Genomic DNA, 57,671 nt, shown 5'->3' with positions numbered 1-57,671 from the left:
CATGACCTCCAGAATATATGGAAAGTAGAATTTCATTAACTACCGCCTCCTGACCTATAATAACCTTGGCGATCTCTTTTTTTAATTCTTTATTTTTTTCTACTAAATTGTTAACGGCATTAACGTCTGACATCCAGTTTATTTTTTTAACCAATTATTGTTAAACTCACAGCTTTTATTATCTGAACCTACATTGATATAAGTGTCGGCTATTTTTTCTTTCATCCATTTCTGGATAGCTTTTAACTGCTTATCACTTAAAGCTAATTGCTTTATCTTAAGGTAATCCTGAGAATAATCTGCATCATGTTCATCATACCTATTGGTTACTTTTAGAATTTTATATTTAACAGTGCCATTTTGTCCTTCTTCTAAAAGTGGTGTTGATATTTCATTGTCTTTTAAATCTCTAACCTGATTATACAGGGTAGGATCCATTTTTGTCAACTCAAATCGTGTATCAAAATTTGTTGGGTTTCTTAACACTCCCCCATCAAATTTAGTTTCTTTTTCATCAGAAAAATTCTTTGCAGCTTCTTCAAAAGTAAGTTCTTTATCAATGATGCGCTTTCTAATTTTTTCTAATTCTTCTTTAGCTTCTTCAACAGCTTCATCAGAAACTTTTGGCGTTAACAAAATATGCCGTAGATCTATTTCTTGTCCTCTTATTTTCTCTACTAAAATAATATGCCATCCATAAATTGTTTTAAAAGGATCGGAAACCTCTCCTTCCTGCAAACTAAAAGCAACATCTTTAAATTCCTTTAAGAAGGGGGTTTTTCTATTAATGGCATAAAAACCTCCCTTTGGACGCGAAGCTTCATCATCAGAATATAAAACCGCTTTGGTGGCAAAGCTAGCTCCATTTTCTTCTACATCCTGTTTCATTGTCCTTAGTTTATCTACTATCTTTTCTATTTCCTCTTTACTTGCTTTCGGTTCTTTTATAATTTGCGCAATTTCAAGTTCCGCTCCAAACCTCGGAAGCTGGTCTTTGGGAATTTTCTTAAACCACTGTCTAACCTCTTCCGGAGTTATTTCAATACTTTCAATAATAGTTGCTTGCATCCTCTCCGATAATCTTCGTGTTTTTTGAATTTCAAAAAGTTCACTTCTAAAAGATTCTTCGTCATCCTTATTGTAATATTCTAAGAGCTTTTCCATGGTTCCCAACTGCTGCACTAAATAATTAATTTGTTCTCCCACAACAGATTTAATTTCTGTTTCTGAGATTTCTAAACTATCCTGTACTGCATGGTGTGCATATAGCTTGTCCTCCATCAATTTCCCTAGCAATTGGCAACGGGTTATATCTTTATTAAGTACCCCTTGATTTTGTAAGTCTATTAAGTTTTTATCAATGTCAGATTCTAAGATTACATAATCACCTACTACTGCAGCCACTCCATCTACCTTTATTTTTTTAAAGTTTACAACTTTCACAGAATCATTTTCCTGCTTTTTTTCAAGCACTGCTACCTCTGGTGCTTTATCGGTAATTACTTCTTGCGCCGCTATTGTCTGTAAACTAACAAACAACATACAAAATACGCCGCTAATTACGGTTTTCATAAATTTCATATTGTTTTTTTTGTACTGCCTCATCCATTAATTCTTTTTCTAAATTTCTAATAAACTCCAACTTTCTCTTATTCAAAATTATTTGCCTAAGTGTTGGGTTCACATATGATTCGGGGGCAATATCATTTCTTTTAAGTACATCCTTAATATGCACCAAATATACCTCTAAAGAATCTGTAAGTTCAAAAAATTGTGATTTTTTTAAGTAGTCATCCGTATTATCAAAACTTATTAAAGGTATTTTTTGGACTAACTGAGAAACCTTTATCCAAGTAGAATCATTAAATGAAGAAGCTTTAAACTGCAAAGACATCTCTTCAAGTTTTTCTTGATCTTCTTGGTTATACCTTTTAAGTAATTCTCTGGCGGTATCCAATTCATCATAAGACTTATCCAAATGAATATACCTCATTTTATATAAAGGTTCATTCAATTTAAAATTTTCTTTATTGTCTTCGTAATAGGAATTTATTTCGCTTGTTGCAATTACCGTATCCATTGTAGTTGCTACCAATGCTTCTTTGTAGGTAGCTATTAATAAATCTGCTCGATACTGATTAACCAAATCTTCAAACTCTGCAATTTGTCGTTCGTCAAGATTGATACGGGCTTTTTCTACCAGCAATTGTTTCTTAGCCCAAGTATTAATATAATTAGTAACTATATTAATACTATCTTCTTCGTTTACATCTTCTGAAATTAGTTTCTGAATTTCCTCTTCATATAGAAAATTATCTCCAACCCTTGCCACTACATTCTCTTCTATTTTCTTCTCAAAATAAGAACAAGATACGTAACAGCCAGCAGATAGAACAAGTATTAAAATCTTTTTCATTTAACCTTCAATTTCTTCTTAAGCATTCTTAATTCTTTTTTGTTTATCTTGATTTTGTTTGAATCTCTTAAAGAACGAATCCATTTTTCTTCAAGAAAATTTTGATAATCATTTATCACCGACCCCTTTGCCTCTTCATAAGACTTTTCTTGAGACGGAAGTAGTGCAATGGTTCTAAATAAAGTTAAACCAGCATCATCCTTCTTTTCAAACCATTTCATGGAAGGCTTGTATCTTTCTGGAAGTCGGTAATCATCCAGATCCATTATAATAGCAGTAAAAATAACATCTTTTAATTCTGGAAGATTTTTAGCCAATTTGCGCAGGGTTTCAAGATTTGTTTCGTTAAGCATTAGGCCTTTTAAAACAGGTGTCGCCTTCACATTTGTATAAGAAGCCGTAATCAATTCTACTCGTTGCTCCCACCTGTATTGATTTTTATTTTTTTCATAAAAATCTCTCAGGCCTGTGCTATCCATTCTTGCTTCATCCCATATTTCTTCCTGCATGATATCAAATAATAGCAGTCCTTCTCTATACTCGTTTAAGATAGCTGAAAATTCTTTATTTTCATTTTCCAGATTCGCTTCATGATATTTTAAGAGTTCTTTTTTAGAAAAATCATTAAATAAATTTTTAAAATTGATAGTTCCAAAATCATTTCTAATTTTAAACTGTTCTTGCCGCAGCCATGAAGCGAAGGTTTTTGCTTTCCAAATAGTATCTCTAATACGGAATAATTGTTTTTCTAAGACAGGGCTGTTTTTATCATAGACCCATTGCCGTTTGTAAAAATTATCATCAACCATACCTATAATTTCATCTCTCACTGCTTCATCTACCTTAAAATTATAATTTTTCTTTAGTTTGTTGAGAAAAGAAGTGGTAACCATTTTAGAGCGCTGATCTTTTTTGAGTTTGGCTTTAAGGTTTCCTTTTTCTTCTTCAAAAGAACCTATCGGATATTGCTTTATCCCTTTTATGATATGCCAGCCAAATTTGGTTTCAAATGGCGTTGAAATTTCATTCTCAGAAATGGTAAATGCAATATCTTCAAAAACCTTAGAGCTAAGCCTGCCAGCCATAAATTTAGGCAGCCTACCGCCTTTTATTGCACTTCCTTTATCTTCTGAAAATTGCTTAGCGAGTGTTTCAAAAGACCCTCCGTTTTGCAGTCTTTGATAAATATCTTCAATGCGTTTTTTTGCCTGATCATTTTTGGAAGAATCTTTAGCGTGTAATATCATGATATGAGATACTTCGGTTTCGCCACGATTAAGCCTTTGGGCATTAATCTTCAAAAAGTGATATCCAAATCGAGTTCTAAAAGGTTTAGACAAGGTTTCAGGACTTGTATTATAGGCAACACTTTCAAAAGGATATACCATTTTAAAAACAGAAAAGTATCCTAATTCTTCTCCAAAAAATGTTTTCCCGTCGTGGACAGTTTTTCGCAAAGAATCAAAATTTGAAGGAGTTGCTAATGCATAAAGCTCCTGTATTTTATTATACGCATACAAGGTATCTATTGGAGACGCCTCCGCAGATACTCTGACTAAAATATGACTTGCATTAATCTCATTCTTTAACCGTTTATAAGCTTCCTGCAATAATTGTTCACTTGCCTGTGTATCGGTCATATAATTTTCAACCAATTTTAAACGATACCCTTGTAATTCTTTTTGATAAGACTCTTTTTTATGGAATCCCTGCCTGCGAGCTTCTAGTACCTTTAATTTATAATTTATAAAGGTTTCTAAATAATCTTCTAATCCTGTTTTGTCTTTTTCATCAACAAGAGACAGATTTTTTTGATAAATTCTGGAAAATTCTTCTGATGCTATTTTTTCATTATTGATGGTGATTAATGGACTATTAATCTCCTGACCATAAGCAAAATAAACAAACATAAAAAAACACAACGTAACTACTCTTGAAATCATCTTTACCGTATTGAGTGTCGCAAAAATAGTAATATCTTAAAAGTATGTGTTCATTTAACTAAAATTTGGTAAATTTAGTGTAACGTTTAAACAAATTACAGATACTTTTTTCAACCGATTGTATCTTTTTTGTTCGTCATATTAAAACCAAAAAATAAATAAATGCAATACCAAGTCGAAATCGAAATCGATCTTGCTAGGGATGCTGTCATTGAAAAATTCAATAATCGAGAAAATTTTAAACACTGGCAGCAAGGACTATTGTCTTTAGAGCACTTAAGTGGTATCCCTGGAACTAAAGATGCCAAAACGAAATTAAACTATCAAATGGGCAAGCGCACAATTGAAATGCTTGAAACCATCACCAAAGTTGATTTCCCAGAATCATTTCATAGCACATACGAAGCCAAAGGCGTGTTTAATACTCAAGAAAATTATTTTAAAGAGGTTAATTCTCAGAAAACAAATTGGATTTCTAAATCCCATTTTAGCTTTACGAGTTTAACGATGAAATTAGTAGGCTTTTTATTTCCTAGCTCATTCAAGAAACAGAGCTTAAAATATATGATAGACTTTAAAAACTTTGCAGAAAATGGAATCTCGCTGGCAAATGACCAAGATTAAATTAATCTGGGACTTTAGAGGGCCTAATGCCAAAAATACTGCTAAGCATCACTTAGCGCATCTCGAAGATTATTTTAAAATAGAAAAAATACATCACGAACATTTAGAGCAAAAGCTTTTGAATGACATGCATGCCATAGCCTGTGTTGTTGTAAACGAACCCGATGTAAGAACAGTACGTGATGCGCTCAAACCTCATAGAGGTCAATTATTTTCTGATTAATAATACGACTATTTAGGAAATAGCTATCTTGAATAATTAGGTGACTCTTTTGTAATGGTTACATTGTGGGGATGGCTCTCTGTTATACCAGATGATGTGATTTTCACAAACCTGCCATTTTCTTTAAGTGAAGGAATATCTTTTGAACCGCAATACCCCATCCCTGCTCTTAATCCTCCTATAAATTGATGCATACTTTCCATTAAATCACCTTTGTATGGAACGCGTCCAACAATTCCTTCTGGCACCAGCTTTTTGATATCGTCTTCTACATCTTGAAAATATCTATCCTTACTTCCATGCTTCATGGCTTCTACACTACCCATTCCACGATAAGACTTAAACTTTCTACCTTCATATATAATAGTTTCCCCTGGAGATTCTTTGGTACCCGCTAACAATGATCCTAGCATTACACAGTCTGCCCCAGCAGCTATTGCTTTTGGGATATCTCCAGTATATCGTATGCCCCCATCAGCAATAACAGGCACACCCGTTCCTTTAAGTGCATTTGCCACTTCAAGAACTGCAGTAAACTGAGGAAAACCTACACCAGCAACAACACGTGTAGTACAAATTGATCCTGGACCAATTCCTACTTTTACAGCGTCTGCTCCATTATCTGCAAGATATTTTGCAGCTTCAGGGGTAGCAATGTTACCTACTATCACTTCAAGTTCAGGAAATGCTTTTTTCACTTCTTTTAAAACAGAAACTACTCCTTTTGTATGGCCATGCGCAGTATCAATAACCACAGCATCTACTCCTGACTTTACCAGTGCACTTGCACGTTTTACGGCATCTCCGGTAACTCCAATGGCCGCCGCAACTCGTAATCTACCATAGGTATCTTTGTTAGCATTTGGCTTTTGGGTGAGCTTTGTAATATCTCTAAAAGTGATGAGCCCTATAAGTTTATAATCTTTATTAACTACTGGTAATTTTTCAATCTTATTTTCCTGAAGAATAACTTCCGCATCAGAAAGGGAAGTTCCTTCGCTGGTAGTTACCAGATTGGCAGTTGTCATTACTTCAACAATAGGACGGTCATTGTTTCTTTCAAATCTTAAATCACGGTTTGTGACAATTCCTTTTAGTGTACCTTCTTCATTCACTACTGGAATTCCTCCTATACTATGTTCTGCCATATTGCGCTTAGCATCTTTTACAGAGGCTGTAAGTGGCAGTGTCACAGGATCTAGTATCATACCACTTTCTGCACGTTTTACTTTACGAACTTCCTGAGCCTGTTGTTTAATGCTCATATTTTTATGCAATACACCAATACCGCCTTCTCTAGCCATGGCAATTGCCATGGCAGATTCTGTTACCGTATCCATAGCGGCAGCTACGATAGGAACATTTATCTTAATATTCTTGGTGAATTGAGTCTGAATATTAACTTCTCTGGGAAGTACTTCAGAATATGCTGGAACTAGCAGTACGTCGTCGTAGGTAAGCCCTTCGCCAACAAATTTGGTGTCGTATAAATTCATCGCAATTAAAATATAATTGCGTGCAAATATACACCTTTTTATATGCTGAATGACCTTTAGCCCTATATTTAATATGAATTAACTGTTAAGGTTTTCAAAAAAATAATCTGATTTTCAACTGCTTATCAAAATTATTTTTATTTGTTCTAAATAAACTTTGCTCGTCTTAAAAAAGCTTTTATTTTTGCAATCGGAAAACAATTATTATCTTTAATCAGTCTAAATAAATGAAAAAAATAGTTCTTTTAACTATCCTTTCAATTGCACTTACGGCAACAGCGCAAGATAGCAATCCAGTGAGCAAAAAGTCCGATACCGTTCAGCTTAAAGAGGTCGTTCTATCTGCAAATGTAATTTTCGGCAGTAAATTTGAAGCCCGAAATCGCACAGGTTCTGCTTATTATATTTCTCCTGCAGAGATGAAAAAATTTAATTATACTGATATCAATAGAGTTCTTAGATCTGTCCCCGGGGTGAATATTTATGAAGAAGATGGTTTTGGCCTTCGCCCAAATATTAGTTTACGCGGTACTTCCCCAGAAAGAAGTGCTAAAATATCTTTAATGGAAGATGGGGTGCTTATCGCTCCCGCTCCTTATAGCGCTCCTGCGGCTTATTATTTTCCTACCATTGCAAGAATGCAAGCAGTAGAAATTTTAAAGGGAAGCAGCCAAGTACAGTATGGGCCTTTCACCACTGGAGGAGCAATTAATATGATTTCCACTCAAATCCCTGCAGATACTTTCACTGGTAAAGTAAATGCCAGTTATGGGAGTTTTAATAGTGCTCGTTTTCATACCGCTGTTGGTGGTAGCACTGGAAACATTGGATATATGATTGAATACCTCAATTTTAACTCTGATGGTTTTAAATCATTACCAACCGATGATAATACTGGTTTTGATAAGAATGATCTCGTTGCCAAATTCCGAATTAAAACAAATGAAACCGCAAAGCTTCAGCAAGCTTTAGAGCTTAAATTTCAATATTCAGACGAAACTTCAGATGAAACATATCTGGGCATTAGTAATGCAGACTTTGAAAGAGACCCTTATAGTAGATATGCCAGTTCTGAAGTAGATGAAATGAATACAGATCACATACAGTTCATGGCTACTCATGTTCTAAAATTTAATGATTATTTTCATATTACTTCTACAGGATACTACAACAGATTTGCTAGAAATTGGTACAAATTGGATTATGTAATTGCCAATGGAGAACGCAAAGGGCTTTCGAGTGTAGTTGCTAATCCGGCAGAAAATCCTGACCATTTTGCTTTCCTTAGAGGGGATGTAGATTCTCCAGCAGATGCCCTTGGCTTAAAAAATAATAATCGTGTTTATATTTCTAAGGGAGTACAAACCAAATTTGATTACCACTGGGGGAAAGATGACTTCTTCCATGATATTGAAATAGGAGCACGTATCCATTATGATGATGAAGACCGTTTTCAATGGATTGATGGGTATAGTATTAACGATGGTATTTTAAACCTTACCACAGAGGGAACTCCTGGTACCGATGCTAACCGTATTAGTAGTGCCACCGCTTTTGCGACTCATGTGTTGTATAAATTTAAATATAAAGACCTTACATTAACTCCAGGCATACGATATGAAAATATAAGCTTGAAACGCGAAGATTTTGGGAGAAATGATGTAGACCGAACAGGCATTAATCTTGCTGAAAGAGAAAATAATGTTGATATTTTTATCCCTGGTATTGGTTTTAATTACAATTTGAATAATAAAATATCTGCCTTTGGTGGTGTGCACAAAGGGTTTTCTCCTCCAGGCAATCAGGAAGGTGAAAACCCTGAAGAAAGTATCAATTATGAATTAGGGTCTCGTTTCACCTTTGCTGGACTCTCCGGAGAGTTTACTGCTTTTTTCAATGACTACAGTAACTTATTAGGAAGTGATCTAGCTGCTACAGGAGGAACAGGTTCATTAGATCAATTTAATGCTGGAGAAGTAAACGTTCAAGGAATTGAATTATTGCTTAACTATAACCTGCTTCATAAGAACACCAAATTTGCCTTACCCATCACCTTTGGATATACTTTTACAGATACCGAATTCCAAAATAGTTTTGGAAGTGAAGATGATTTGTGGGGTGAAGTAACCGCGGGTGATGAACTTCCATATTTATCAAAACACCAATTCAATACAACGGTTTCTCTTGAGCATGAAAAATTTGAATTGAATCTAAGTGGTCGCTTCAATGGGCAATTTAGAACAGAAGCGGGTAGCGGTAGCATTCCTGAGGATGAATTAGTTGATTCAAATTTTATTATTGACTTTTCGGGAAAATATCATTTGACGCCAAGTTTTAGTATTACTGCCAATGTAATAAATATGTTAGATGAAGTGTACGCAGTTTCAAGAGTTCCTGCCGGCTTGCGTCCTGGGCATCCCTTTGGTGCTTATGCCGGATTCCAGCTTCAATTTTAAATAAGTAAATTTATTATTTATTAGTGAAAATCAAAACGAGGCTTTCTGAAAAATGGAGGTCTCGTTTGATGGTATTAATGATAACGACTGAAAATCTTTGTCGCCTCGTTATAAGCACTTTCAAAACTCATGGCACTTAATCCGTGATCTGCTTTTGCCGCTGTTAAATAAGAGAATACTTTCTCAGTAGGCATATTCCCAGTAAGTTCATCTTTGGCCATCGGGCAACCCCCAAAACCTTGTATGGCACCGTCAAATCTTTTACAACCTGCTTTGTAAGCTGCATTAATTTTTTCGTGCCAACTGCTAGGCGTGGTATGCAAATGTGCCCCAAACTCAATACTGGGATAAGCCGGAATTAAATTTGAAAATAAATAATCTATAATCTCCGGAGTAGAACTCCCGATAGTATCAGACAACGATAGTATAGTAACTCCCATCGCTGCTAATTTTTCGGTCCACTCACCTACTATCTCAACATTCCAAGGATCACCATAAGGGTTTCCAAATCCCATAGATAAATACGCCACCACCTGCTTGTTATGTTGATCTGCAAGATTCAGGATTTCCTGCAAAACCTCAACACTTTGCTGTATGGTCTTATGAGTATTACGCATTTGAAAGTTCTCTGATATAGAAAAAGGATATCCTAAATAATCTATCTCTTCATGATTTACTGCATCAGATGCTCCTCTAACATTGGCGATTATAGCAAGTAATTTACTTTTTGTCTTACTTAAATCAAGTTGTGCCAAAACAGCCGCTGTGTCTGCCATTTGTGGAATCGCTTTAGGAGACACAAAACTTCCAAAATCAATGGTATCAAAGCCTACTCTTAATAGGGACTGAATGTACTGTGCCTTTTCTGCAGTAGGAATAAAATCTTTGATTCCTTGCATGGCATCTCGAGGACATTCTATAAGTTTTACCTTATGCATATAAATCGCTATTTAAGAGATGGGAAGTTCGGAAAAAGATTATAATTCCCCTACTCACTTTTTAAAATTCTTATTATTACCAAGAATTAATTACTTTGTCTCCCTAATTCTATTTCAATATTGTGAATACTATTTTTGAAACCAACCGCCTTTTAATCAGAGAACTGGTAATTGAAGATCTTCCAGCTTTTCATGAAATGCAAGGAAATCCTAATGTAATGCGTTTTGTGGGAACTCCTCCTATGACCTTAGATGAAAACCGAGAAGATCTTAAAAAGGTAATTAATGCCTATCAAAATACAAAAAGCCACTTCAATGTATGGGCATCTTTAACTAAAGAAAATAGCTTTATAGGTACGATTGCTTTGTTAAAAAACGATAAAGAAGAATGGGAAATAGGCTATCGTTTATTAGAAAGCGCATGGGGTAATGGATATGGTAGTGAACTTACTCAAGGGCTGATTCATTATGCCTTTAATATTTTAAATCTTCCTTCATTAGTGGCTTATGCAGATAAAGAAAATAAAGCATCCATTTATATCCTCAATAAATACATGAATTTTATAAATGAGTTTTGGAATAAAACCGACCAATGTGTGGACAGGAAATATGAGCTTAAAAATTTAAAATAAAATCCTACCTTTAAAGAATAATTAAAATCTAATTGATTATGAATCGTCTGCAACAACTTTCAATCCGTCCAATTTCTACAAAATCTGCTAAGAAAATTAAAGGAGGAACAGAAGAATCCAAACCTAAAGTTAGTAAAACAAGACCTTTAACTGGTTTTTATTCATAAATTTCAGAATCTTTATTTTTAATAAATGAATAAAGCTGTCATTTTACGATTTATGGGCTTGACATTCTTACTCTTGTCTGCTTTTTGGTTTTACCATTACTTTACTTCGGCTAAGGATTCTTTTTCCTTAATAAGCGCTATAGGACCCTTATTACTCGCCATTGCCATGTTTATACTTTCAACAAGCAAATCGATTACCAAAAAATGATCTCTAATAAGGATACTTATGGGATGAATGCACATCTGGGAGGCTTTGTACATCTCAATGGAATCCAAATGTATTATGAAAGCTATGGTAAAGGTGAGCCGCTTCTACTTATTCATGGAACTGGCCAATCAATTAATGCATTTAGATTTCAAATCCCTTATTTTGAAAAGTACTTTAAAGTAATTGTTATGGACTGCCGAGGCAGGGGTCTATCAACAGATACTAATGAAGAACTTACGTATACTTTACAGGCATCCGATATTAAAAAATTAATGGATGCTCTTCACATTTCAAGTGCTCATGTAGTGGGTTGGAGTGATGGCGGAATTATAGGTGTTATCATGGCGATCAATTATCCTGAAAAAGTTCAAAAATTGGTTGCAATGGGTTCTAATATTCACCCTGAAGGTCTTTTTCCAGAGCGTCTAGCTTCCCATAAGGCAGAATATAAACGTTTGAAAGCTAAAAAAGACCCTGAAAACACCACGGTTATAAAACTATATAAATTGCTGGCCTACTATCCAAAACTGAGTTTTGAAGACTTGAATGTTATTAAATCACCTACACTTATCATGGCGGGTGATCACGATGTTATTCAGGATCAACATACGGTTCAAATGTTTCAGGCTATTCCAAATGCACACCTTGCTATATTACCCGGACAAACTCATATGATGCCTACTGCGAATCCTGATTTATTTAACACCTCAGTTCTAGCATTTATGCAGAATGAATTTGTGAAGCCTAAACGATACTAGTTATTTTATATAAGTTCAAGTATACATTTATAATGTTGTGGAAATGTTCATTTCTCACTTCATACTATCCAAAATGGCTACAATATCCTCATAAGTAGTATCAGGATTGATAAAACAAAACCGGGCTACTGTTTCATAAGTTCCCTTGTTTTTCCATTTGGTTGGGGTAACAAGTGCAAACCCTTCATTGTGATTTTTATAAGTCCAATTACGATAGTCTTCTGGAGTCCATCCTTTTCGCCGGAATAGCACACAGGATAAGGCAGGCGCTCTTACCAATTCTAGATTTTCAGCTCGTTCCTTTATTAATTCCCCTGCATGATTAGCGAGTGCAATACCCCTTTCAACCGCCCATTTATATTTATCGGTTCCATGCATTGCTAAAGAAAACCATAATGGAAGCCCTCTTACCCGCCTAGTCAGTTGAATTTGATAATCAGAGGGATTAAAGCCTTGCGCACCTTCGTCTTTAAAAATATCCAGATAAGATCCTTCTTGCGAATGTGCCGCTTTGGCAAGGGCTGGTTGTTTATAAATTACTGCTCCGCAATCATAAGGAGAAAACAACCATTTATGTGGATCTATAGTTACGCTGTCTGCCTTTTCAATACCTGTAAACAAATGACGTACAGAATCTGCGACCAATGCGCCACCCCCATAAGCAGCATCTACATGAAACCATAATTTTTCTGCTTCACAAATTTCCGCAATCCCAGCAAGATCATCAATAATTCCTGCATTGGTGGTTCCTCCAGTTCCAACAACAGCAAACAGTCGTTTACGCTCATTACCACTCAAAGCATCAATTTTGTCTTTAAGTTGATATCCATCCATTCTATCTTCTGTAGCCACCAGCATTACATCAACATCCATCACTTTTGCCATTGCTTTGATAGAAGAATGTGCTCCGCTACTGGTAATAATTAGCCCTTTTATATGCTGATTTTCTGGATGCTTTCGCCATGTTTCCCTAGCGGCTACCATTGCTGAAAGATTAGCGGCAGTACCTCCGCTAGTAAAAACTCCAAAGGCGCCGGCGGGTAGCCCTGTAAGGGATACAAGCCAATGCATGGCTTCATTTTCGCAGAAAATAGCGCCGGCGCCTTCCATCCAATAAGCCCCATGAACACTAGAAGCAGAAGTAACTAAATCAAACATTACCGCTGCTCTTGTGGGTGCCGCTGGAACAAAAGCCAAATGCCTTGGATGATCTATAGGAACCGTAGCCTTAGCAAAAACATCCTTAAACAATTCAAAAGCGCGTTCACCTCCTATTCCAGTTGCTGTTATGGTATCTCCTGCCAGTGCCTTTAAATCGGATTCCTTTTTAGGCTTCCCCATTTCAGGATTGTTATTGGTTATGCGGTTGATGGCATATTTCATAACGTCAAGCGTCATCTCTATAAGTCCGATATCTATCTGATGCATGTTTGAGTAAGTTTTCGTAAAGGTACTATTAACGAAAGATTTCTTTTTAATCTCTTATCATTTCACTCTAATTATTCCGTAACTTTATCTTTAGTTAAAAGAATCTCAATTACACTATGGATTTACTATTTGCTTCAATAATTAAGGATTTTAAAGGTGCAGTAAATCATCATAAACACGCATTCCGTTATTTTACGTTAGCTACCGTTGATGAAGAGCAAACTCCTAGACTTCGTACCGTGGTTCTTAGAGAAGTGGATGAGTTATTAAGCATGACTGTTTATACAGATAGACGATCTGAAAAGATGAACCATATAGAAGACAATAAAAGCGTTTCTATGTTGTTTTTTGATAAATCAAGATTACTTCAAATTACTGTAAAAGCTACTGCCAAAAGAATTACAAATGATAGGGAATTACATGACATTTGGGAAAAAATCCCTCCTAAATCACGAAAAGACTATACCACAGAATCTTCCCCCGGACAAGAGATTAAAAACCCCGATGAAGTAGATTATATGGATCGGGAACACTTTTTTACTGCTATCAGGCTTATTCCGGAAGAAATTGAATATTTAAGACTAAAACGACCTAATCATATTCGTGTTCGTTTTAAAAAGAAAAATGAAAATTGGAAAGGCACCTATTTAGTTCCTTAACTACTCATTACAATTATATCAAACTTTAAGTGAAGGGGATCTAGCTCATTGAGGAGCGTCTTTATTAGATCTGGACCATACGCTACATATAACTGAGAAAAATTTACATTTCGTTCTTGCAAAGATTGATTCGGAAACAATATATTTTGTAGCTCTGTAATCCTATTTACTTGATCTACTAATTTTCTCTTTTGAGCTTTTAGCAATCTTTTTTCTAGCTTTTTTAAACCTTTTATTTGTTTTACTTCCTGTGCTTTCACTGCTCCCAGAAAAGATTTATCTGTTTTCTCAGCAAGTTCATACAAGGCTTTAAATTGACTTTCAAGGTGTTTTTTTTGTGGTGTGAAATCAATATCTATATTAGAAATTTCTCGCACTTTACGATTAATAAATGTATTCTGATTTAAGAATAGATGCTTGTGTGTGATGCCTAGTTTGGAAAGCTTTTCTTGTTGCTTGTGCGTAATTATTAATGCAGAGTTTCTTAGCAATAATATTGGAAAAGTAATATTTTCAACTTTAAAATAACTTTTGAGCTCTAGCCAATAGGCCAATTCTCCACCACCTCCAATATAACACAGGTTAGGTAATATAACTTCTTGGTATAAAGGACGCATAGTGACATTAGGACTAAATCGTTCAGGGTATTCATTTAATTCTTCTACTATCTCTTCTTCCGAAAAACTTTTTGTTGTTTCATTGATATAGTATCTCCCTTCTTTTTCAATAATTCGCTCTCTTAGCTCTTCGTCCAAATAAAACAAATTGATTTCTCTGGGGTTCACTTGTACCTTATAGCCAAGTTGATCCAGCGCATTAGCAGTGTCTTGAATCTCTCGTGCAGCCCTTTGCAACAACAATTCGTTCTTCATTTGAGGAATAAACATCCTTTTTAAATTAGCATCATGCCCATCTACAATAACTAAACCGAACGTTCCAAACAATTCGTTTGCCAAATAACGAGTTGCCTTCGTAAGATTTTGATGTTTTAAATACGCATTTTCAAAAAGTTGCCGGAGTTTATCGGCATACATCCCTCCTCCTATTTCCTTTGAAAAATATTCAAAAACATCTTCAAGCCCTTCGGTACTTAAGTCTCCAACCGCGCCATCAGTAGAACGATTCCACTGAAACTTTTTACCATTTAAATTGAAAAAAGAAATTTCATCAAAATCATGATCCTCTGTAGCCATCCAATATACTGGTACAAAATGATTGTTTGGATATGCCTTTTTTAATTGTCTTGATAGATTAATAGTGGCTACAATCTTATATAAAAAATACAATGGCCCTGTAAACAAATTAAGCTGATGTCCTGTAGTAACTGTAAATGTGTTAGAATTTGCTAATGCTTCTAAATTTTCTTTGGTTAGCATTGATAATGCGATGCCCTCATATTGATTTTCAAGAGCCGATTTCAATATTTTTCTATGCGCTGATGAAAATGAATTTCCTTTTTCTTCCAATTGGATTTGGAAGTTATCTAAAGAAGGGAATCTATTATAAAAAGATTTTAAAGAATCTTTTTGGTCTAAATAATCGCAGATGAGCCTGGAAAAATATCCGGTTTCATGGAAATCTATATGGTTGTCTGGCATATAATTCTTTGAAATTAATGGAATGGAACTCAATATTACCAATTATTGTAGAATTGATTATTTACCATCCATGCTGTAAAGATAAAATTCTTTGTTTTTTCAATTCCTAAAAATACGTTAAGATGTATATGCTAGGTATTTGTTTTTATTTAGTAGCTTTGAGTAATCTGTAATTTTTTAAGATAGACTATGAGATTATTCATTACAAGTATATTAATATCTGTAAGCACATTACTTACAGCACAAAATCTAAAATCACCATCAGAATTCTTAGGATATGAATTGGGAACCCGTTTTACTCGTCATCACCAGGTGGTTGATTATTACAGGCATATAGCGCAAGCTATGCCTTCTATGGTTAAATTGGAATCTTATGGAAAAACTAATGAGCAACGTACCTTATTGGTTGCTTTTGTTTCTTCGCCAGAAAACATAGACACTCTTGAAGATATTAGAACGGAACACTTAAAAAATACGAAAGGACAAGGCAGTCCAGACAAAGCTATTGTGTGGTTGGGTTACAATGTTCATGGAAATGAAAGCGTAAGTACAGAAGCTTCTATGCAAACCATCTACGATCTGCTTACAAAAAAACAGGAATGGCTTAAAAATACGGTTGTAATTATAGACCCATGTATTAATCCTGACGGACGAGACCGTTATGTAAATTGGTATAACCAATATGTAAATGCTCCGAATAATGTAGACCCCAATAGTAAAGAACATCATGAACCTTGGATTAGTGGACGTTCTAATCATTATATGTTTGATTTAAATAGAGATTGGGCATGGGTAACACAGGTAGAAAGCCAGCAAAGACTTAAGGTTTTTAATAAATGGTTGCCGCATGTTCATGTTGATTTCCATGAACAAGGGGTAGATGACCCTTATTATTTTGCCCCAGCAGCAGAACCTTTCCATGAGATAATTACACAGTGGCAAAGAGATTTTCAAGTAGCTATTGGTAAAAACCACGCCAAGTATTTTGATAAAGAAGGCTGGTTCTACTTTACCAAAGAAGTTTTTGACCTTTTATATCCAAGTTATGGCGATACCTATCCCACTTATAATGGCGGCATTGGAATGACTTATGAACAAGGCGGGAGTGGTCGTGCTGGTTTAGGTATTACAACCTCATATGGAGACACCCTTACGCTTAAAGATCGTATTGCACACCATTACACCACTGGGATTTCTACCGTAGAAATCTCTTCAAAAAATGCACAAAAGCTAAATGAAGAATTCAAAAAGTTCTATACAAACAGAAGTTTTAAATATAAAAGTTACGTTCTAAACGGAGATGCAGATAAAATTTCAATGCTTACCGAACTACTGGATCAGCATGAAATTAAATACGGTTTTGCAAGCAATAGCAGTGTTAAAGGCTTTAATTATAAGACAGGTACTTCTGGTAGTATGCGTACCTCTATAAATGACTTGGTGGTTAGTACGAATCAACCAAAAGGTAAATTGGTAAAGGTATTATTTGAACCAAATACTAAATTAAGTGATTCTCTCACCTACGATATTACTGCTTGGTCACTACCTTATGCATACGGGCTAAATACAATAGCTTCAGAAAGTGCGGTTAGCGCTACACCAAAAACAGTTACTAAACCTGAAATAGTCGTTTTAGAAGACGATGCATATGCGTATTTAACCAATTGGAGTAGCATGCAGGATGCTCGTTTTCTTGCTGCTTTGCTCGCTAATAATATTCGGGTAAGATATGCTGTTAAACCCTTTGAAATGAATGGGGTTTCTTATAGCAGAGGAAGTCTTATAATTACCAAATTAGATAACAGAAATTATAAAAATTTTCTCAAGACGCTTGCTCAAACTGCCTATGAGCACGGACAAACGCTGGCTTCTTCAAAAACAGGTTTTGTAGACTCCGGTTATGATTTTGGGTCAGATAATGTAAAGATGATTCCGAAGGTAAAAGTTGCATTATTGTCTGGGGGTAGCACTTCTACCTTGAATTTTGGTGAGACATGGCATTATTTTGAGCAGCAATTAGGATACCCCGTGAGTATTTTAGATCATACTTACTTCAATAAAGTAGACTTGTCACACTATGATGTTCTTATTCTTCCTGAACTTTGGGGAGGTAGCTTTTTTAGTAAAGATCAATTGGAAAAAGTGCGTAATTGGGTAAAACAAGGAGGGAAATTAATTGCCATAGGAGATGCCTTGAAGGCTCTAGCAGATACTAAAGAGTTTGGACTCAAAAAGAAGATAGTTGAAAAAGATTCGTTACCAGATTTAAGTAGCTTTGGTAGTGGAAATAGAGAATATATAAAAAATTTAATTACAGGAGCTATTTTCAAGGCTAAAGTAGACATCACTCACCCTTTGGCTTTTGGTTATAATGACACTTATTTTACGCTAAAACTAAGTGACAATAGTTTTGAATACTTAAATAAAGGTAATGTAGTATATCTTTCAGGAAGTGATAAACCTATCTCTGGCTTTGCTGGAAGTGAAGCTCGTAAAAAAGTAGCAAATTCTCTAGTTTTTGGTGTTGAAAAAGTAGGAAAAGGAAGTGTTATATATTTTGTGGACAATCCTATTTTTAGAGGTTTCTGGGAAAACGGAAAGTTATTTTTTGCGAATGCTGTCTTTATGGTAAACAATCGTTGATATTCATATTATCTTTACTCTGAATCATTCGATTTAAAGTAAGGCTACCCTTAGATTTGTTGGATTGAATTAACCTATGAAACATTCCTTTATCAAGACATTTTCAGGGGAAAGGCAAATTTTCAGCAATATGATTTTTTAGAAAATTACTTTGACACCTATTTTAACATGAGTTCGATCTAATTTCAGTTTTATATTTTAATCTTAAATGCGATCATTGAATTATTAATACTATTGTAATAAGGTGCTTACGTTCATTTTCGTATTTAGGGTATATTTTTTCAAGGATACACGTTTGTAGCCTTCCCTAAAAAGGGGAAGGCTACATCAAAATAAAACCATATACAATGAAACATGTAGCGCATTTTTACACGCTCCTGTGTTATCTGAAAATAATAATTTACCAAAATAAAGTCTTTTGGCACCCCCCTTTAATATCTTTAAAACTCTTATAAGAGGGAAGTTATTCTCTTATATAGATTACAGCTGCTGTTTCTTTAGAAGCAGTGGTAGACATATTTCCAATATCTTTTCTTTGCAAAAAAGAATTCATTTTAAAGGCTTGAATACGTTCATCATCGTTCACTGAAATTAGATCTTCTTTAGAATTTATTTTTATCCAGCCATAATCACTAACAATATAGTAGCTATTATCCACTTCAATAAAGCTATCCTGATTACCTACCAATGCCAGTTTTATTTTTTTATCAAAGCTAAGTTTGTTCTCTGTTTTTTCTTTTACAAGGTTAAGTCCTGCTAAGGCACTCTCATAAGAAACTCCACTTCCTGAAGAATATAGCTGAGAAAAGGCATGGCTTTCACTATTTTGGGCTCTTAACCCAATGTGGTAAACTGCTTCGCGATTTCCAGGCCAAGGTCCCCAATGTTCTTTATGCACCAAAAAGTTGTAATTTTCACCTTCTATTTTAAATGCAAACTCGATTTCTCCTGTTGGACTAACTTCTAAATCACTTTGAAAATAACCGTTTTCATCAGTATTGGTGAGAAGTTTTCCTGATACATTATCATATATATTTGCTCCAGAGACGGGAGTAAAGTTTTCAGCATCTACTACGATACCAGCAAGATGAATTATTCTCATATCAGATTTTTTTTGTGCGTGATTCACTTGAAGTATGAAAACTGTTAGGCAAAACGCAATTATTTTAATTAATTTCATTTTAAATTTTATTTAATTATACTTTCTAGGAAAAATGTTATTATTTAATTTCCTAATTCTAGTTGATTTTTGACTAATGAATAATATTTATTAGGTGTTTTAATTAATTCTTTATGGTTTCCTTTTTCGATCAACTGTCCATTTTCCATAACAATTATCTGATCGGCATTCTTAACGGTACTTAGCCTATGGGCAACTACAATTACTGTTCTACCTTTAAAAAAATCATTGAGATTGTTTAATATACTTTTCTCTGTGTTAGCATCTAGCGAACTTGTAGCTTCATCAAAGAATAGAAATTCAGGATTTTTGTAAATAGCTCGGGCAATTAAAACTCTTTGATTTTGACCACCGCTTAGCTGAATTCCTACATTTCCAATTTTTGTTTCAACTCCTAAAGGCAATGAATTTACAAAATCATCTAAACAAGCAATTTTAATTGCTTTATTTAAAGCTTTTTCATCTACGAACTCATTTTCAGATAGGGTTATGTTGTATTTAATAGAACCGGAAAAAATATGACCATCTTGTAAAACAACACCACATTTTTTTCTCCAGCTATCTGGATGTAGTTGTTCAAAATTTCTATCACCCAAATAAATAGTACCAGAATTAGGGTTGTAATATTTCATCAACAACTTCATTAGTGTTGTTTTTCCACTACCACTAGTGCCCACGATTGCCGTTATTTTATTTTTAGGAACTAATAAAGACAAGTTTTTTATAACAAATGGATTAAAACTCCCTGGATATTTAAAAGATACATCGTCTAAAACAATATCTTCAATTTCAAAAAAATCATTTATAGCTTCTGTTTTAATGTATGCATCTTCATTAGCAATACTATATACATCTTGAACTCTTTTATTAGAAATTTGAGCATCTTGAACATCTTTAAAATTGTTTATTAAGTTTATAATTGGGCCGCTTAATTGACCAATGATATATGAAATACTTAACAAAGTACCCACTGTCATTTCAGACATAATAATAAGATAGGCACAATAGGCTATAACACTTAATTCTTTTAATTTAAGGATAAAATTTGCACCTGATAATTGGTACATATTTAAAAACAAAGACTTTAATTCTAACTCATTCAACTTTACTTGAAGTTGAGTTATTCTAGAAATGATTGCATTTTGAGCCTGATTTACTTTTATTTCAGGCATATTCATTATAAACTCGTAAAGATTATTGCTGTTATCTGACTGCCGAATAAACATTGAATATTCTAAAGTGGCTCTTTTTTTCAAAAAGAACGCTACCCAAATAATTGAAATAACACTTAATGCTAGAAAAACTGCAAATACTACCTCATTAAGGTAGAGTAATATTAAGCTAAAAACAACCAGGTTTAAAACGTTTATTAGAAAAGATATTCCCTTCCAAGTTAAAAATTGCTGTATTTTTGACAAGTCGGTAAGTCTTTGAAGCGTATCGGTGTTTAAGCGTGTATCAAAATAATTTATAGGTAATTTAATTAACTTTTTTAAAAAGTTTTCTTTAAGGTTAATGGATAAATTAAAATTAAACTTAGTCAACAGATAATCACTGTAAAATCTGGAGCAAAAATTTCCTAAAAATAAAGCCAATTGAGCTAACAATAATACCAATACTAGATTGATTGATTTAGCAATAATTCCATCGTCAATAATTCTTTGAAATATTATAGGAATCAGCCAATTTGCAGAAAGCCCTATAAGTAGTAAGAAAAAAGACAGGAAGTATTTAAACTTATTTTTTTTGGAAAATTTTACTAACTCATCATATAACCCATTTTTTTTAAAATTTTTCCTCTTTCTTTTTGGTGATGCTTTAAATTCTTCTGTTGGTTGAAATATAAGACAGACCCCTTTGGTATTATTGCCTATCCATTCTTTTTCTAAAAGGTCTTTTTCAATAACGGTATTACCAAAGCCAGGATCAGCTATATGATAATATGCTTTATGTTTTTTATATCTTACTTTTTGAAGTACAACAAAATGATCTTGTTTCCAAAACAATATGGCAGGCAAAGGAATTTGTACTAAATCTTCAGCGGTAAGTTTCAATGCATTACTTTGAAACCCTAACTTTCTACCACCTGCCAGAATATCTTTTACAGAAACACCCATTCGAGTAACTTCGCATAATTCCTTGGCCTCTTTTAAATCAATATGATTTTCATAGGCATTAGCAATCATAGCCAAACAGGCTGGCCCGCAATCATTACTTTCTAACTGATTTATAAATTTAAGCTTCATTAAGTTCTAAAGTTTCTATAATCTCTTCAATTTTAGATTTAACAACATCATCTTTTATTTTTTCATCTCCTTCATAGATACAATATTCACCACGGCCACCTTCCTCCAGTGCTTCCATAGCATGTTGCGAACAACCACCATTACAAATTGGCATTAATCTACAGGTAAGGCAAGGTTTGTTTTTAAACTTGACTTCCATTCTTCTTTCCAGGTAATTATTTTCCCAAATTAAATCACCTTCGTTGGTTAAATACCCTGCTCTATTTGCTGTGGTAAAATCTCTTGCTGTACATTTATAGATGTCACCATTGTAATTAATTACCGCACTATTTCGTTTATCTGCATAGCATGATTCAACTACATTATTAGGAGAATTATGTTTTACAGTAAGGCCCTTGGATTTCATATACTCTAGATTCTGATCCACAATCATTGGAATATCTTCACCGTCAGAATCTTGCCAAACCCTATGAAAATCAACTAAAAGGAAATCGTTTTTTATTTCCATATCGATATCATCAAATTCATCTGAGATCTTGTAGGCATCTTCAATATTATCTTTGGTATAATTAATTCTTAACCTCACCGGAAAGCTATTATTTAAAAGCAGTTTTATGTTGCTTACTATTTCAACATAAGAGCCTTTGGTTTTAGTTACATATCTTACTGCATCATGTTTTTTTCCATAACCATCCAAGGTAATCTGCAAAGCGGGTGCTATTCCATGCGATTTAAAGAAATTAATAAAATAATCATCTACTAGATATCCGTTTGTTGTAAAACTAACCGCATAATCTACTGAATTTTCTACGCATTCTTTTTGTAGCTTTTGAATCACTGGAACTACATCTCTTTTAAAATACAAAAGTGGTTCGCCCCCAAAAAAAGAAAGATTAAAAAAATTCATCGCTGGTTTCTGAGCTGTTTTTTCAATAAATTTACTGACTTTATCAATCATGCTATCAGAAAAGCTAGATTTCTTAATATGGGTTTCATAACAGTACCAACATTTAAAATTACAATTCATAGTTGGATTAATTGTTAATAAAAAACTACTATTGTTTTCATCAACGGTTTTTACAATTTTTCTTATTTTTTCTACTTCGTCTACATTATTTGGAACTAGGAACTCTTCTGACTTTAAATACTTGTAAAAATCAGGGTGAATTTCTTCTAAACCATCTATTCCCTCCATAATAGAAGCCTCAAGCAAGTCTTTTAGCAAAGGGGCAATAATAATAAATTTTTGTGTATATGAATTGTAAAGATAAAAAGAATTGTCAAAGGGTATTATTGAATTAAATTGACTGTATTTCATAGCATTTTGAAGTTTATATTTTAAAAATTAGGTGCTTTATCTATCAAAAATATTGGGTATATAATTAGCACCAAGGAAATTATTAGTGAGAGTTTTCAGTCTATTACCTATACCAGATAATGAGTAGTAAAACCTCCCATTAGTATTTTTAGTTTTCAGAAATAGCCTGAAAGCCCTACATATTAAATAATATTTACCTTGGTAGCTATCATAAATAGCGTTGTAAGTCTATATTAAAGAATACAACTTTTTACTTAGTACCACAGCCAGCTGCACCATTTAGAATCTGGCCATCCCCACATCCTTTTACACAATTACCGCCTTGGCAATTGTTAGTAGTTTCCTGAACTGGATCTTGAAATGTACCGGATACACTAGCAGAAAAGCCTCCTACTAATTTATTTTCTGAATCTTCGGCAACGGGTTCGAAATTTGAAATATCAAATATCATTTTCACTTTATTTCCCATAATTTTAAAGTTTACATTATTTAGTTATTGGTTGTTATTTATATTATTTGGATGTACAATTCCTCTATTGCATGCATTTTATATTCACTAGCATGGTAGCACTGATTAGTTTTTTACAAAGTACTAATCGACTCTTGGATTATTTTTTTTCTATAAAACGCTGTCACTAGTTTGATAAAAGATACTTGGCAATTATTATTAAGCTTTTCCAGACTATTACCGATAATCAGATAACTAGTGATAAAACCATTAACAAGTTCTTTCTTAGTTTTCAGAAATAGTCTGGAAATTCTACATGTTGAGTGATATTGCTTTGGTAGCAATGATAAACACAATTGTAAGTCTAACTTAAAGAATACAATTATTGCTTAACACCACAGCCAGCTACACCATTTACATTTTGTCCATTCCCACATCCTTCTGTACAGTTAGCACCTAGGCAATTGTTTGTAATAGTATCTTGTTCCTGACTTTGACCTCTGGATACACTGACAGAAAAACCTCCAACTAGTTTATTTTCTGAGGCTTCGGCAACGGGTTCGAAGTTTGAAATATCAAACATCATTTTTACTTTGTTTCCCATAATTTTAAAGTTTAAATTTATTATTTATTGGTTGTTGTTCATATAATTTGAATGTACATTCAATCTATTATACGCTTTGTATACTGACTAGCACTGAAGAACTATTAGTTTTTAAGAGGTAAGAACCAGCTCTTAAATTAATTTTTTCTATTCAACCCTGTCAATAGTTTCATAATTGGCACGTTACCAACTATTAGCAAATTTTTCCAGGCTATTACTTACACTTAATAATTAACAGTAAAACTGTCAATTAGTTTTCTTTCTTAGTTTTCAGAAATAGTCTGGAAATGCTTCATACTAAATGATAATTGCTTTGGCAGCTATCATAAAAGTAATTGAAGGTCTCAATTAAAGACACACAATTAATTTTGTTTAACGCCACAGCCAGCTACACCATTTACATTCTGTCCATCGCCACAGCCGGATACACAATTAGCACCTAGACAATTGTTAGTAGTTTGCTGCACCTGATCTTGTAATGTACCTGATACACTAACAGAAAAGCCACCTACCAATTTGTTTTCCGAGTCTTCAGCAACGGGTTCGAAGTTTGAAATATCAAACATCATTTTTACTTTGTTTTTCATAATTTTAAAATTTATATTAGTTTTTGGTTTATACTTATATAATTTTGAATGTTCATCCCATCCATGTGGACTTATTATCAGTTGACCAGAGTTGAAAAACAGCTAATTTTTATTAGTAAAACAAAACCAGTCATTATAGCAAATTCAATATGTTTTTCATATGCCATAATTTGAATATGGATAAGGTTTATTTAAAGGCATCTGGAATTGTCTAAAACATTGTAAAGACTAAAAAAGATTAACTGAGATTTTATTTTTTAAATCTTCAGAAATAAATAAAGCTTCAAAATCAGAAAGATGAAAAAAGATATCTGTTTTAGAAGCTTTAATACATGTACTTATAAGTCTAGTCCAAATAAAGACACTACGATTAATTTACTTTAACACCGCAGCCAGCTGCACCATTTGCATTCTGTCCATTACCACATCCAGAGGCACAATTAGCACCCAGGCAATTGTTCGAAACAGTATCCTGACTCTGGCTTTGACTTCTGGATACACTGGCAGAAAAGCCCCCCACTAATTTATTTTCTGAATCTTCAGCTACAGGTTCGAAACTTGAAAAATCGAACATCTTTTTTACTTTGTTTCCCATAATTTTAAAGTTTAAATTGATTATTTATTGGTTGTTATTCATATAATTTAAATTTATACCTCTTCTACAATACATGCATCATTAGCTTACCAAGGTTGAAGAACAATTGGTTTTTTATTGTGTATCAGCTAAGTGGTTACTATACCATATCGAATACGCTGTCCTATACAATAATTCGTATAAGAATTACATCCTTAAAAAATCTCTGGCTTATTTATAATATTGGAAAGAAAAAACTAAATGTGAGATTTTAATTTTTTAAATCTTCAGAAATAAAGCTCTGAAATCAGCAAATAATAATATAGCTACTATGAAAATAATTTTAATGCATATAATTGCAAATCAGTATAAGGATAACTAATTTTGTTTGACACCGCAGCCTGCTACAGCGTTTACGGTTCCTCCGCCCCCGCATCCTTCCACGCAATTACCACCCTGGCAATTATTTGTAATAGTTTCTACGCCTTGAACTCTATTAGATGATATGCTGGCGGTAAAGCCTCCTACCAATTTATTTTCTGAATCTTCGGCAACGGGTTCGAAATTTGAAATATCAAACATGAATTTCACTTTGTTTTTCATTGTTTATTAGTTTTCGGTTAGGCACTCTATTACGTATCTAAATACGTTAACACCTATAAATATAAAAAAATATTTTAAAAAACCCTTCTTATTTCAAAGAAAAATACTACTTATAAAAATTAAAACTTACGTAATAACTCTATATTTTTCTGCTTTTAAACGAATGTTTTGCATACATTAGTAAAATATATTTTTAAACTCATTTAATTTTTACATGAAATTTAAAAGCATACTTTTAAAAGAAATAAATGTTTTGTCTATTGTGTTTTTTCTTCTTGGCAGTTCATTGTATTCACAGCACATTATTAAAGGGAATGTAGAAAATTTAAAAAATGAACCTTTACCTTTTAGCACTATTCATATTTTAAACACTGATAAAAAAACCATATTAAAGTCGGCTTTTTCTAATGGTGTAGGAGAATTTAAAATTACGCTAGACACTATTTCCCTAGATAAAACCAAATATATGTACGCCAGATATTTAGGGGAAAAATCAGACACGATTGCTATCGTAAAAAATAAACCTATCACCTTTATTATAAAGAATAGCGGAGCCATAAATCTTTCAGAAGTAGTTGTAAATGCAGAAAGACCTACACTTATTGCTAAATCAGATAGATTTATTTATACGCCCAATAAAACTTTAAAAGAAGGGCTATCTGCATTAGAGTTATTAAAAATAGCTCCACTTATAGATTTTAATGCCAGAAATGACGAATTATCTATTATAAATAAAGAAAATACCATGGTAATAATTAATGGTAGAAAATCTACGCTTCCAAGAGAAATGCTTGCCTCTTTATTAAAAACAACACCTGCGCGAAATATAAAGGATATTGAGATTATAACAAACCCAGGGAGCGAATATACTGCGAATACTACAGGAGGTATTATAAACATTAATTTAAAAAGAAATTTAGATGAAGGGTTTCTGGGAAACCTAAGTTTAGTAAGCGAACAAGCTAATGTTTTTAATACTTCAATCTTAAATGCTTCTCTCAATTATAGAAAAGGAAAAGTAGGGATTCGCATTTCGCCTTTCATAAACAGGAGTTTTAATTACAATGAAACTGATATTCAGGTAGTAAATGCTAATAATCGTAGAGAAAATACTACCGGAGAATTTGAAAGGAAGTATTTTGTTTTAGGAGGAGGATTTGGCCTTGATTATAATATAGATAGTCAGAACTTATTAAGCATTAATGGATTTATATCTCAGGTTGATGGCAATAGCAATCAAACTAATATTACCAACTATACTCCATTTAATGAATCTGTGATTGATTCTACTTTTTCTTCGCCCATAGATAGCGAAGATTATTATCTATATAATTTTGGAAATATTTTCTATGAGCATAAACTAGATACTATTGATAAAAGAAAAATAACCTTAAATGTTGATTATAATCAATTTAGAAAAGAGAATACAGATTCAGGATCTTTTAACAGAATTTTCCCTAATGATGTAAATTCAACAGACAATCAGTACAGAAACGTTTTTCCTCAGGACTTTTTTAATATCTCCGGAAGCGTAGATTACTCCTCTAAAATAAATGATAAGTCTAAAATAAGTATGGGGACTCAAGTAAGTACAACTAATTTTGAAAATGATTTATCGTACTTTACTATTACAGACTCTGGATTAGAGGAGAATTCAGACTTGTCAAATACTTTTCAGTTTAAAGAGAATTATCTGGCGGGATACGTTAGTTATTCAAAAACCTTTAGCAAAAAATTAAATGCAACCTTTGGACTTAGAATAGAAGGGACTAACTATTTAAGCGAAAATGAAACTACTCAGGAAAAAATTGACTCCAGTTATGTAAATCTATTTCCTAACCTATCACTAGCATATACCATAAAAGACAAGAAAATTTTGTCGATGGCTTTATCAAAAAAAATCAGGCGTCCTTCTATAGAATCTTTATTACCAGGGAGAACCTTTATAAACCCTAACTTTTTTGTAGAAAACAACCCATTTTTACAACCATTTTTATTCTACAATGGCGAAGTTATGTATGCAATAAACTACAAATATTTTATTTCTGGGGGGTTTAGTTATATTGATAACCAATCTGATGATTTTATAATTCCTATAATTGAAAATGGTGAAACATTACAAAAAAGAACCACTATAAATTATGGAAACTCAACAAAAACGTATCTAACTTTTTTCACGAGACAAAAGTGGTTTAAAGGTTTATGGAGAATGGATTTTTCCGGTAGCTTGAATTTTTTAAGTTTTAGGGATCAAACAAATAATTTGCTAGATTCTAAAATAAACAATGTTAACTATAACATTACTATGAATAATACACTCTTTTTATCAGATAAAAAGGGTTTAATGGCTTTTGTTATTTTGAGATATTACAGTCCAATTGAAAATGTAGCGTTTGAGAGAGAAAATGCTCTTTTTAAAACTGATTTAGGACTCAAAAAAACATTTAAAAACTTATCCTTGAACCTCTATTTAAGTGATATTTTTAATACGTATAATGAAACTAGAATAAAGTATAGAAGTAATTTAGTGCAACTTTTTAATCGACAGATAAGAAATGAATTTACCCGTTCCATTTCATTGAGCGTAAATTATAGTTTTGGAAATTCAAGGTTAAAAAGAATTGAAAGGAAAAAAATTGCCAATGATGAATTGAAAAATAGACTTTAAATTATAAAGGTAATTTTAAATGATCTATCTGCACCAGTTGGATTAATAATAATCAAGAAGAATCACTTGCAGTCTATGACTATATTTAAATTCCATTTGCTTTATGGTGAATCCTTGAGAATCTGAGTTTCAAACCCATCAATGCTTGTGGTATTTTTATTTTCCCAATACGCTTCAATTTTATCTTTCCCCTGTTTTTCTGCCCATGAATTCAAGGTGGTTCGTTCTTCCTTAAAATCCATAAAAGGCACTGCATATCCACAAGAAGTTTGTATTAGATCGACCTCCATTTCTATGATTTGACGAGAACCTACATTTTCGGGAAAAAGTTTTATGTATTGGTGAAATTCCTGATCCCTGTGGTGATATATCTTTGCTGCGCCGTACAATCTTAATATTAAAGGCTTTCCTTCAAAAGCGCAGAATATAATCGTCATTCTACTATCCTTTAATAAATGAGCGGCTGTTTCATTCCCACTTCCTGTTAAATTGAGCCACGCAATTTTATTTGCATTAATAATCCTGAATGAATCTGTACCTTTTGGAGACACATTAACTCTTCCCTCGCACGCAGCAGTGCCAACAAAAAATATTTTCTGTTGTTCAATAAATTCTTGTAATTCTTTTGTGATTGATTCTAGTTGTTTTCCCAAAACATAGTGAACATTAGACACAATAATACGAAAAAAGTAAAAATTATCACTCAAACTCTAGTGCTTTCTATTTTTAATGAGCTCTATTAATTTTTACAAATTTTATTAGAATGGCTCTATCATTTAGAACTATTATTATAGAAATAACTACTCCTTTACGTCATTTATTCAATGTCTGAAAGATACTTTTTTACAAAAAAAAGCCCTTGCGAATTGCAAGGGCTTGACTCTTATTTCAAGAATTCATTAATTCTTGATTGGTTGTTTAATTTCTTGTTGATTCAAGTGTTTCGCATAGAATCCCATCATAGCCTTATACATAGCTACTCGGTTATCTTCTTTGCCAAATCCGTGTCCTTCGTCGTAGCGAACCATATAAGGTACATCCATACCTTTTGCTCTTAGCGCACTTACTATCTGATCTGATTCATCAATATTTACACGAGGATCATTTGCACCTTGCACTACCATTAATGGCTTTTTAATTTTATCTATTTGATATACAGGAGATACTTCTTCCATTATTGCTTTCTCCTCTGCAATATCTTCGTCATACCAAATCTCTTTGATAATTTTTAAATAAGGTTTCCAATATGGAGGAATGGTCTTCATGAAAGTAAATAAATTAGATACACCTACATAATCTACACCACAGGCATACAAATCTGGAGTTTTAGTTAGACCTCTTAATACTGCATACCCACCATGACTACCTCCATAGATCGCCACTTTATCTTTATCTATCCAACCCTGTTCAATAACATATTGCAATCCGTCCTCTACATCATCCATTGCTTTTCTACCAATCTGTTTGAATCCAGATTCTAAGAACTTTCTTCCGTAACCTCCTGAAATTCTGAAGTTAACGTGCAGTGTTGCATACCCTCTACTCGCGAATAACTGAGCTTCTGGATTAAACCCCCATGAATCACGAATACCTTGAGGACCTCCATGTGGATTTACAATCAAAGGAACTTTTTGACCTTGTAATGCAGCTTTTGGGAGGGTTATATACCCATGAATTGTAAGACCGTCTCTACTCTTAAAGCTTATAGGCTTCATTTCAGACATATCTTCTTCCTTTAATTGAGGCATTAAATTAAAGAGAAGATCAAATTTTTCTGTTTTAGCATTATACGAATAGTATGCTCCGTATAATTTATCACTTTGAAGAAATACTAAATATTTGCTCTCGTCATCTGTTACATCTGCAATAGAATATGAATATTGAGGAAATTCTTTGGTAATATTTTTGTGTAATTTTTTATAATAACTGCTTACAGGAACAATTTGATTTTTTTCTCCTTCAAAAGAGAAATAATCTAATTCATAACCTCTATTTCTTGAGGTGCCTAAACCAGATACATCATATTTATCGTTAGAAAAGAGTTTTTTGATAATTTTATCTTCTTTTAAATTATAAAGATAAATCTCTGCTTTATCACTATCAAGATTTGATACTACATAAGCATCATGCTTATCTTCAGTAGCATAATTAAATTCTAAGATACTAAAGTTGTCTTTCCAGTTTAATTGTTTTAACAATTTAAAATCACCTGGTTCTGCGGCATAATACATCTCTATATTAACACCATCTCTTACCTTACCGTATGCACGTAACTCCCCATCTTTATCAAAACTATAACCTACTATAGGATTAGCCACATCCTCATTTGTAAATAGTTGTTTTAATTCACCTGATTCAATATTGATTTTGTAAGGTTCAAATATTTGTGGATTGTTTTTATTCATAGAGATGATCATGTGATTTTCATCTTCTTTTAAACCCTCTAAAATACTTACTTGCACCCCATCAAATGGAGTTAGCTCTTTTTGGTTAGTTCCATCAAGGTGCACCGCAAATAAATGATAATTTTCATTACCTCCTTTATCCATTACATAAACCAGACGATTATTATTTGCCCATCCATAACCACGAACTAATTCTTCTTTTTCCTCAATTACACGAGTAACTTCGCCACTATTTAAGTTTTTAACATAAATATGATTCTTTTTATTTTCGTCTTTTTCCCGATAAGACATATAAGACCCGTCTGGAGAAAATCTAAACGTACTGGCCTTAGGTCTCGCAAAGTAATCTTCTACAGTATAACGATAATTAGCTTTGTCTTCTTTTGCCAATTTCTCCAATTCCATATCAGAAGTAACGAGTTTAGGGTTTCCAGGAATTGTTTTTTTAGATTTTTCTAATGTTAAAGGTAATTCTGCTGGACCTTGATAAAAGGTTCCTTCCATCTTTTTGTCTTTTAAAGTACCTATATACTTAATACCTGCCTTAGCAAATACAATAGTTAGCTGGTTGTTCTCAAAAATGGTAGAATCCATTGGAAGTCCGCTAGCTCCCTGAGCGGGAATATCTAAGGTTGCAGAAAGTGTCCCGTCTTTTTCTTCCACATTAAATATCATCTCCATTTGTGAACCTTGAACATCCAAAGCTCCCTTCCAAGTACCGGCTACCTCTTGTGCCTTAATACTGCTCACTGCAAAACTTGCAAATAAAACAATCATGATTATTAAACTATTTTTTTTCATTTTTAAAGGATTGATTTTATGTATTGTTATATCTTAAACTCTTTACGTTAGTATTCAATACTTCTTATTTGTTACAAACTATTAGAAGATGTTTAAAAGTTTAACAAATATATTGTGTTATTAACCTTCTTGTGCAAAAGCTAACACCGCTGCCTATTAAGGTCTAAAGCTGCTTTTTTTAATTTAAAATGAAAATAGTATCAGGAAGTAAGTAGGATACTAATACACTTAATTTGCATTCCATCCTTTTTTTATTTCTTCTTCTGGAAATTTGGCACGTGTCCGCCATCTTTGACCGTAGTAACCAGTACCTTTTGAAAGGGTTAAAGCCCATAAACCATCCCCATAAAATATAGTAGAAATTGTTTTGTCTTCATCCCATCCTTTTTTTATTTCTTCTTCGGGAAATTTAATACGGGTTCGCCAACTTTGAGCATATAACCCCGTACCTTTAGACATTACTAATACCCACCTATCTATTCCGTAAGTAAGTCCTGTAATGGTTTTATTGGCATCCCATGCTTCCTTTATTTCATTTTGTGGAAAATAAGTTCTTGTTACCCAGGTTTGTTGAGAATAACCCGTTCCTTTAGACATCACTAAAACCCATACATTTTTACAATACTCTAGTCTTGTAATATATTTTCCAGCGTCCCAACCTTTTTGAATTTCGTCTTTTGGGAAATTAATTCGAGTACGCCACATTTGTTCAAAATATCCGGTACCTTGAGACATGACCAAAACCCATATGCCATTACCATAAGTAAGTGTCGTAATTGTTTTATTGGAATCCCATCCTTTTTTGATCTCATCTTCGGGAAATTCATACCGTGTTCTCCATATTTGATTTGTGTAGCCAGTTCCTTTGCTCATTACCAATGCCCAGACCCCGTTTCCATAAGTGATATCCGTGATATATTTACCTGCTAAAATTCCAAGCTTAATCTCTTCTTCTGGAAAATATACAGTTGTAGTAATAGAATTATCAAAGTCTTCTTTTACTTCTATTATCTCATTACCAAGTAAAGCACTATTACCACTTGTACTAATAGCATATAACGTAATCACATTAAGAAGTGTAATAAGTAAAAATATTTTTTTCAAAACTGCTAAAATTAGAATAGGTATAAGTATACGTAATTCTTTGTTTAAGAAACAAAAAAATAGATGAGTATTCACAATTCATCGATTTCCTGTTAACCTCTTTGATTAAGAGTTTAAAAAAATGATAAATCAAATTAATTTGTCATTTACGCAAACTTATAACTGCCTCGCTATTTAAATTGGAAAAACAGCACCACGGATAGCAAACTGAAATCCTAGTTTCTCCAAGTGTTTTCTCTTTTTATTGGTGACTTTAATCACTGGATTAGAGTGGTTAAAGTGAATAAAGATCACTTTAGCTTTGATTGATTTAGGTTGATTTTCTAATAAAGAGACTGTTTCTTGGATAAAAGGATGGGGAACTTCACTCATAGGCCTTGAAATTTCACCCTCCGCCAAAAAAGTGGCATCTAAAAAAGCAACATCTACTTTTTTCAATTCACTAACTAAATCGCGTTCCCAAAGTGTCCATTTATTAATATCAGGAATAAATAAAGCTGTTTTATTGGGTCCGATAATTTTATAACCAACCGTTTCTGAATATTCATCTCTATGAGGTACTAAAAAAGGAACAACCTGTATTTTTTTATTTAAATACAGGGGCTTCTCTTTTTCTAAAGAGTTGATTTTTATATTTTCCAATTTCACCAATTGACTCCAAGGACCATTTGTTTCCAAAAAAGTCTTCATTTTTGGCATTGCATATACATCTATTGCTCTAGCTCCCATAGCTTCTCGTCCAAAGTACATTAAACCGGTATAATGACCTATATGCGCATGGGTAAGAAAAACGCCATCAATTATTTTATCAGACTTTAGGTGTTTTGATTCTAGATCATATAACTGCCTTGGCATATCTGGAGTTGCTTCAAATAACCACTTAGAATTTGTAGAAACATCTACCAATGCAAGAGAAGTAACTAAATAGGCTTTGTTAGTATCTTTAAACTCTGCCGGATAATTAATATGTGGATATCCTGCATCTTGAAGAGTACCCAAAACCACCAGATAAGGTGTTAGTTTTTGTTGATTTGGAATCCTATTACATCCAATAAAAATAAAAATAGAACAAATAAAGAGTTGGTAAAAAGTATTTTTAAACATAAAAGTTTAAATTTGAAATCATTCTATTAAAGATACCTAAATTATGCTGAAACGAATTTTTGCCCTTTCTTTTATATTGATCTTATCATCCTGTGCAGAATTGCAACAAGTGGTGAATCAATTACCACAAAATGGCCCTTTAAGTAATGATCAAATTGCGTCAGGCTTAAGACAAGCTCTCAATTTTGGGATTGAAAAACAAGTGACTAAACTTACTCAAAAAGATGGTTTTTTTAAAAATCAACTCGTCAAAATTGTATTGCCTGAAGAACTACAAAAAGTTGACAAGGCTCTAAGGGGAATTGGTATGGGTAAATTGGCAGACGAAGGTCTTAAATTACTTAACAGAGCAGCAGAAGATGCTGTTAAAGAAGCTACACCTATTTTTGTGAATGCAGTTAAAGACATTACTTTTGCGGATGCAAAAAATATCTTACTGGGTGCGGATAATGCTGCAACCTCTTACCTGACTGAAAAAACAGAAGACCCGTTATACGGAAAGTTTAATCCTATAATTAAAAACTCTCTTGGAAAAGTAGGTGCCGACAAAATTTGGAGCGACTTGATTCAGAAATATAACAATCTCCCATTTACAAATAATGTAAATACTGACCTCTCTGATTATGTTACCAAAGAAGCGCTTGAAGGAGTTTATACGATGGTTGCAGTTGAAGAAAAAGAAATTAGAACAAAGCTATCTTCCAGAACAACAGATCTTTTAAGAAAGGTGTTTGCACTTCAAGATTGAAATTAATCAATTATGTATAAAATAGCAGTAGTTGGCCCTATTCCAAAAGACACTATTATCACACACAAAGGTGAAGTGATTGAGAAGTATGGTTGCGTTACACATCCAGTAATTGCCTTGTCTAAATTATTACAAAACGAAGGCACCGTAATTCCTATTGCACACATTCATAAAGGAGATAAAGAAGCGATAGAAAAAGTTTTTGAACCTTATCAAAATATAAATCTTACGGGGATTTATAATCACCATAATAAAGGAACTAAAATAGAACTTAAGTTTATAGATCAAAATAACCGATTAGAAAAACAACTGGCTAAAATGCATCCTATTACCTCAGCAGATGTGGAACCTTTTCTGGATGCAGATGCTTTTGTTTTTGTTCCTATAACCGATTTTGAAGTTTCACTGGATACTTTAAAATATTTAAAGCAAAACAGTGAAACCATGATTATTTTTGACGCGCATGGCCCCACTACTTTTGTCAATGAAGAAGGTGCCCGTTTAAGAAGATACTGGAAAGACAGAGATGAATGGTTTCCATATATTGATGTACTTAAAATGAACCTTGAAGAATCACAATGTTGTTGGATAGATAGACCTTATGAAACATTTGATGAGGCTAGTTATGATGAGAATGATTTAGATCATCTGGATGATTTTGCTAATTATGTACTCGAAAAAGGTGTCTCCGTTTTGTATATAACTTTAGACTCAAGGGGGGCACTTATCTATTCAAAAGATGGTGATACTGTTGATAAGCAAATGGTTGCATCTGTTCCTGTAGATCATGTAGTAGATACCACGGGTTGTGGCGATTCTTTTGCTGGTGGGCTGGCCTATGGCTTTACTGTTTATGGAGATATTGTAAAAGCGGCTCAGTATGCTAACGTATTAGGCGCCATGAGAACTCAAGGGAAAACCTTTGATGTTTTTAAAAATAAAGACGAAACAGATCAAATTATAAGGGAAACTTATTCTTCTTCTACAGGTTTATAGGTACCATCAAATACCGTTACCCATTCTCCCTTATCCTTTTTGGTTTCCCAATGCTGTCTTACCCACCCTTGTTTTAAGGGTGTCCATGTAATTCTATTAATTAGATAACCTCCATCAGATTGAGTTAAAGAATCACTTATTAAAATCATTCTTCCCGTCTGGAAACCACCTTTTAAATGTAAATTTTGCCCCTGATTGTCAATCCAAATCTGTTCCCATTGCTTGGTTGTTTGGTTATAATAATTATAGCTGGTACCACTGTAAGAACCGCTAGCACTTTTCCAATCTTCTCTTAGAATACAATTATCTTGTATTTTTTCAATCTGGTTCGTCCCTGCCAATTTGCCGTCTGGTGTATAGGTTTTCCATTTCCCTTTCCAAAAATCAAATTGTTGGTGTGCGCTGGTGCAACATTTGCAACTATCATTTTGTTGTGCATATGTAACAGAAACAAGAGTTACCAAAAAAATGGTCAACAAAGATTTTATTAAAAAATAATAGGTTTCCATAAAGTTCATGTAAATAGTGTACTTAAAGATACAGTTTTCTATAAAAAATATTCCAAAATCTTTATTCCCTACAGAACATTAAAATAATGAACTGATAACTTTAAAAGCAACACATAAAAAATTAGTAGCAGTGCTAAACCATATTTTAACGAAACCCTAAAGTTATCGTTACATTTTTATCTTGTTCTTTATAGAACTTTATATTGTCAGAAAAGGACTTTATTATAATCTGTTTGAATTAGTTTTTACAGCCAATTCCTTACCCAAGGAATTGGTTCTTTATTTTACAGAAGCTAAGAATTGTAAGGTTTTTGTATTGAAGATTGCTGGTTGTTCTATATTAACAACGTGACCGCATTTTTCAATTACACATAAACTAGAAGATTTATGTGCTTCTACCACTTTTTTTATGGATGGAAGAAATAAATAATCTTCTTCTCCCATTACATAAAATGTTGGTATTTTTACTTCTACTGATCTAAAAAATCTCAGTAGAGGATTAATTTCAGCCGTAAGCTTAAACCACCTTATAAACTCTTTCTGGTATAACTTTTTTGCCTCTCTAATAAACAAGATTCTAGACTCTTTATGATTTTTATTGGGCATCATTACAAATGCAAAAAACTTATAAAGCCATAGATACGGAACCAATGATTTAAAAATAATACCAAGACGCATGAGTATTTGAGAACGGAAGTTAAATTTCATAATCGCTCCCCCCATAATCATACTGTGAACTCTTTCAGGATGCATCTCTGCTATTTGCCTGATAAGAATTGTCCCTAGAGAAACCCCTACAAAATGTGATTTTTTAATCTTTAAATAATCTAAAACCTCTAATATGTCTGAAGCAATTGCTTCAAATGTATACTTATTATCAAAAGCATCTTTTAGATTTTTGGACTCTCCATGCCCTCTCAAATCCAGTAATAAAATATTATAATGCTGCTTAAATTCTCTAAGCTGCTTATACCAAATAGTAGAGCTACCTCCTGCTCCATGAACAAAAGTCACCCACTCTTCTGAATTTTTATGAATATAAGTATTATAATGTAACACTACTCTGCAAAATTTGTTTCAAAGGTACTAACTTAATTAAATTCAATGGTATGGTTAACAATTTTTAGATAAAATGTTCTAATTTCAATTAATTTTAAGTTCTTCTTGAAGCCCTTGAAAATAGCTAAATGCCTTTACCAGCCTAGACCCATACCAGCTAAAATACTCTCCATTCACTAATATTATTTTACTATCTGGAAAATGATTTTTTACTTCTTTCTTATGAATTTCCTTAAAAGGATAGGGTTCTGAAGATAAAAAGATGAATGCTGGTTGCTCATTTGTAGGAAGATTTTTTAAATCTATTTCAGGATATCTTGGAATGGTTTCGCAACAATTATGCAAATTATTTTCCATTAACATTTCATGAATAAAAGTATCTCCTCCCGCTGCCATCCAGGGATTTTTCCAAATAAAATAAAGTACCGTTCTGGAAGCTCGTTGTTTTTCAAAACTACTCAAAAAAGCTATTCTTGACTTTTTGATTTTCTCGATAAGATTTTCTGATGCTGCTTTACAATTCATTAATTCACCATAAGCAAGTATCAATTCTAAATTATCTGAAATTGTTTTCACATCTGATACATGAACCGGTGCAATTTGCTCCAGACTATGGACCATTTCTAATGTATTTTCTTCTTTATTACATAGAATTAAGTCGGGTTTTAAATCTTGTATTTTTTCTAAATGCACCTGTTTAGTCCCTCCTACTATACATTTCAATTTCCGAATTTCTCTAGGGTGTACACAAAATTTGGTCACTCCTATAATCTGATCTTGAAGCCCTAAATCTATTAATAGTTCTGTTTGTGAAGGTACTAAAGAAATAATTCTTTCAGGGAAATTTGGCACTTGAAGTATTCGCCCTGTCTGATCTTTAAACCTCATACTAATAACTAAAGTTTACTCCAAGTATTTGTGCCATTTGCAATTGTAATTCTTTCGCTTTAACGGCAGCTGCATTAGCAAAGTTTTTATCATCCGAAGCGTAAATAATTCCTCTGGAAGAATTCACTAATAGCCCTACCTCATCTGTCATACCGTATTTACAAACTTCCTCTAAGCTCCCCCCTTGCGCTCCCACACCGGGTACTAAAAGAAAACTACGGGGTATAATCTTTCTGATTTCATTTAAAAAGCTCGCTTTGGTAGCCCCAATCACATACATTAATCTTTCATGATTAGCCCATTCTAAGGACGTCTGTATGACCTCTTTATAAAGTTCTTTATCAGCTATTTTCTTGGTCTGAAAATCAAAAGCTCCTTGGTTTGAAGTCAATGCTAGTAAAATAGTAAACTTGTCTTCAAAAGAAAGAAAAGGCTCTACAGAATCCCTACCCATATAGGGAGCAACGGTAACCGAATCAAAATTCAAATCTTCAAAGAAGGCGCTAGCATACATTTTACTGGTATTACCTATGTCCCCTCTTTTTGCATCGGCAATGGTGAATATTTCGGGAAAATTAGTATTGAGATAATTTATCGTTTTTTGAAGAGATTCCCAACCTTTCAACCCATAAGCTTCATAGAAAGCCGTATTAGGTTTATACGCTACCGCTAGATGATTTGTGGCATCTATAATAGCCTTGTTGAATGAAAAAATAGGATCTTCTTCTTCTAACAAATGGACGGGTACTTTAGCCAAGTCTACATCAAGGCCTATACACAAGAATGATTTTTTTACTAATATCTGCTTTGTAAGTTCTTTTGAAGTCATTTTACAACCGTAGAATTTATCCAATTAAAAAAAGCCTTGAAAGTAACAAGGCATTTATTTTATAGAAGTTCGTTTGCTTCTTTAAGCTTTTCAGTATTTTCAGCCATTTTAAGCTCTTCAATAATCTTAGAAATATCACCGTTGATAATATTATCAAGATCGTATAAAGTTAAACCTATACGATGATCTGTAACACGGCTTTGCGGATAATTATACGTTCTAATTTTAGCACTTCTGTCTCCAGAACTTACCATGCTTTTTCTTTTCTCTGAATCTGCTTCCTGCTTCTTCGCCAATTCTCTCTCATACAATCTAGATCTTAACACTTTAATCGCTTTTTCTAGGTTTTTATGCTGAGACTTTTCGTCTTGACAACGGGCTTCTACTCCGGTTGGAATATGAATAAGATGGATTGCCGAGTAAGTGGTATTTACACTTTGTCCACCAGGTCCCGTTGAAGTAGTTCTAATGATTTTCACCTCTGTCATATCTAACTGAACATCAAACTCCTCTGCTTCCGGAAGCACCATTACTGTGGCTGCTGAAGTATGTACCCTTCCTTGCGTTTCTGTTTGAGGCACTCGTTGTACCCTATGCACTCCAGCCTCAAATTTCAGCGTTCCGTATACATTTTCTCCCTCTATATTGAAAATTATTTCTTTAAACCCACCAGAAGTACCATCATTAAAAGAAATAGTAGAAGTACGCCATCCTTTTGATTCACAAAATTTAGTATACATTCGGTATAGATCACCTGCAAAAATACTGGCTTCGTCTCCGCCAGTTCCTGCACGAATTTCCATTACTGCATTTTTAGCATCTTCCGGTTCCTTTGGAATCAATAAAAACTTAATTTCTTCTTCTAGAGGTCCTAAAGCAGTTTCTGCCTCCTCCAATTGCATTTTTGCCATCTCTACCATTTCGGCATCACTGCCATCGGCCATAATTTCTTTAGCCTCTTCAATATTATTCTGCAATTGAATATACTCTTCGCGCTTTTCAACAATCGTTTTAAGATCTGAATACTCCTTATTTAAAGGCACATAACGCTTTTGATCAGAAATAATATCCGGTTGGATAATTAAATCGGCTATCTCATCAAAACGCTGCTTTACTATATTTAACTTATCTAACATGAATTTTGAACTATTTGAAGTCTATAAAAGACGGTGTAAAGTTATCATTTTTTTACGGATTAAAATAGTCTCCATAAAGGCATATCCTGCTCCAAACAACTCAAATGATTTAAGTTTTGATAATTTTTTTCGACTTAATAATTTAATAGTTTTACAACATGATGAAAATAGAAAAAATTGGTTTTGGTGGAGGTTGTCATTGGTGTACCGAAGCAGTTTTTAGCATTTTGAAAGGTGTTACCCAAGTAGAACAAGGCTGGATTGCTTCTGTTTCACCTCATCAAACATTTTCTGAAGCTGTAATTGTTCACTTTGACGGTAACCTTATAAGCTTAGAAACTTTGGTTAGAGTTCATCTACACACGCACAGCAGTACTTCTTATCATGCCATGCGCAACAAATACAGGTCTGCTGTGTATTATTTTGAGACTCTTCATTTAAAAAATATTTCTGAATGCATGGAAGAACTTAAGTCTGAATTCATAGCTCCTTTGATTACTCAGACTCTTCCATTTAGTGCATTTAAGGCTTCAGAAGAAAAATTTCAAAAATACTATGAAAAAAATCCTGAAAAACCTTTTTGTACATTGTATATTGATCCAAAATTGGAGCTAGTAAAAAAGTTAACTACTAATTAATTTATGTAAAATGAGCTTGATAGAAAAACTTATCTCTTTTCAAAACAAGGCAGAAAAAGCATATCAGGAAAGAAAAACAATAGTAACCACTATTAACTATGTAATTGCTCTAAAGTTATTTTTTGCCAGTAGTCTATTTGCGTTAGTGAGTTTACCTTTTAGATATCTCATGAAGTTGAACTCTAAAAAACCCAACTCCCCAAAAGGAATCGTAATAGGTACTTCTAAAAATTTTGAAGGCCTTGTTCAAAAAGACACTTTAACATTGGTAGACTTTTGGGCAGATTGGTGTGGCCCTTGTGTGCTAATGAATTCTGTCTTAGAAAAATTTTCAAAAGAAGCTACCCATATTACCGTAGTAAAAGTAAATGCCGATACCAATGGGGATCTTATGAAAAAGTATCAGGTGAGAGGTATTCCACAATTTTTAATTTTCAAAAAAGGAAAAGAAATTAAAAGACATGTAGGACCTATGACAGTAGAAGGCTTACATGAGTTTTATAAGTCTTATAACGAATAATTCTGTCAATCCTGCACAAACTTAAAACCTACAGAAAAAATATTAGCTGTGAGACCATTGCTGCGTTCATAATAGTTATATCGTATATCAATACTCTTTAGACCAAACTTCCAAATGTGCGCACTTGTAAAAATATCTTTATAGGTGAGGCCTCCTCCTATTTGATGCGCATCAAAAGCTGAAAGATCAAAATCAGATGTATAGAATTCAAAATCAGATTGCGCAGCTTCTTTAGGATAAAAATAATCTGCTTTGGTTTGATTATAGAAGCGATATGTTGGATAAATGGTAAAATTGTCATTCAGCTTTACAGGTATTTCAATACTGGCTGTATGTGAAGAAATTCCCCAATCATCAAAATAATACCGGTAGTAAGTCCTAAATGTAACGCGTTCATTGAGATAATAATTCAATCGGCCTCCTAAAGGAATTTTAAGACGAGTATCAGGCAATCTTTCTACATCATCTGCCAACTGAAACTGCTGAATGAAGAAATCTTCTGCATCCTGAAAATATACGCGTTGAAAAGGCGTAGAAAGTAACCCTTCTTGCAAGGCTACATCTAAAAACAAAGAACCTTGTAACGTTTTGGTCATAATTTGAGAGAATGAAAAAGACACAGAATAGGTGTTTCTGTTTTCTTGTTCAAAAGGGGTAAATACTGGAGCGTAAGTTCCATTACCTGTAATGCGATCGTCAAAAAATCCTCTTCTAAGTTCTATGGGGTATTGCGGATTCCATTTATCAAAAAATAGTTGAGCACTTACTCCTACTTCTGTATTTTTTTCATTAAAAAGTTGCGTAAAACTTCCTCCAAATCCAAAAGAAAAGTAATCGTACTCAACAGCTACATTGAGATTTGCAGTCCAGATTGTATTACGGTCTTCTGAACTATGTGCGTAAGAAGGATTAAAGTAGGCATATACATCACTACGTGAAGCACCAGAAGACGCAACAAAAGGGTTTGCTTCGTTAGATCCATCAAACGGATTAATATTACTGGAGCTAGCAGACGTATAAGCAGAAATCCCCGCGTCTACGGTTAGCACATCATCTTCATTTAATGGAACGCTTACAATAAAAGTAGGAGTAAAATCAGTAAGCTCTTCCGTTCCCTCACCACCTGTAACTGCGGCATTTTGCCCTTCTTGCTTGTAATAACTGAATAAAATATCTATCTCAGTAGATTCGAGTACTTTTTTCTTGTAAATAGCAGGCGATTCTGTATCCTGAGCATATATATAGCTGACGCTCCATAAAAACAAAAGATAAATAAAGTAATTTTTCATGATGAATTGTTAAGAGCTATTAATTGCAACCGCAGCCACCTCCGGTTTTACCTCCATTAGCTCCTGCCGCTGCTTCTCTGTATAAATGAAAGTTTGTTTCAAATTTTTCTATCCTTTTGGCAATTAATACCATTTCTTCATCATTCAAATATACTTTGTCATATTCCTTCACTGCAACACAGGATGAGAATACCGTGATTAATAAAACTATAATTGCTATATTTTTCATGCCTTTTTTGTATTAAGTACTATTGTATTTGATGTATGTATTTTATTGGTATCGTCTACTAAGATGCATTCTACTCCCTCCAATTGGTTTATTAAATACAACCCTGTTTCTACCCCTAGAATAAAAACAGCAGTAGCCAAAGCATCACACAATTCTGCTTTTTGTGCAAAAATTGTTACACTTACCAATCCAGAAGCCGGATAACCTGATCTTGGATCAATAATATGACTGTATTTTTTCTGATTAAAAACCACAAACTTTTCATAATTTCCTGAGGTTGCTACCGCAGCATTTTTTACTGGAAACCATGAAAAAACTTTGTTTTTATTCAACGGATTGGTAATTCCAACCATCCAATCTTTACCATTGGGCTGTTTCCCCCAAGTGGTTAAGTCTCCAGAAGCATTAATAATACCTCCTTTAACTCCTTTTTCTTTTAGCAGTTCTCTTACTTTATCGGCAGCGTAGCCCTTTCCAATAGCACCAAAGCCAATCTTCATCCCTGAGAACTTTAGAAAAACGGTATGCATTTCTTTATTCAGTACAATATGCTGAAAACCTACATTTCTTATAGATTTTTTGATGCTTTCGTCAGATGGAAAACGGGGCATAGGTTTATCAAAAAACCATATCTTATCAATGGAAGCATACGAGATGTCAAAAGCCCCATCTGTAATTTTGGAGAGCTGAAGGCAGCGTTCTATCAAATCATACAATTCAACAGCAACTTTTACAGGCTTAATTCCAGCATTTTGATTTATTAAGGAAGTTTGAGAAGCGTTATCCCAAGATGAAATGAGTTTTTCTATTCGCCGTATTTCTTCAATAGCTATCTCAATATAGTTATTAGCCTCTTCTTTAGAAGTACCTACTATGCTAATATCAAAACGGCTTCCCATAAGTTTTACCGTTCGCTTTTGAACGGTTTCTTGTGCTATTAAGAAAATAGGAAGCAACAAGAAGCCTATGGATAAAACCTGCTTCAAATTTGCAATGCTTTTATTCGATTTATAATGATTTCGGGAGTATCCTTTTTTCTATAGTGGATGGGAGAAGTTTGCTTCCCATCTTGGTTAATTAATACAACAAAAGGAAAGTAGCCTTGCGGATTGTATTGTTCTGCAAGTAATCTATTTTGAACTTGCTGCTGTTCTGAAAGCTGATTCGCTTTTTTTCTAGGGAAATCTGCCTTTAAAAGTACTAAGTGTTTACTCGAATAAAGCTTAAATGCATCAGATTGCCATATTTTTTTCTCCATCCTTATACAAGGAGCGCACCAATCTGACCCAGAAAAAACTAAAAGTATTGGATGGTTTTGTTCTTGAGCGAGTTCTTGAGCCCTCTTGAGCTCAAACTGCCAATCTTGGGCAACCATACTGCCATTTAAAAGTAGTATGCATATTATTAAAAATTTGTTCATCCTTTTGCCTACAAAAAATTATACTTGGCACCTAAGAAAAGACTCTTAGAATGTTTCCATTTACTTCTGTATTATAAACGACTAAATTACCACTACCAAATGAGTTTAATCCTGTACCTTGTTGATTAAAACGAGCACCGTGAACTGGGCAGAAAAATTCGTTATTTTGAAAAACAACTCTTTTATTTCCTTCATGGCTGCATCTACGTGTGGCTGCTACAAAAGCACCGTTGAGATTTCTGGCTACCACTACACCTGTATTATTATTTATTTCAGATTTTATAATGAATCCTCCATTGTTTTGAAGTGCGTCTGCTTCGGGTGAGGTGAGATCTATATTGAAATCTATATCCCCCGTGGTTATTACGGGTCCGTCTGGTCCACTATCACCAGAACAACCTCCAACACAAGGTATAATCAGTGCCATAGCTGCACCAGCTCCAATAGATTTAAGAAATTGTTTTCTGTTCATCTTACTATTTTTTAATTAGGAACGATTATTTACCGCTTTTCGTATGTAAATAATGGATACCTAATGTACGAATTTCTAATAAGAGCACATAGAAAAAATAATATTCTCCCTTAATTACCAGTTAAAAGTTCCAAATTCACTATTAATGGTGAGTTTTTTTTGTGGTGCTGCTTCTACCCTACCTATAATTTTAGCCGCTACATTAAACGATTGGGAAATTTCTATGATTTCTTTAGCTATACCGGGATCTAGATACAGCTCCATTCTATGGCCACAATTAAAAACCTGATACATTTCTTTCCAATCTGTCGCTGATTGCTGTTGAATCAATTTAAAAAGTGGTGGTATTTCAAAAAGATTATCCTTTATAATATGAAGGCTCTCTACAAAATGAAGAATTTTTGTTTGTGCGCCACCACTACAATGCACCATTCCATGAATTTTTGACCTGTTGCAACTCTCTAATATCTTTTTTATGATAGGTGCATAGGTTCTTGTGGGTGATAAAACCAATTGCCCTGCATCTAAAGGACTGCCTTCTACCTCATCAGTAAGTTTCATGCTTCCTGAATAAATAAGTTCATCCGGCACATTAGGATCAAAACTCTCTGGATACTTTGTGGCAAGATATTTTGAAAAAACATCATGCCTTGCAGAAGTAAGTCCATTGCTTCCCATTCCTCCATTATAGGCAGTTTCATAAGAAGCCTGCCCAAAAGAAGCCAATCCTACAATAACATCTCCAGGACGAATATTGGCATTGTCTATTACATCGGAACGTTTCATTCTAGCTGTAACCGTAGAATCTATAATAATGGTTCTCACTAAATCTCCAACATCCGCAGTTTCACCACCAGTACTGTGTATTGAAACTCCAAATTTGGCTAATTCTTCTATTATTTCTTCGGTTCCATTTATAATGGCCGAAATTACTTCTCCTGGTATACAGTTTTTATTTCTCCCAATGGTTGAGGATAACATAATATCATTTGTAGCCCCTACGCATAGTAGATCATCCACATTCATTATTAAAGCATCTTGAGCCACTCCTTTCCAAACAGAAAGGTCTCCGGTTTCTCTCCAATACAGATATGCAAGTGATGATTTTGTACCCGCTCCATCTGCATGCATAATCAGGCAAAAATCATCGTCTTTGGTTAAATAGTCTGGAACTATTTTACAAAAGGCACTCGGAAACAGTCCTTTATCAATATTTTTAATGGCATTATGCACATCTTCTTTAGCGGCAGAAACTCCTCGGGCTGCATAACGCTGACTTGATGATTGGCTCATTTGATAGTTTAAAAATTTATGATAGACAAAAGTAACAAGTTTACACGACCCACGAAAAAGAAATAAATTAGGTTCATTTTAAACGCTATCAGGAAATTATTTACACAAAAATTAGGATGCTAAAAGTAAACTATTAGTTATTTTTTAGGTAATTATAACCCAAGTTCAGAGAAGTGTTAAAATAGCTGATTTTCAATAAATAAGCCTTGTATTTAAAGTAATTTCTTAGCCTAAAAGTAAAAATCATTTATATATTTGTAAACCTAATCACAATTAATAATTTACTATTTAGACTACAAAAATGAGTATTGTAAACAGGAAACGAATTATAGCTTTTATCATTGACATTTTGGTCATATCAACTTTTGTGAATATTTGTTGCAGCGCTGTTTCTGAGAATTATTCTCCTTCCCATCTAAACATCCAATACTTTTCATCTTTATTACTTCCCGGAATGTTTATTGGAGTTTATATCATTTATATTTTACTCTTTGACGTTATTTTTGAAGGTCAAACATTAGGCAAACTGGCATCAAGTATTTTAGTGGTTGAAAGCAATAATGATACTATTCCAGATTTGAAGAAAAGGGTCATCAGATCACTTACCAAATTTCTGAGCATTTTATTATTACCCTTAAGTGTACTTTTATTTATTTCCAAAAGAGGTTTTACCATTCATGAAAAAATTTCTAAATCTAGAACTATTATGAATACATGGTATTAAGAATTAAAATGCCTGTAAAAAGATTACAGGCATTTTTTTTATCTATGAAGTTCTTATCTAGTAAATAGTAACTCTCTGTACTTGGTTAATGGCCATAAAGAATCATCCACCAATAATTCAAGCTTGTCACAATGATATCTGATTTCCTCAAAATAAGGTTTAATTTTTTCACAATAAGCATCCGCTTTTAATTGTGCGTTATCTAGTGTATTGGCTTTCTTTCGCTCATTAATCATCTGGTTTACCTTAGAATTAATCTCAGCAATATGATTGGAAATTGCTTCAATAAGATCCATTTGTTCCGAAGCCAGTTTTTTAAAATCTTTTCCAAAAACCTCCTTAAGCCCTTTCACATTTTCAATCAACGTATTTTGATAACGAATTGCGGTTGGGATTACATGATTTCTAGCGATATCACCTAAAACTCTACTTTCAATTTGAATACGTAAGGTATATTCTTCTAATTCTATCTCGTGCCTTGCTTCTACCTCTATCTTGCTCATTACTTTCATCTCTTCAAAAAGTGCGATTGCTTTTTTAGAAATCATAGCCTTTAATGCTAAAGGAGTAGTTTTGTTATTGCTAAGTCCTCTTTTTGCTGCTTCTTTTTCCCAAGCTTCACTATACCCATCACCTTCAAAACGTATCTTTTTAGAAGCCTTGATATATTCTCTTAGTACATTAAATATGGCTTCATCTTTTTTGAGCTTTTTCTTGTCAATCAGCGCATCTACTTCTTTCTTAAATTCTATGAGTTGTTTCGCAACAATTGTATTGAGAATTGTCATTGGGTTTGCGCAATTTGCTTTAGACCCTACGGCTCGTAATTCAAACTTATTTCCAGTAAAAGCAAAAGGAGAGGTTCTATTTCTATCTGTATTATCTAATAATACATCTGGAATTTTACCTACTACATTTAATTTAAGATCTGTTTTTTCCTGTGGAGATAACTTTCCTTTAGAGACTCCTTCTAACTCATCTAATACTTTGGTAAGTTGTGCTCCAATAAATACAGAAATAATGGCAGGTGGTGCTTCATTAGCACCCAATCTATGATCGTTACTCGCCGAGGCAATTGCCGCTCTAATCAATTCTTCATTATCATGTACAGCTTTAATGGTGTTGATAAAGAAGGTGAGAAATTGAAGATTTTTCATAGGTGTACTTCCAGGGCTAAGAAGATTCACCCCTGTATTTGTTGCCAAAGACCAATTATTATGTTTTCCAGAACCATTGATTCCTGCAAAAGGTTTTTCATGAAACAACACTCTAAACATGTGTCTTTCGGCTGTTTTTTGCATAATATCCATAAGTAAGGAATTATGATCAACCGCTAAATTAGCTTCTTCAAAAATAGGAGCTAGCTCAAACTGATTAGGTGCTACCTCATTGTGTCTTGTTTTTACCGGAACGCCTAGCTTCATGCACTCAATCTCAAGATCTCTCATATAACTCATGACCCTGCTAGGTATAGAGCCAAAGTAGTGATCATCTAATTGTTGTCCTTTTGCTGGAGAGTGCCCAAGTAGTGTTCTTCCTGCTAAAACAATATCTGGTCTAGAAGATGCGAGTGCACTATCTACAAGAAAATATTCCTGTTCCCAACCTAAAGTAGCATTTACTTTGGTTACGGTCTTGTCAAAATATTTAGCAACTGCTGTAGCCGCCTGATCTACAGACTGTAGCGCTCTTAGCAAAGGAGCCTTATTATCTAAGGCCTCACCAGTATAAGCAACAAAAACTGTAGGTATGCAAAGTGTGGTGCCATAAATAAAGGCAGGTGAAGTAGGATCCCAAGCCGTATAACCTCTGGCTTCAAATGTATTTCGGATTCCTCCATTTGGAAAACTGGAAGCATCAGGCTCTTGTTGCACTAATTGACCTCCTCCAAACTTTTCCATAGCATGCCCATTACCAATGGGTTCAAAAAAAGCATCGTGCTTTTCTGCCGTAGCTCCTGTTAAGGGTTGAAACCAGTGTGTATAATGTGTTGCTCCTTTAGACAAAGCCCAATCTTTCATGGATACTGCTACCTGATCTGCAATTTTACGATCAATCTTAGTTCCATAGATGATGGCATCTTGAACGCTTTTAAAAGCATCCTTCGTCATGTACTGTCGCATAGAGGTCTCGTCAAAAACATTTTGACCAAATAATTCGGAACGTTTCGCCGTTTCTTCAATATTTACTGCTTGACGGTTTAGAGTTTCCCCTACCGCTTTGAATCTGATTGTAGACATAATTAAAATTTTGGTTTTACAAATATATAAATTAAGGTAAGCTAAAAATAAACAATTCTAAATTTACCCCTGTAAAAAATAGGGTTATCATAAAAATGAAGCTCTTAAGGCAGATTTATACCCTATAAATTTCATTCAAATGAGAAAAAAATTATTTTTGTGTATTATTTAAAGTGTTCAATTTAAACAGAATAGATTATGAGTAAAGCTAAGTTAGAGTACATTTGGCTAGATGGATACAAACCAACGCAGAGCCTTCGTAGCAAAACGAAAATTGTATCAGATTTCTCTGGAAATCTTGAAGATTGCGAAATGTGGTCTTTTGATGGTTCATCTACCCAACAAGCAGAAGGTAACTCTTCAGATTGTCTTTTGAAACCAGTATTCATTTGTGTAGATCCAAAGCGCAAAAATGGATATCTTGTAATGTGCGAAGTACTAAATGCAGATGGTTCAGCTCATCCATCAAACGGTAGAGCATCCATTGATGATGATGACAATGATTTCTGGTTTGGATTTGAACAAGAATATTTTTTATGGGATCCAGAAACTAATAAGCCTTTAGGTTTTCCTGTAAATGGATATCCTGCTCCCCAAGGACCTTACTATTGTTCTGTAGGGGCTACCAATGCTTTTGGTCGTGAAATTATAGAAGAGCATTTAGATGCTTGTCTTGATGCGGGATTAAATGTAGAAGGAATTAATGCAGAAGTGGCAGCAGGACAATGGGAATTTCAATGTTTTGCTAAAGGGGCTGCTGAAGCAGGAGACCAAATTTGGGTTGCACGTTATTTATTGGAAAGAACATGTGAAAAATATGGTCTTTCAGTAAATTATCACCCAAAACCTCTAGGTGCACTCGATTGGAATGGAAGCGGTATGCACGCAAACTTCTCTAATAATGTTTTAAGAACTTGTGGAGATAAAAGCGTATACGAAAAAATATGCGAAGCATTCAGACCTGTTGTAAAAGAACATATTGATGTATATGGTGCAGATAACCACCATAGACTTACAGGAGATCATGAAACTGCATCTATTAACGATTTTAGTTATGGAGTTTCAGATCGTGGGGCTTCTATAAGAATTCCTATCGCAACTGTAGAAAAAGGCTGGAAAGGATGGTTAGAAGACAGAAGACCTTCTTCTAATGGTGATCCCTATAAAATTGCAGCAAGAATTATAAAAACTGTAAAATCCGCTGAAGTAGAAGTGTACGCTTAAACTTCACTGTTTGTAGACTGAAAACGATTCGTAATTTTTACGAATCGTTTTTTTATGCTTAAAAGAATTCCTAACAAGTATTTAATTACCATTGAAAACAGACTTATAAATCAAATCTAAAGGAGTTCGATATAACTTTCATAAAATATAATTTAAATTTTTTTACACTATTTTAATTTAACAATCTTATTTTTAGACCGTTACGTTCATTTTCTTTGCTTGTCCAGGGGCGAACGTAAAGAAACCAGCTAGTAGCTGTTTTTAGTGAAGCAGCCAGGCGGCGCGGGGAAACCAAAAGAATCCCGAGGGAAGTCGGGAGCGCTTTTAGTTCATGTCATTTCTATTTTCTTCAAAGGAGTTCATGAATTTACATTTCTCCCCCAAACCGGGGTTTCGAAAATTCTTAACGGAAAACCTTGTTATACTGCGGAAAAAGACAATTTCGAAATCGATTTTTATTCTTGTTTACGTCGAACTGAGGCTACTTATTATTTACAGCATGTAACTCTTAAGAAATCATAAAAAAAACAAATACCGAATAGCCTGTTAAAAGGAAAATACCATCTCGCCAACCTAACCTTAATCCTTTTGGTAAGAATACAAGTGGTAATATCACCAGGGAAAATCCAAGCATCCAGTAAATATCGCTAGTTAACAAACCTTGATCCTGTACCTTTATGGGGGTAATCATAGCTGTAATTCCTAAGACCGCTAAAAGATTAAATACATTGGAGCCTATAAGGTTTCCCAAAGAAATTGCTTTTTCCTTTTTAAGCATGGCAATTACTGAAGCGGCTAATTCTGGGATACTTGTGCCTACAGATACAATTGTAATAGCAATAATTCGCTCACTAACCCCAAAAGATTTTGCCAGGCCTACGGCTCCATTAATTAAAAGTTCCGATCCTCCCCATAGCGCAAATCCTCCTACGGCTAGAAAAAGCACAATCTTATACAGCTCCAAGGGCACATCATCTTCAACAAGATCATCTAACACAACAGGTTTTTGAAAACGCAAAAGAAAGATTAAAAAGAGAATTAAAATTACAAAAAGAATAATTCCTTCCCACTCCTGTATGATGCCATCATAAATAATGAAAAAATAAAAAATCACAGAAGCAAGCATCATTACAGGCCAATCTACTTTATAAAAACTAGGCTGCACATTTATAGGCCCTAAAAGAATTGTTACTCCCAAGACCAAACCCAAATTAGCAATGTTTGAACCTATTACATTCCCTAAAGCCAAATCTGGAAAACCGTTAATAGCAGATTTTATACTCACAATAAGTTCGGGGGCAGAAGTAGCAAGTGATACTACTGTCATTCCAATTATTATTTTAGGTATAGAGAGTCTTAAGGAAAGTGCTACTGCAGATTTAAGTAACCAATTACCTCCAGCTACTAATAAAACAAGCCCTATAACAATATACAACAGGTTCATTCTTTTAATTTTCACGAAGATAATTCAACCGTTTTAAAAAGTCATTAGATCTAAAAAAGACTTTACTAAAACTAAAAATATAGTTTTGAAACTAAAAAATTAGTTTATTAACTATTTTTTTAGTTAATTTGAATTCAAAACCTATACACATGATTACCATTACTAATAAAGAGGAAGAGGTTATGAAGGTTTTATGGCAACTTGAAAAAGCTTTTGTAAAAGATATTTTGGAAGTATTTCCAGAACCCAAACCACATTACAACACCTTATCTACCATGGTACGAAATTTAGAAGAAAAAGGCTATGTTGGACATGAAGCCTTTGGTAAAACCCATAGATACTTCCCCATTGTTTCTAAAGAAACATACCGAGCAAATTTTATGCATGGTGCTATGAAGGATTTTTTCAATAATTCTTACAAAAGTATGGTCTCACATTTTGCAAAAGAAGAAAAAATTAGTGTAGAAGAACTTAAAGAAATTATTAAACTCATAGAAAACAAGCAATGATACCAGACTTCCTTATATACCTTTTAAAATCTTCAGGAGTTCTTTTCCTTTTTTTACTTACGTATATATTGCTTCTAGAGCGCGAAACATTCTTTAAAGGCAATAGGCTGTTTTTAATCCTCGGAATTTTTATTTCGTTTGCATGGCCTTTTTTTGAAATTGTATCCTCTATTGAGGTAACGGCTGTTCCTATGGAAACGTTAAGCAGCTCCAATTTACCTAGCACTGATACGGTAATTGCAACCGAAAATAATTCATGGTCTCCCTATTCACTTTTGATTTGGTTTTATGGACTTGGAGTTCTGATTCTTGGAATTCGCATGCTATTTCATTTATATCTTCTCTATCACACTTATAAAAATAAAGAGTCATTTAATGATAATGGTATTCGCTATGTATATTCAAATGCAATTACGGAACCCTCTTCTTTCTTTAATATCATATTTATCAATAGAAATCACTACGACAAGAATGATTTTGAACTGATTAAACTCCACGAACAGGCGCATGTTATACAGCAACATTCCTATGACATGATCCTTCTTCAGCTGCTATGTATTGTATTATGGTTTCATCCATTTTCATGGATTTACAAGCTAAAAGCAACACAAAATCTTGAATATTTGGCAGATCAATTTGTAGTGGAAAGAAACGCTAACTTAAAAAACTATCAATACCTATTACTTAAAAATACTGTTAAAAATGCCCAACCGCTATTGGCAAATACATTTTTTAATTCATTCATCAAAAAACGAATCGTTATGCTTATCAAAAACAAATCATCTAAAAGTCGTGCACTTAAGTACGTATCCATTTTACCTTTGCTATTCTTTTTTACCATTGTTTTTAATACCAGAACAGAAGCGCAACAAGTGGTATCTGATAGTACTACATCCACTCTAAAACAGAACGATATAAACCTTGCTACCATTACAAAAAGCAGCACGGATAAGCAATTACAAGACCTTGTTGATTTATATAAAAAAAGTAAGATTGATCTTACATTCACTGAGGTCAAACGAAACACGTCTGGGGAAATTATCGCTATTAAAGTTAATAGTATAGATAGCAAAGGATTAGAATCCGGATTTCAAATTAGGGGGCAAAATTCTTTTCCACCTATTATGATTAACGACCTACTAATGATAAATAGGAATCTTAATTTTGCGACTATTGAAGATGTACCCGTTTTTCCTGGATGTGAAGGTCAACCCACCTCACAACTAAGAGAATGTTTTGAAGAGAAACTAAATGAACATATTACAGCTAATTTAAGAGTTCCCGAAGTCTCTACGGAGACACCCAAAGGAAGGGTTTTCACTTTGTTTACCATAAAAAAGGACGGAACTATAGGTAATATTAAAATGCGAGGACCCAATAAGGCCTATGAAGCCGAAGCGTTACGTATTCTTAAAACACTCCCTAAAATGACTCCTGCCAAACTTGATGGAAAAGCTGTAAATATTGATCATGCGATTCCAATTAATTTTCTTTCAGAACCCTAAAATATTAGTGACAAATAGAATTGATTCTAAGAAACTATAAATACTTATTACTATTTAGAAAATAGCGTAAATACATCTAATAAAATAGCAATTTAGCACCATAAAGAGTCGGAATAGATATTTCGGCTCTTTACAACTAAAAACCAATTATTCCAAAAACAAACGCCTGTTTATGACGTTACCTCTAACTACAAATAGATTACGCCTAGAAGAAGCTTCCTTAAAAGACGGTTTGTTTTTTTATGAATTATTAAACACCCCTAGCTGGATTACCTATATTGGTGATCGCAATATTAAGCTCTTAAAAGACGCTGAAGCTTATATTAAAAACTCCTTAATTGCTAGCTATAAAGAAAACGGATTTGGATTGTGCAAAGTTTCTCTTAAAGAAACCAATACTCCCATAGGTATTTGCGGACTTATGAAGCGCAATGAATTAAGCGATCCAGATTTAGGTTTCGCCATCTTGCCTGAATACGAACGAAAAGGATATACGTTAGAGGCTTCCAAAAGTATTCTGGAGTATTCTAAAACACTAAAAATAGACAAACTACTTGCTATTACAACAGAAAACAATGAAGGTTCTAAAGCCATACTCTTAAAGCTTGGTTTTTTGTTCGAAGGAGTGGTAGAATTTAGCGATAAATCCGATCCTTTGTTACTCTTTAAAAAGTTCTTGAAATAGTTTTAAAGTAATCTCTCTTTTAAAATTCTGATGTCTGTTTCACAAAGGCTTCAAACAAAAGAAAAAACTTTTCCAAAAATACTTCATTACGTAGCAAAGTCTCTTTTGCTGTATCAAGAGCCATAAAAAAACCCATATTTTCATACGGGCTCTTCTAAATATACTTGAGTTTAATTGGATGCTTAGAATTTTAATATTTCCATCATTCTTATCTTAAATATAGCAATAAAATCTTCTGCTTACAACTCCTCCCAAGGAATATATGAAGGAATTTTTATTTTAACGGTTAGATGATCAACTGGTTACGGCAAAACCTTAATGATATTTGGCAATCTACTATTAAAATTTTATTCACCTCTTCAAATAAAAGGAACGTAAGCTACAACTGCTAACTTGTAAATGGAGAAAACCATGGTCAAATTTCTTTCAAAAAACACAGTTAATTTCAACCCTAAAAAAAGCCTTAAAACAATCCCGGTGTAAAAATTAAACGCTCCGCCTATATTAAATAAGGGCATTTGGAAGTAATCCATAAAAGTGGTAGCTTAAAAAAACATACTTCGAAAAACGCTTGCTCTATTTTTAATTTTTTCGGCCGAAAAAGTATTGCATAACTATTACTGAGTATGACCAAGAAAAAATGTTGAACAATTAAAAACAAAAACTAAAATGATCACTATCGCTAAAATTATTATTGCTGCTCTTATGAATATTCTTATGTATTTATAATAGTTTAAACATTCAGGCCATGTTAACTTCTTTAGGAATGTTTATTACTACCATAGGTTTGATAACCCAGTTTATCAAACCTATAATTAAAATTAACAGAATGCTTGCCTTGTTGAATACCAACGAAGAATTAAACTTATCAAAACGTATTTAATCATGAGAACTCAATGGTGAGAAAGACTCTGTACTATGCTGTTTGAATTGCACATGAAGGATTATGAGGTAAGCTAAAAATAATATATGAGCTGCTTGCCAGACGCATGTTTGGTCAATGATGCTGCAACATAAAAGTTTACCTCTAATTTATACCTGTCTTGTAATGTAAAACAAAAACGCTAACCTTATGAAACATCATGCAAGAACTGAACTCATAAAAAAAGATTAGGATTTATAAACAGAAAAAACTCCAGACGCTTCATCTGGAGTTTTACTATTTTTGCGATATGAAAACAAAATTCTTTAAATATTTAGCCAAAATCAATAAAATCTTACTTCCCTCCTATTCTAAGAGAAAACTAGATCTTGCAAAAGCATCAAAATTTCAGCTACTTATTATTGGCTGGCGATGGTATGTCACTAAAAATACGATGAATTAAATATGAAGGAGTGATCTTACTTCGTGATTGCTTAGCTTATTTCTTCCGTTAAGCACCTCTATTTCCATTAAAAAGTTACATTGTACTATCTCTCCACCAAGACGCTCTACGAGCTTACAAACTGCATTTGCAGTTCCTCCTGTTGCTAAAACATCATCATGGATAAGTACCTGTTCTCCTTTTTTGATAGCATCTATATGAATTTCCAGCATATCTGTTCCATACTCCAACTCGTAGCTCTCAGAAATAGTAGTACTGGGTAATTTATTTTGTTTGCGAACCGGTACAAAACCAGCATTTAATTCTTGAGCCATTAAGGTAGCAAAGAAGAACCCTCTACTTTCCATACCTATTACCTTATCAACCCTTCTATTCCCCACCAGATTTAAAAGTGAGATGGTAGCAAATTTAAATGCTAAAGGATTGTTGAGTAAAGGAGTGATGTCCTTAAAATTTACCCCAGGTTTAGGATAATCTTTTATATCTCTAATATAGGATTCTAATTGCATAGCTTATTTTTATCTAAGTTAAACCCATCAAAGTATAAAACCAATTTTTATGGATAGGTTTAGAGATTTCCAGAAAGTTTGTCTTGATCACTCATGGTAACTTCTTGAATCATTTCTTTTAATTTTTCTGAAACCATAGGATGATCCATATACACAGCTAAAGTATGGGCAAATGCATCACGTCTGTAATAAGGATCTCCTGGGTCTCCCACCAATCCGTCCCCCATAGTAAACATAGAACCCTCACCTTTTAATAACCATACTGGATTCAACTCAGGATACTGGTTGAGCATTCGCTCTAACACATCGCTGCCAATTGAAGCATTGGCTTTGATTTGTCTACTCATATAGCCCTTACTCATTCCAATACTTTCATCGAAGCTTCTAAGGCTTAGGTTTCTTTTCTCAATAAACTGCTTGATTCTATCTACTATTTTCATATTTGGATGTAACTATTAGAACAAATATATTAATTATATAGATTATAGTTTACATTTTTTAAAGTTATTTTCTAGCATAAACAGGTTTAAAGAACTAATAGTATGCTATTTATAAGATTTTTCTTTCTAATAATAACGTCAAATAGAGTTTATTTATTATGAAGAAATAATGTAAGTATTTTATTTATTAAACAAGCAAAAAGATCTTCAGGAACGCTTATTTTTTATTTAAATTTGAAGTTGTATTATTTTTATCATGAAGATATAAATCTATCATACTTCTAATCTTTATGACGATCTCTGGATGATCCATATATATGCTCAATGCCCTTGCCATTAAGTCTGGAGCATTATACAATGGTTGATCTTCATTGGCCATATTATTGGGTACCAATAACATTTCACCTTCACCTTTAAGCAACCAAATTGGATTGAGTTCTGGATAGGTGTCGATTATTCTCTCTAGAACATCTCCACCCACAGAAGCATGTGTTTTAATCTGACGGGACATGTAGCCTTTACTCATGCCAACGGACTCATCAAAGCTACGTAAGCTAATATTTCTAGACTCAATAAATAGCTTTATTCTGTCAACTATTTTCATAAAAAATCTAAATTAGTCGATGAAAATTTTGATTATATCAATTATAATTGATAATTTTGTTTTCATATTATCTCGCAATTTAATAATTAAAATATAATTTCAATACCGTTTTACAAAATGATTACACCAGAACAACGCATTCAATTGAAAAAACTTTTAAAAGGAGATTACATCACCGATGTGAAAGAAAAATTATCAAATAAGAAAATTTTAAGTAAGAACGGTACTCCTTACAGTGATAAAATGATTAGTCATGTTTTTAATGGTCGTTATCACAATCATGCCATTGAAAATGCAATTATTGATGTTTATATAGATAGAAAAGAGCAATTACTTGCAGACCAGCGTTATAAAAATCAAATTTTAGGTATTTCCTCAGACCCCCAATAGTAGTTTAATTACGTTGCAATTTTCATTTTTTTAATTTCTTACCGTTTCATTTGTATAGACATTACAAATACGGTATATTTGCACCCGCAAAATGGCAGAAATACCAGGACTGCAATTGGCCTCGTAGCGCCCCCGAAGTATCGGGAGAATAACGCATCTGATTACAGCTCAGTAGGTAAATGCTGTAAAAATTGGCCTCGTGGCGCCCCCGAAGT

57 protein-coding genes (1 of these 57 running past the window's edge) are annotated in these 57,671 nt (G+C 33.5%); 21 read left to right on the top strand and 36 right to left on the bottom strand.

What is annotated here, in order from left to right:
• The 4 genes in view from WBG07_RS18065 to WBG07_RS18050 are tightly spaced (at most 5 nt apart) and all read right to left on the bottom strand, a layout consistent with a single transcriptional unit that may run on beyond the window.
• Positions 1-133, bottom strand: partial view of an AAA family ATPase gene (locus WBG07_RS18065; RefSeq protein ID WP_340203361.1) — the start only. The gene continues 821 nt to the left of window position 1, outside the view; the window shows 133 of its 954 coding nt (coding positions 1-133); its start codon is at positions 131-133; its stop codon lies beyond the left edge, outside the window.
• Positions 134-138: 5 nt separating this feature from the next.
• On the bottom strand, positions 139-1,581 hold the full coding sequence (locus tag WBG07_RS18060) for a peptidylprolyl isomerase (protein WP_340203359.1): 1,443 nt from the start codon (positions 1,579-1,581) through the stop codon (positions 139-141).
• Positions 1,556-2,416: a peptidyl-prolyl cis-trans isomerase gene (locus WBG07_RS18055; protein ID WP_340203357.1), complete on the bottom strand. Its 861-nt coding sequence runs from the start codon at positions 2,414-2,416 to the stop codon at positions 1,556-1,558. Before WBG07_RS18055 ends, WBG07_RS18060 begins: the two co-directional genes overlap by 26 nt.
• Complete coding sequence (locus WBG07_RS18050; RefSeq protein WP_340203356.1) at positions 2,413-4,359, bottom strand: peptidylprolyl isomerase; 1,947 nt, start codon at positions 4,357-4,359, stop codon at positions 2,413-2,415. The genes WBG07_RS18055 and WBG07_RS18050 overlap by 4 nt, the downstream gene beginning before the upstream one ends.
• Before the next feature lie 162 nt (positions 4,360-4,521).
• Between WBG07_RS18050 and WBG07_RS18045 the strand changes: the two genes are divergently transcribed.
• Complete coding sequence (locus tag WBG07_RS18045; RefSeq protein ID WP_340203354.1) at positions 4,522-4,983, top strand: SRPBCC family protein; 462 nt, start codon at positions 4,522-4,524, stop codon at positions 4,981-4,983.
• Positions 4,970-5,206, top strand: coding sequence for a hypothetical protein (locus tag WBG07_RS18040; protein ID WP_340203352.1), 237 nt, complete (start codon positions 4,970-4,972; stop codon positions 5,204-5,206). Before WBG07_RS18045 ends, WBG07_RS18040 begins: the two co-directional genes overlap by 14 nt.
• A 23-nt stretch (positions 5,207-5,229) precedes the next feature.
• Here WBG07_RS18040 and guaB read toward each other — a convergent pair whose 3' ends face one another.
• Positions 5,230-6,702 (bottom strand): IMP dehydrogenase, encoded by a 1,473-nt coding sequence (gene guaB / locus WBG07_RS18035; protein WP_340203350.1) that lies wholly within the window; start codon positions 6,700-6,702, stop codon positions 5,230-5,232.
• 227 nt (positions 6,703-6,929) lie between these two features.
• Between guaB and WBG07_RS18030 the strand changes: the two genes are divergently transcribed.
• Positions 6,930-9,158, top strand: coding sequence for a TonB-dependent receptor family protein (locus WBG07_RS18030; RefSeq protein WP_340203348.1), 2,229 nt, complete (start codon positions 6,930-6,932; stop codon positions 9,156-9,158).
• Between the two features lie 74 nt (positions 9,159-9,232).
• Here WBG07_RS18030 and WBG07_RS18025 read toward each other — a convergent pair whose 3' ends face one another.
• A complete protein-coding gene (locus tag WBG07_RS18025) occupies positions 9,233-10,096 on the bottom strand; it encodes a hydroxymethylglutaryl-CoA lyase (protein WP_340203346.1) in 864 nt (287 codons plus the stop codon).
• A gap of 122 nt (positions 10,097-10,218) precedes the next feature.
• Here WBG07_RS18025 and WBG07_RS18020 point away from each other — a divergent pair, with 122 nt between their 5' ends.
• The 3 genes from WBG07_RS18020 to WBG07_RS18010 all read left to right on the top strand — a co-directional run bounded on the left by WBG07_RS18020 (position 10,219) and on the right by WBG07_RS18010 (position 11,861).
• Entirely contained in the window at positions 10,219-10,728 is a 510-nt protein-coding gene (locus tag WBG07_RS18020; protein ID WP_340203345.1) for a GNAT family N-acetyltransferase, read from the top strand.
• A gap of 38 nt (positions 10,729-10,766) precedes the next feature.
• The gene (locus WBG07_RS18015) at positions 10,767-10,895 is read left to right on the top strand and encodes a hypothetical protein (protein WP_340203344.1); all 129 of its coding nucleotides are present in this window, start codon (positions 10,767-10,769) and stop codon (positions 10,893-10,895) included.
• Between the two features lie 204 nt (positions 10,896-11,099).
• Positions 11,100-11,861, top strand: coding sequence for an alpha/beta fold hydrolase (locus tag WBG07_RS18010; RefSeq protein WP_340203342.1), 762 nt, complete (start codon positions 11,100-11,102; stop codon positions 11,859-11,861).
• Positions 11,862-11,915: 54 nt separating this feature from the next.
• Here the strand turns inward: WBG07_RS18010 and WBG07_RS18005 are convergent, their stop codons facing one another.
• Positions 11,916-13,289 (bottom strand): pyridoxal phosphate-dependent decarboxylase family protein, encoded by a 1,374-nt coding sequence (locus tag WBG07_RS18005; protein WP_340203340.1) that lies wholly within the window; start codon positions 13,287-13,289, stop codon positions 11,916-11,918.
• A gap of 116 nt (positions 13,290-13,405) precedes the next feature.
• Between WBG07_RS18005 and WBG07_RS18000 the strand changes: the two genes are divergently transcribed.
• Positions 13,406-13,948, top strand: coding sequence for a pyridoxamine 5'-phosphate oxidase family protein (locus tag WBG07_RS18000; protein ID WP_340203338.1), 543 nt, complete (start codon positions 13,406-13,408; stop codon positions 13,946-13,948).
• On the opposite strand, the gene bshC is transcribed toward WBG07_RS18000, so the two are convergent.
• Entirely contained in the window at positions 13,945-15,546 is a 1,602-nt protein-coding gene (gene bshC, locus WBG07_RS17995; RefSeq protein ID WP_340203336.1) for a bacillithiol biosynthesis cysteine-adding enzyme BshC, read from the bottom strand. The genes WBG07_RS18000 and bshC overlap by 4 nt on opposite strands.
• Positions 15,547-15,735: 189 nt before the next feature.
• Between bshC and WBG07_RS17990 the strand changes: the two genes are divergently transcribed.
• Complete coding sequence (locus tag WBG07_RS17990; RefSeq protein ID WP_340203334.1) at positions 15,736-18,189, top strand: M14 family metallopeptidase; 2,454 nt, start codon at positions 15,736-15,738, stop codon at positions 18,187-18,189.
• 463 nt (positions 18,190-18,652) lie between these two features.
• Here the strand turns inward: WBG07_RS17990 and WBG07_RS17985 are convergent, their stop codons facing one another.
• The 8 genes from WBG07_RS17985 to WBG07_RS17950 form a co-directional block, all read right to left on the bottom strand.
• The gene (locus WBG07_RS17985) at positions 18,653-19,291 is read right to left on the bottom strand and encodes a peptidase associated/transthyretin-like domain-containing protein (RefSeq protein ID WP_340203332.1); all 639 of its coding nucleotides are present in this window, start codon (positions 19,289-19,291) and stop codon (positions 18,653-18,655) included.
• Between the two features lie 122 nt (positions 19,292-19,413).
• Positions 19,414-21,615 (bottom strand): peptidase domain-containing ABC transporter, encoded by a 2,202-nt coding sequence (locus WBG07_RS17980; RefSeq protein WP_340203330.1) that lies wholly within the window; start codon positions 21,613-21,615, stop codon positions 19,414-19,416.
• Positions 21,605-22,933 carry a radical SAM/SPASM domain-containing protein gene (locus tag WBG07_RS17975; protein ID WP_340203328.1) on the bottom strand — a complete coding sequence of 443 codons (1,329 nt, stop codon included), beginning with the start codon at positions 22,931-22,933 and terminating at the stop codon, positions 21,605-21,607. Before WBG07_RS17975 ends, WBG07_RS17980 begins: the two co-directional genes overlap by 11 nt.
• A 250-nt stretch (positions 22,934-23,183) precedes the next feature.
• Positions 23,184-23,402: a hypothetical protein gene (locus tag WBG07_RS17970; RefSeq protein WP_340203326.1), complete on the bottom strand. Its 219-nt coding sequence runs from the start codon at positions 23,400-23,402 to the stop codon at positions 23,184-23,186.
• Positions 23,403-23,763: 361 nt separating this feature from the next.
• Positions 23,764-23,985, bottom strand: coding sequence for a hypothetical protein (locus WBG07_RS17965; RefSeq protein ID WP_340203324.1), 222 nt, complete (start codon positions 23,983-23,985; stop codon positions 23,764-23,766).
• Between the two features lie 362 nt (positions 23,986-24,347).
• Positions 24,348-24,572 carry a hypothetical protein gene (locus WBG07_RS17960; protein WP_340203322.1) on the bottom strand — a complete coding sequence of 75 codons (225 nt, stop codon included), beginning with the start codon at positions 24,570-24,572 and terminating at the stop codon, positions 24,348-24,350.
• A 370-nt stretch (positions 24,573-24,942) separates the two neighbouring features.
• Complete coding sequence (locus WBG07_RS17955) at positions 24,943-25,167, bottom strand: hypothetical protein (RefSeq protein ID WP_340203320.1); 225 nt, start codon at positions 25,165-25,167, stop codon at positions 24,943-24,945.
• A 357-nt stretch (positions 25,168-25,524) separates the two neighbouring features.
• Positions 25,525-25,749 (bottom strand): hypothetical protein, encoded by a 225-nt coding sequence (locus WBG07_RS17950; RefSeq protein ID WP_340203318.1) that lies wholly within the window; start codon positions 25,747-25,749, stop codon positions 25,525-25,527.
• A 214-nt stretch (positions 25,750-25,963) separates the two neighbouring features.
• On the opposite strand from WBG07_RS17950, the gene WBG07_RS17945 reads away from it, so the two are divergent.
• Complete coding sequence (locus WBG07_RS17945; RefSeq protein ID WP_340203317.1) at positions 25,964-28,417, top strand: outer membrane beta-barrel protein; 2,454 nt, start codon at positions 25,964-25,966, stop codon at positions 28,415-28,417.
• A 101-nt stretch (positions 28,418-28,518) separates the two neighbouring features.
• Here WBG07_RS17945 and WBG07_RS17940 read toward each other — a convergent pair whose 3' ends face one another.
• From WBG07_RS17940 to WBG07_RS17925, 4 genes are all read right to left on the bottom strand, one after another.
• A complete protein-coding gene (locus tag WBG07_RS17940) occupies positions 28,519-29,124 on the bottom strand; it encodes a pyridoxamine 5'-phosphate oxidase family protein (RefSeq protein ID WP_340203315.1) in 606 nt (201 codons plus the stop codon).
• A 192-nt stretch (positions 29,125-29,316) separates the two neighbouring features.
• Positions 29,317-31,623, bottom strand: coding sequence for a S9 family peptidase (locus WBG07_RS17935; protein ID WP_340203313.1), 2,307 nt, complete (start codon positions 31,621-31,623; stop codon positions 29,317-29,319).
• Positions 31,624-31,851: 228 nt separating this feature from the next.
• A complete protein-coding gene (locus tag WBG07_RS17930) occupies positions 31,852-32,727 on the bottom strand; it encodes a DUF7477 domain-containing protein (protein ID WP_340203311.1) in 876 nt (291 codons plus the stop codon).
• 174 nt (positions 32,728-32,901) lie between these two features.
• Positions 32,902-33,831: an MBL fold metallo-hydrolase gene (locus WBG07_RS17925; protein WP_340203309.1), complete on the bottom strand. Its 930-nt coding sequence runs from the start codon at positions 33,829-33,831 to the stop codon at positions 32,902-32,904.
• Positions 33,832-33,874: 43 nt separating this feature from the next.
• On the opposite strand from WBG07_RS17925, the gene WBG07_RS17920 reads away from it, so the two are divergent.
• Both WBG07_RS17920 and WBG07_RS17915 read left to right on the top strand, forming a co-directional pair.
• The gene (locus WBG07_RS17920) at positions 33,875-34,579 is read left to right on the top strand and encodes a DUF4197 domain-containing protein (protein ID WP_340203307.1); all 705 of its coding nucleotides are present in this window, start codon (positions 33,875-33,877) and stop codon (positions 34,577-34,579) included.
• Between the two features lie 12 nt (positions 34,580-34,591).
• Positions 34,592-35,575, top strand: coding sequence for a carbohydrate kinase family protein (locus WBG07_RS17915; RefSeq protein WP_340203305.1), 984 nt, complete (start codon positions 34,592-34,594; stop codon positions 35,573-35,575).
• Here the strand turns inward: WBG07_RS17915 and WBG07_RS17910 are convergent.
• The 5 genes from WBG07_RS17910 to prfA form a co-directional block, all read right to left on the bottom strand.
• Positions 35,551-36,084, bottom strand: a complete 534-nt coding sequence (locus WBG07_RS17910) for a hypothetical protein (RefSeq protein WP_340203303.1) — start codon at positions 36,082-36,084, stop codon at positions 35,551-35,553. The two genes, WBG07_RS17915 and WBG07_RS17910, sit on opposite strands and share 25 nt — an antisense overlap.
• Before the next feature lie 279 nt (positions 36,085-36,363).
• Positions 36,364-37,143: an alpha/beta fold hydrolase gene (locus tag WBG07_RS17905; protein WP_340203302.1), complete on the bottom strand. Its 780-nt coding sequence runs from the start codon at positions 37,141-37,143 to the stop codon at positions 36,364-36,366.
• 84 nt (positions 37,144-37,227) lie between these two features.
• Positions 37,228-38,031, bottom strand: a complete 804-nt coding sequence (locus WBG07_RS17900) for an ABC transporter substrate-binding protein (RefSeq protein WP_340203301.1) — start codon at positions 38,029-38,031, stop codon at positions 37,228-37,230.
• A gap of 1 nt (position 38,032) precedes the next feature.
• Entirely contained in the window at positions 38,033-38,860 is an 828-nt protein-coding gene (gene pyrF, locus WBG07_RS17895; RefSeq protein ID WP_340203300.1) for an orotidine-5'-phosphate decarboxylase, read from the bottom strand.
• A 59-nt stretch (positions 38,861-38,919) separates the two neighbouring features.
• Complete coding sequence (gene prfA, locus WBG07_RS17890; protein ID WP_340203298.1) at positions 38,920-39,996, bottom strand: peptide chain release factor 1; 1,077 nt, start codon at positions 39,994-39,996, stop codon at positions 38,920-38,922.
• Between the two features lie 158 nt (positions 39,997-40,154).
• On the opposite strand from prfA, the gene WBG07_RS17885 reads away from it, so the two are divergent.
• Together WBG07_RS17885 and WBG07_RS17880 are read left to right on the top strand one after the other, a co-directional pair.
• On the top strand, positions 40,155-40,634 hold the full coding sequence (locus WBG07_RS17885) for a peptide-methionine (S)-S-oxide reductase (protein ID WP_340203297.1): 480 nt from the start codon (positions 40,155-40,157) through the stop codon (positions 40,632-40,634).
• A 10-nt stretch (positions 40,635-40,644) separates the two neighbouring features.
• On the top strand, positions 40,645-41,154 hold the full coding sequence (locus WBG07_RS17880) for a thioredoxin family protein (protein WP_340203296.1): 510 nt from the start codon (positions 40,645-40,647) through the stop codon (positions 41,152-41,154).
• Positions 41,155-41,159: 5 nt separating this feature from the next.
• On the opposite strand, the gene WBG07_RS17875 is transcribed toward WBG07_RS17880, so the two are convergent.
• The 6 genes from WBG07_RS17875 to WBG07_RS17850 all read right to left on the bottom strand — a co-directional run bounded on the left by WBG07_RS17875 (position 41,160) and on the right by WBG07_RS17850 (position 45,857).
• Positions 41,160-42,443 (bottom strand): DUF3570 domain-containing protein, encoded by a 1,284-nt coding sequence (locus WBG07_RS17875; RefSeq protein WP_340203295.1) that lies wholly within the window; start codon positions 42,441-42,443, stop codon positions 41,160-41,162.
• Positions 42,444-42,462: 19 nt separating this feature from the next.
• Positions 42,463-42,672 carry a DUF4266 domain-containing protein gene (locus WBG07_RS17870; protein ID WP_340203294.1) on the bottom strand — a complete coding sequence of 70 codons (210 nt, stop codon included), beginning with the start codon at positions 42,670-42,672 and terminating at the stop codon, positions 42,463-42,465.
• Positions 42,669-43,658, bottom strand: a complete 990-nt coding sequence (locus WBG07_RS17865) for an FAD:protein FMN transferase (protein ID WP_340203292.1) — start codon at positions 43,656-43,658, stop codon at positions 42,669-42,671. The genes WBG07_RS17870 and WBG07_RS17865 overlap by 4 nt, the downstream gene beginning before the upstream one ends.
• Positions 43,655-44,092, bottom strand: a complete 438-nt coding sequence (locus WBG07_RS17860; protein ID WP_340203290.1) for a thioredoxin family protein — start codon at positions 44,090-44,092, stop codon at positions 43,655-43,657. The genes WBG07_RS17865 and WBG07_RS17860 overlap by 4 nt, the downstream gene beginning before the upstream one ends.
• A gap of 31 nt (positions 44,093-44,123) precedes the next feature.
• The gene (locus tag WBG07_RS17855; RefSeq protein WP_340203289.1) at positions 44,124-44,564 is read right to left on the bottom strand and encodes a QcrA and Rieske domain-containing protein; all 441 of its coding nucleotides are present in this window, start codon (positions 44,562-44,564) and stop codon (positions 44,124-44,126) included.
• A 114-nt stretch (positions 44,565-44,678) separates the two neighbouring features.
• Entirely contained in the window at positions 44,679-45,857 is a 1,179-nt protein-coding gene (locus tag WBG07_RS17850) for an AIR synthase related protein (RefSeq protein ID WP_340203288.1), read from the bottom strand.
• 301 nt (positions 45,858-46,158) lie between these two features.
• Here WBG07_RS17850 and WBG07_RS17845 point away from each other — a divergent pair, with 301 nt between their 5' ends.
• Positions 46,159-46,581, top strand: a complete 423-nt coding sequence (locus WBG07_RS17845) for an RDD family protein (protein WP_340203286.1) — start codon at positions 46,159-46,161, stop codon at positions 46,579-46,581.
• Between the two features lie 53 nt (positions 46,582-46,634).
• On the opposite strand, the gene WBG07_RS17840 is transcribed toward WBG07_RS17845, so the two are convergent.
• Positions 46,635-48,821: a glutamine synthetase III family protein gene (locus WBG07_RS17840; RefSeq protein ID WP_340203284.1), complete on the bottom strand. Its 2,187-nt coding sequence runs from the start codon at positions 48,819-48,821 to the stop codon at positions 46,635-46,637.
• 198 nt (positions 48,822-49,019) lie between these two features.
• Between WBG07_RS17840 and WBG07_RS17835 the strand changes: the two genes are divergently transcribed.
• Positions 49,020-50,045 carry a glutamine synthetase beta-grasp domain-containing protein gene (locus WBG07_RS17835; RefSeq protein ID WP_340203282.1) on the top strand — a complete coding sequence of 342 codons (1,026 nt, stop codon included), beginning with the start codon at positions 49,020-49,022 and terminating at the stop codon, positions 50,043-50,045.
• A 508-nt stretch (positions 50,046-50,553) separates the two neighbouring features.
• On the opposite strand, the gene WBG07_RS17830 is transcribed toward WBG07_RS17835, so the two are convergent.
• Positions 50,554-51,489, bottom strand: a complete 936-nt coding sequence (locus WBG07_RS17830; protein ID WP_340203280.1) for a calcium/sodium antiporter — start codon at positions 51,487-51,489, stop codon at positions 50,554-50,556.
• A 149-nt stretch (positions 51,490-51,638) separates the two neighbouring features.
• Between WBG07_RS17830 and WBG07_RS17825 the strand changes: the two genes are divergently transcribed.
• The 5 genes from WBG07_RS17825 to WBG07_RS17805 all read left to right on the top strand — a co-directional run bounded on the left by WBG07_RS17825 (position 51,639) and on the right by WBG07_RS17805 (position 55,513).
• On the top strand, positions 51,639-51,998 hold the full coding sequence (locus WBG07_RS17825; protein WP_340203278.1) for a BlaI/MecI/CopY family transcriptional regulator: 360 nt from the start codon (positions 51,639-51,641) through the stop codon (positions 51,996-51,998).
• On the top strand, positions 51,995-53,503 hold the full coding sequence (locus tag WBG07_RS17820; RefSeq protein ID WP_340203277.1) for a M56 family metallopeptidase: 1,509 nt from the start codon (positions 51,995-51,997) through the stop codon (positions 53,501-53,503). The genes WBG07_RS17825 and WBG07_RS17820 overlap by 4 nt, the downstream gene beginning before the upstream one ends.
• A gap of 172 nt (positions 53,504-53,675) precedes the next feature.
• On the top strand, positions 53,676-54,188 hold the full coding sequence (locus WBG07_RS17815; RefSeq protein ID WP_340203276.1) for a GNAT family N-acetyltransferase: 513 nt from the start codon (positions 53,676-53,678) through the stop codon (positions 54,186-54,188).
• 748 nt (positions 54,189-54,936) lie between these two features.
• A complete protein-coding gene (locus WBG07_RS17810; RefSeq protein WP_340203274.1) occupies positions 54,937-55,071 on the top strand; it encodes a hypothetical protein in 135 nt (44 codons plus the stop codon).
• A 289-nt stretch (positions 55,072-55,360) separates the two neighbouring features.
• Positions 55,361-55,513: an SsrA-binding protein gene (locus WBG07_RS17805; RefSeq protein WP_340203272.1), complete on the top strand. Its 153-nt coding sequence runs from the start codon at positions 55,361-55,363 to the stop codon at positions 55,511-55,513.
• On the opposite strand, the gene WBG07_RS17800 is transcribed toward WBG07_RS17805, so the two are convergent.
• From WBG07_RS17800 to WBG07_RS17790, 3 genes are all read right to left on the bottom strand, one after another.
• Positions 55,510-56,022 (bottom strand): adenine phosphoribosyltransferase, encoded by a 513-nt coding sequence (locus WBG07_RS17800; protein WP_340203270.1) that lies wholly within the window; start codon positions 56,020-56,022, stop codon positions 55,510-55,512. The genes WBG07_RS17805 and WBG07_RS17800 overlap by 4 nt on opposite strands.
• Before the next feature lie 59 nt (positions 56,023-56,081).
• Positions 56,082-56,462 carry a helix-turn-helix domain-containing protein gene (locus tag WBG07_RS17795; protein ID WP_340203268.1) on the bottom strand — a complete coding sequence of 127 codons (381 nt, stop codon included), beginning with the start codon at positions 56,460-56,462 and terminating at the stop codon, positions 56,082-56,084.
• A gap of 217 nt (positions 56,463-56,679) precedes the next feature.
• A complete protein-coding gene (locus WBG07_RS17790) occupies positions 56,680-57,066 on the bottom strand; it encodes a hypothetical protein (RefSeq protein WP_340203266.1) in 387 nt (128 codons plus the stop codon).
• 117 nt (positions 57,067-57,183) lie between these two features.
• On the opposite strand from WBG07_RS17790, the gene WBG07_RS17785 reads away from it, so the two are divergent.
• Positions 57,184-57,456 carry a hypothetical protein gene (locus WBG07_RS17785; RefSeq protein WP_340203264.1) on the top strand — a complete coding sequence of 91 codons (273 nt, stop codon included), beginning with the start codon at positions 57,184-57,186 and terminating at the stop codon, positions 57,454-57,456.
• The last annotated feature ends 215 nt before the right edge of the window (positions 57,457-57,671 follow it).

Source organism: Ascidiimonas meishanensis (assembly GCF_037782385.1).
In the GTDB taxonomy this organism is placed as follows: Bacteria; Bacteroidota; Bacteroidia; order Flavobacteriales; family Flavobacteriaceae; genus Ascidiimonas; species Ascidiimonas meishanensis.
The sequence above is the reverse complement of the archived record's forward strand: the minus strand, read 5'-3'. Positions and strand labels throughout refer to the sequence as shown.

What these genes read in the sequence shown, in the direction of transcription:
- WBG07_RS18060 (WP_340203359.1), bottom strand. Translation starts at nt 1,581, where the DNA reads ATGAAATTTATGAAAACCGTAATTAGCGGCGTATTTTGTATGTTGTTT.
- WBG07_RS18055 (WP_340203357.1), bottom strand. Translation starts at nt 2,416, where the DNA reads ATGAAAAAGATTTTAATACTTGTTCTATCTGCTGGCTGTTACGTATCT.
- WBG07_RS18050 (WP_340203356.1), bottom strand. Translation starts at nt 4,359, where the DNA reads ATGATTTCAAGAGTAGTTACGTTGTGTTTTTTTATGTTTGTTTATTTT.
- WBG07_RS18045 (WP_340203354.1), top strand. Translation starts at nt 4,522, where the DNA reads ATGCAATACCAAGTCGAAATCGAAATCGATCTTGCTAGGGATGCTGTC.
- WBG07_RS18040 (WP_340203352.1), top strand. Translation starts at nt 4,970, where the DNA reads ATGACCAAGATTAAATTAATCTGGGACTTTAGAGGGCCTAATGCCAAA.
- guaB (WP_340203350.1), bottom strand. Translation starts at nt 6,702, where the DNA reads ATGAATTTATACGACACCAAATTTGTTGGCGAAGGGCTTACCTACGAC.
- WBG07_RS18030 (WP_340203348.1), top strand. Translation starts at nt 6,930, where the DNA reads ATGAAAAAAATAGTTCTTTTAACTATCCTTTCAATTGCACTTACGGCA.
- WBG07_RS18025 (WP_340203346.1), bottom strand. Translation starts at nt 10,096, where the DNA reads ATGCATAAGGTAAAACTTATAGAATGTCCTCGAGATGCCATGCAAGGA.
- WBG07_RS18015 (WP_340203344.1), top strand. Translation starts at nt 10,767, where the DNA reads ATGAATCGTCTGCAACAACTTTCAATCCGTCCAATTTCTACAAAATCT.
- WBG07_RS18010 (WP_340203342.1), top strand. Translation starts at nt 11,100, where the DNA reads ATGATCTCTAATAAGGATACTTATGGGATGAATGCACATCTGGGAGGC.
- WBG07_RS18005 (WP_340203340.1), bottom strand. Translation starts at nt 13,289, where the DNA reads ATGCATCAGATAGATATCGGACTTATAGAGATGACGCTTGACGTTATG.
- WBG07_RS18000 (WP_340203338.1), top strand. Translation starts at nt 13,406, where the DNA reads ATGGATTTACTATTTGCTTCAATAATTAAGGATTTTAAAGGTGCAGTA.
- bshC (WP_340203336.1), bottom strand. Translation starts at nt 15,546, where the DNA reads ATGCCAGACAACCATATAGATTTCCATGAAACCGGATATTTTTCCAGG.
- WBG07_RS17990 (WP_340203334.1), top strand. Translation starts at nt 15,736, where the DNA reads ATGAGATTATTCATTACAAGTATATTAATATCTGTAAGCACATTACTT.
- WBG07_RS17985 (WP_340203332.1), bottom strand. Translation starts at nt 19,291, where the DNA reads ATGAGAATAATTCATCTTGCTGGTATCGTAGTAGATGCTGAAAACTTT.
- WBG07_RS17980 (WP_340203330.1), bottom strand. Translation starts at nt 21,615, where the DNA reads ATGAAGCTTAAATTTATAAATCAGTTAGAAAGTAATGATTGCGGGCCA.
- WBG07_RS17975 (WP_340203328.1), bottom strand. Translation starts at nt 22,933, where the DNA reads ATGAAATACAGTCAATTTAATTCAATAATACCCTTTGACAATTCTTTT.
- WBG07_RS17970 (WP_340203326.1), bottom strand. Translation starts at nt 23,402, where the DNA reads ATGGGAAATAAAGTGAAAATGATATTTGATATTTCAAATTTCGAACCC.
- WBG07_RS17965 (WP_340203324.1), bottom strand. Translation starts at nt 23,985, where the DNA reads ATGGGAAACAAAGTAAAAATGATGTTTGATATTTCAAACTTCGAACCC.
- WBG07_RS17960 (WP_340203322.1), bottom strand. Translation starts at nt 24,572, where the DNA reads ATGAAAAACAAAGTAAAAATGATGTTTGATATTTCAAACTTCGAACCC.
- WBG07_RS17955 (WP_340203320.1), bottom strand. Translation starts at nt 25,167, where the DNA reads ATGGGAAACAAAGTAAAAAAGATGTTCGATTTTTCAAGTTTCGAACCT.
- WBG07_RS17950 (WP_340203318.1), bottom strand. Translation starts at nt 25,749, where the DNA reads ATGAAAAACAAAGTGAAATTCATGTTTGATATTTCAAATTTCGAACCC.
- WBG07_RS17945 (WP_340203317.1), top strand. Translation starts at nt 25,964, where the DNA reads ATGAAATTTAAAAGCATACTTTTAAAAGAAATAAATGTTTTGTCTATT.
- WBG07_RS17935 (WP_340203313.1), bottom strand. Translation starts at nt 31,623, where the DNA reads ATGAAAAAAAATAGTTTAATAATCATGATTGTTTTATTTGCAAGTTTT.
- WBG07_RS17925 (WP_340203309.1), bottom strand. Translation starts at nt 33,831, where the DNA reads ATGTTTAAAAATACTTTTTACCAACTCTTTATTTGTTCTATTTTTATT.
- WBG07_RS17920 (WP_340203307.1), top strand. Translation starts at nt 33,875, where the DNA reads ATGCTGAAACGAATTTTTGCCCTTTCTTTTATATTGATCTTATCATCC.
- WBG07_RS17915 (WP_340203305.1), top strand. Translation starts at nt 34,592, where the DNA reads ATGTATAAAATAGCAGTAGTTGGCCCTATTCCAAAAGACACTATTATC.
- WBG07_RS17910 (WP_340203303.1), bottom strand. Translation starts at nt 36,084, where the DNA reads ATGGAAACCTATTATTTTTTAATAAAATCTTTGTTGACCATTTTTTTG.
- WBG07_RS17900 (WP_340203301.1), bottom strand. Translation starts at nt 38,031, where the DNA reads ATGAGGTTTAAAGATCAGACAGGGCGAATACTTCAAGTGCCAAATTTC.
- pyrF (WP_340203300.1), bottom strand. Translation starts at nt 38,860, where the DNA reads ATGACTTCAAAAGAACTTACAAAGCAGATATTAGTAAAAAAATCATTC.
- prfA (WP_340203298.1), bottom strand. Translation starts at nt 39,996, where the DNA reads ATGTTAGATAAGTTAAATATAGTAAAGCAGCGTTTTGATGAGATAGCC.
- WBG07_RS17885 (WP_340203297.1), top strand. Translation starts at nt 40,155, where the DNA reads ATGATGAAAATAGAAAAAATTGGTTTTGGTGGAGGTTGTCATTGGTGT.
- WBG07_RS17880 (WP_340203296.1), top strand. Translation starts at nt 40,645, where the DNA reads ATGAGCTTGATAGAAAAACTTATCTCTTTTCAAAACAAGGCAGAAAAA.
- WBG07_RS17875 (WP_340203295.1), bottom strand. Translation starts at nt 42,443, where the DNA reads ATGAAAAATTACTTTATTTATCTTTTGTTTTTATGGAGCGTCAGCTAT.
- WBG07_RS17870 (WP_340203294.1), bottom strand. Translation starts at nt 42,672, where the DNA reads ATGAAAAATATAGCAATTATAGTTTTATTAATCACGGTATTCTCATCC.
- WBG07_RS17860 (WP_340203290.1), bottom strand. Translation starts at nt 44,092, where the DNA reads ATGAACAAATTTTTAATAATATGCATACTACTTTTAAATGGCAGTATG.
- WBG07_RS17855 (WP_340203289.1), bottom strand. Translation starts at nt 44,564, where the DNA reads ATGAACAGAAAACAATTTCTTAAATCTATTGGAGCTGGTGCAGCTATG.
- WBG07_RS17850 (WP_340203288.1), bottom strand. Translation starts at nt 45,857, where the DNA reads ATGAGCCAATCATCAAGTCAGCGTTATGCAGCCCGAGGAGTTTCTGCC.
- WBG07_RS17845 (WP_340203286.1), top strand. Translation starts at nt 46,159, where the DNA reads ATGAGTATTGTAAACAGGAAACGAATTATAGCTTTTATCATTGACATT.
- WBG07_RS17840 (WP_340203284.1), bottom strand. Translation starts at nt 48,821, where the DNA reads ATGTCTACAATCAGATTCAAAGCGGTAGGGGAAACTCTAAACCGTCAA.
- WBG07_RS17835 (WP_340203282.1), top strand. Translation starts at nt 49,020, where the DNA reads ATGAGTAAAGCTAAGTTAGAGTACATTTGGCTAGATGGATACAAACCA.
- WBG07_RS17830 (WP_340203280.1), bottom strand. Translation starts at nt 51,489, where the DNA reads ATGAACCTGTTGTATATTGTTATAGGGCTTGTTTTATTAGTAGCTGGA.
- WBG07_RS17825 (WP_340203278.1), top strand. Translation starts at nt 51,639, where the DNA reads ATGATTACCATTACTAATAAAGAGGAAGAGGTTATGAAGGTTTTATGG.
- WBG07_RS17820 (WP_340203277.1), top strand. Translation starts at nt 51,995, where the DNA reads ATGATACCAGACTTCCTTATATACCTTTTAAAATCTTCAGGAGTTCTT.
- WBG07_RS17815 (WP_340203276.1), top strand. Translation starts at nt 53,676, where the DNA reads ATGACGTTACCTCTAACTACAAATAGATTACGCCTAGAAGAAGCTTCC.
- WBG07_RS17810 (WP_340203274.1), top strand. Translation starts at nt 54,937, where the DNA reads ATGTTAACTTCTTTAGGAATGTTTATTACTACCATAGGTTTGATAACC.
- WBG07_RS17805 (WP_340203272.1), top strand. Translation starts at nt 55,361, where the DNA reads ATGAAAACAAAATTCTTTAAATATTTAGCCAAAATCAATAAAATCTTA.
- WBG07_RS17800 (WP_340203270.1), bottom strand. Translation starts at nt 56,022, where the DNA reads ATGCAATTAGAATCCTATATTAGAGATATAAAAGATTATCCTAAACCT.
- WBG07_RS17795 (WP_340203268.1), bottom strand. Translation starts at nt 56,462, where the DNA reads ATGAAAATAGTAGATAGAATCAAGCAGTTTATTGAGAAAAGAAACCTA.
- WBG07_RS17790 (WP_340203266.1), bottom strand. Translation starts at nt 57,066, where the DNA reads ATGAAAATAGTTGACAGAATAAAGCTATTTATTGAGTCTAGAAATATT.
- WBG07_RS17785 (WP_340203264.1), top strand. Translation starts at nt 57,184, where the DNA reads ATGATTACACCAGAACAACGCATTCAATTGAAAAAACTTTTAAAAGGA.